The organism is Aquirufa sp. (assembly GCF_964796385.1).
Genome location: NZ_CBAUBA010000018.1, coordinates 1 through 51,951, shown reverse-complemented (window position 1 = coordinate 51,951; position 51,951 = coordinate 1). Strand labels below are relative to the sequence as shown.

At 39.2% G+C, this 51,951-nt stretch carries 46 protein-coding genes; 18 read left to right on the top strand and 28 right to left on the bottom strand.

The annotated features are described in order from the left end of the window. Positions 1 to 560, top strand: a 560-nt coding sequence (locus AC1W6K_RS07230) for a family 20 glycosylhydrolase (protein ID WP_481946971.1), incomplete at its 5' end; no start/stop codon positions are given. On the opposite strand, the gene AC1W6K_RS07225 is transcribed toward AC1W6K_RS07230, so the two are convergent. The 3 genes from AC1W6K_RS07225 to AC1W6K_RS07215 all read right to left on the bottom strand — a co-directional run bounded on the left by AC1W6K_RS07225 (position 557) and on the right by AC1W6K_RS07215 (position 5,896). Further along, complete coding sequence (locus tag AC1W6K_RS07225; RefSeq protein WP_481946970.1) at positions 557 to 2,026, bottom strand: arylsulfatase; 1,470 nt, start codon at positions 2,024 to 2,026, stop codon at positions 557 to 559. The genes AC1W6K_RS07230 and AC1W6K_RS07225 overlap by 4 nt on opposite strands. After that, positions 2,023 to 3,429 carry a sulfatase family protein gene (locus AC1W6K_RS07220; protein ID WP_481946969.1) on the bottom strand — a complete coding sequence of 469 codons (1,407 nt, stop codon included), beginning with the start codon at positions 3,427 to 3,429 and terminating at the stop codon, positions 2,023 to 2,025. The genes AC1W6K_RS07225 and AC1W6K_RS07220 overlap by 4 nt, the downstream gene beginning before the upstream one ends. 88 nt (positions 3,430 to 3,517) lie before the next feature. Continuing rightward, positions 3,518 to 5,896 carry a zinc-dependent metalloprotease gene (locus tag AC1W6K_RS07215; RefSeq protein ID WP_481946968.1) on the bottom strand — a complete coding sequence of 793 codons (2,379 nt, stop codon included), beginning with the start codon at positions 5,894 to 5,896 and terminating at the stop codon, positions 3,518 to 3,520. Between the two features lie 149 nt (positions 5,897 to 6,045). On the opposite strand from AC1W6K_RS07215, the gene AC1W6K_RS07210 reads away from it, so the two are divergent. After that, positions 6,046 to 6,906, top strand: coding sequence for a PIG-L deacetylase family protein (locus AC1W6K_RS07210; protein ID WP_481946967.1), 861 nt, complete (start codon positions 6,046 to 6,048; stop codon positions 6,904 to 6,906). 193 nt (positions 6,907 to 7,099) lie between these two features. On the opposite strand, the gene AC1W6K_RS07205 is transcribed toward AC1W6K_RS07210, so the two are convergent. The 3 genes from AC1W6K_RS07205 to AC1W6K_RS07195 all read right to left on the bottom strand — a co-directional run bounded on the left by AC1W6K_RS07205 (position 7,100) and on the right by AC1W6K_RS07195 (position 9,956). Further along, positions 7,100 to 7,822 carry a bacteriorhodopsin-like gene (locus AC1W6K_RS07205; RefSeq protein ID WP_395784532.1) on the bottom strand — a complete coding sequence of 241 codons (723 nt, stop codon included), beginning with the start codon at positions 7,820 to 7,822 and terminating at the stop codon, positions 7,100 to 7,102. Positions 7,823 to 7,965: 143 nt separating this feature from the next. Beyond that, on the bottom strand, positions 7,966 to 8,829 hold the full coding sequence (locus AC1W6K_RS07200; RefSeq protein WP_481946966.1) for a Brp/Blh family beta-carotene 15,15'-dioxygenase: 864 nt from the start codon (positions 8,827 to 8,829) through the stop codon (positions 7,966 to 7,968). Next, the gene (locus tag AC1W6K_RS07195) at positions 8,826 to 9,956 is read right to left on the bottom strand and encodes a lycopene cyclase family protein (protein WP_481946965.1); all 1,131 of its coding nucleotides are present in this window, start codon (positions 9,954 to 9,956) and stop codon (positions 8,826 to 8,828) included. Before AC1W6K_RS07195 ends, AC1W6K_RS07200 begins: the two co-directional genes overlap by 4 nt. Positions 9,957 to 10,115: 159 nt before the next feature. Here AC1W6K_RS07195 and AC1W6K_RS07190 point away from each other — a divergent pair, with 159 nt between their 5' ends. Beyond that, complete coding sequence (locus AC1W6K_RS07190) at positions 10,116 to 11,483, top strand: alginate export family protein (RefSeq protein WP_481720333.1); 1,368 nt, start codon at positions 10,116 to 10,118, stop codon at positions 11,481 to 11,483. Here AC1W6K_RS07190 and AC1W6K_RS07185 read toward each other — a convergent pair. Further along, on the bottom strand, positions 11,480 to 12,925 hold the full coding sequence (locus AC1W6K_RS07185; RefSeq protein ID WP_481946964.1) for a sodium:solute symporter: 1,446 nt from the start codon (positions 12,923 to 12,925) through the stop codon (positions 11,480 to 11,482). The genes AC1W6K_RS07190 and AC1W6K_RS07185 overlap by 4 nt on opposite strands. Positions 12,926 to 12,988: 63 nt before the next feature. Between AC1W6K_RS07185 and AC1W6K_RS07180 the strand changes: the two genes are divergently transcribed. From AC1W6K_RS07180 to AC1W6K_RS07160, 5 genes are read left to right on the top strand one after another with little or no spacing between them, the layout of a single operon-like run. Continuing rightward, positions 12,989 to 13,324 carry an ATP-dependent Clp protease adaptor ClpS gene (locus AC1W6K_RS07180; RefSeq protein ID WP_481720329.1) on the top strand — a complete coding sequence of 112 codons (336 nt, stop codon included), beginning with the start codon at positions 12,989 to 12,991 and terminating at the stop codon, positions 13,322 to 13,324. A gap of 3 nt (positions 13,325 to 13,327) precedes the next feature. After that, positions 13,328 to 13,936 (top strand): recombination mediator RecR, encoded by a 609-nt coding sequence (recR, locus tag AC1W6K_RS07175; protein WP_481946963.1) that lies wholly within the window; start codon positions 13,328 to 13,330, stop codon positions 13,934 to 13,936. A gap of 12 nt (positions 13,937 to 13,948) precedes the next feature. Further along, a complete protein-coding gene (locus AC1W6K_RS07170; RefSeq protein WP_481946962.1) occupies positions 13,949 to 14,614 on the top strand; it encodes a superoxide dismutase in 666 nt (221 codons plus the stop codon). A 2-nt stretch (positions 14,615 to 14,616) separates the two neighbouring features. Further along, positions 14,617 to 15,585, top strand: coding sequence for an isopenicillin N synthase family dioxygenase (locus AC1W6K_RS07165; protein WP_481946961.1), 969 nt, complete (start codon positions 14,617 to 14,619; stop codon positions 15,583 to 15,585). Between the two features lies 1 nt (position 15,586). Beyond that, positions 15,587 to 16,756, top strand: a complete 1,170-nt coding sequence (locus tag AC1W6K_RS07160) for a chromate transporter (RefSeq protein ID WP_481946960.1) — start codon at positions 15,587 to 15,589, stop codon at positions 16,754 to 16,756. Here the strand turns inward: AC1W6K_RS07160 and rfbA are convergent. Genes rfbA through galE form a run of 3 tightly spaced genes read right to left on the bottom strand, consistent with a single transcriptional unit; the run spans position 16,748 to position 19,685 of the window. After that, positions 16,748 to 17,608, bottom strand: coding sequence for a glucose-1-phosphate thymidylyltransferase RfbA (rfbA, locus tag AC1W6K_RS07155; RefSeq protein WP_481946959.1), 861 nt, complete (start codon positions 17,606 to 17,608; stop codon positions 16,748 to 16,750). The genes AC1W6K_RS07160 and rfbA overlap by 9 nt on opposite strands. A 2-nt stretch (positions 17,609 to 17,610) precedes the next feature. Beyond that, entirely contained in the window at positions 17,611 to 18,666 is a 1,056-nt protein-coding gene (gene rfbB / locus AC1W6K_RS07150) for a dTDP-glucose 4,6-dehydratase (RefSeq protein ID WP_481720317.1), read from the bottom strand. Between the two features lie 5 nt (positions 18,667 to 18,671). Next, positions 18,672 to 19,685, bottom strand: coding sequence for a UDP-glucose 4-epimerase GalE (gene galE, locus AC1W6K_RS07145; protein WP_481946958.1), 1,014 nt, complete (start codon positions 19,683 to 19,685; stop codon positions 18,672 to 18,674). Positions 19,686 to 19,835: 150 nt separating this feature from the next. Between galE and AC1W6K_RS07140 the strand changes: the two genes are divergently transcribed. After that, a complete protein-coding gene (locus AC1W6K_RS07140) occupies positions 19,836 to 20,669 on the top strand; it encodes a transglutaminase-like domain-containing protein (protein WP_481946957.1) in 834 nt (277 codons plus the stop codon). Here AC1W6K_RS07140 and AC1W6K_RS07135 read toward each other — a convergent pair. Further along, positions 20,666 to 21,286 carry a 4'-phosphopantetheinyl transferase family protein gene (locus tag AC1W6K_RS07135; protein ID WP_481946956.1) on the bottom strand — a complete coding sequence of 207 codons (621 nt, stop codon included), beginning with the start codon at positions 21,284 to 21,286 and terminating at the stop codon, positions 20,666 to 20,668. The two genes, AC1W6K_RS07140 and AC1W6K_RS07135, sit on opposite strands and share 4 nt — an antisense overlap. 55 nt (positions 21,287 to 21,341) lie before the next feature. Here AC1W6K_RS07135 and AC1W6K_RS07130 point away from each other — a divergent pair, with 55 nt between their 5' ends. The 6 genes from AC1W6K_RS07130 to AC1W6K_RS07105 all read left to right on the top strand — a co-directional run bounded on the left by AC1W6K_RS07130 (position 21,342) and on the right by AC1W6K_RS07105 (position 28,693). Further along, a complete protein-coding gene (locus AC1W6K_RS07130) occupies positions 21,342 to 22,232 on the top strand; it encodes a WD40 repeat domain-containing protein (RefSeq protein ID WP_481946955.1) in 891 nt (296 codons plus the stop codon). Between the two features lie 32 nt (positions 22,233 to 22,264). Then, complete coding sequence (locus AC1W6K_RS07125) at positions 22,265 to 23,023, top strand: DivIVA domain-containing protein (RefSeq protein ID WP_481946954.1); 759 nt, start codon at positions 22,265 to 22,267, stop codon at positions 23,021 to 23,023. 5 nt (positions 23,024 to 23,028) lie between these two features. Further along, entirely contained in the window at positions 23,029 to 23,397 is a 369-nt protein-coding gene (locus AC1W6K_RS07120) for a dihydroneopterin aldolase (RefSeq protein WP_481946953.1), read from the top strand. A 43-nt stretch (positions 23,398 to 23,440) separates the two neighbouring features. Continuing rightward, entirely contained in the window at positions 23,441 to 24,463 is a 1,023-nt protein-coding gene (locus tag AC1W6K_RS07115) for a LacI family DNA-binding transcriptional regulator (protein WP_395783381.1), read from the top strand. 160 nt (positions 24,464 to 24,623) lie between these two features. Next, positions 24,624 to 27,209 (top strand): DNA gyrase subunit A, encoded by a 2,586-nt coding sequence (gene gyrA / locus AC1W6K_RS07110; protein ID WP_481946952.1) that lies wholly within the window; start codon positions 24,624 to 24,626, stop codon positions 27,207 to 27,209. A gap of 50 nt (positions 27,210 to 27,259) precedes the next feature. Then, complete coding sequence (locus tag AC1W6K_RS07105; RefSeq protein WP_481946951.1) at positions 27,260 to 28,693, top strand: tetratricopeptide repeat protein; 1,434 nt, start codon at positions 27,260 to 27,262, stop codon at positions 28,691 to 28,693. Between the two features lie 251 nt (positions 28,694 to 28,944). Here the strand turns inward: AC1W6K_RS07105 and AC1W6K_RS07100 are convergent, their stop codons facing one another. The 6 genes from AC1W6K_RS07100 to AC1W6K_RS07075 all read right to left on the bottom strand — a co-directional run bounded on the left by AC1W6K_RS07100 (position 28,945) and on the right by AC1W6K_RS07075 (position 33,927). Continuing rightward, a complete protein-coding gene (locus tag AC1W6K_RS07100; RefSeq protein WP_481946950.1) occupies positions 28,945 to 30,303 on the bottom strand; it encodes a sensor histidine kinase in 1,359 nt (452 codons plus the stop codon). Next, positions 30,303 to 30,983, bottom strand: coding sequence for a response regulator transcription factor (locus AC1W6K_RS07095; RefSeq protein WP_481946949.1), 681 nt, complete (start codon positions 30,981 to 30,983; stop codon positions 30,303 to 30,305). The genes AC1W6K_RS07100 and AC1W6K_RS07095 overlap by 1 nt, the downstream gene beginning before the upstream one ends. Next, positions 30,984 to 31,451: a pyrophosphohydrolase domain-containing protein gene (locus AC1W6K_RS07090; protein ID WP_481946948.1), complete on the bottom strand. Its 468-nt coding sequence runs from the start codon at positions 31,449 to 31,451 to the stop codon at positions 30,984 to 30,986. It abuts the gene before it with no gap. A 190-nt stretch (positions 31,452 to 31,641) separates the two neighbouring features. Continuing rightward, positions 31,642 to 32,133, bottom strand: coding sequence for a helix-turn-helix transcriptional regulator (locus tag AC1W6K_RS07085; RefSeq protein ID WP_481946947.1), 492 nt, complete (start codon positions 32,131 to 32,133; stop codon positions 31,642 to 31,644). A gap of 83 nt (positions 32,134 to 32,216) precedes the next feature. After that, positions 32,217 to 33,056: a CvfB family protein gene (locus AC1W6K_RS07080; protein ID WP_481720291.1), complete on the bottom strand. Its 840-nt coding sequence runs from the start codon at positions 33,054 to 33,056 to the stop codon at positions 32,217 to 32,219. 52 nt (positions 33,057 to 33,108) lie between these two features. Beyond that, the gene (locus tag AC1W6K_RS07075; protein ID WP_481946946.1) at positions 33,109 to 33,927 is read right to left on the bottom strand and encodes a 2,3,4,5-tetrahydropyridine-2,6-dicarboxylate N-succinyltransferase; all 819 of its coding nucleotides are present in this window, start codon (positions 33,925 to 33,927) and stop codon (positions 33,109 to 33,111) included. Between the two features lie 502 nt (positions 33,928 to 34,429). Here AC1W6K_RS07075 and gap point away from each other — a divergent pair. After that, entirely contained in the window at positions 34,430 to 35,422 is a 993-nt protein-coding gene (gene gap, locus AC1W6K_RS07070) for a type I glyceraldehyde-3-phosphate dehydrogenase (protein WP_481946945.1), read from the top strand. A gap of 30 nt (positions 35,423 to 35,452) precedes the next feature. Here the strand turns inward: gap and trmB are convergent, their stop codons facing one another. The 6 genes from trmB to AC1W6K_RS07040 are packed head-to-tail and all read right to left on the bottom strand — an operon-like array spanning position 35,453 to position 43,922. Beyond that, positions 35,453 to 36,118 (bottom strand): tRNA (guanosine(46)-N7)-methyltransferase TrmB, encoded by a 666-nt coding sequence (trmB, locus tag AC1W6K_RS07065; protein WP_481946944.1) that lies wholly within the window; start codon positions 36,116 to 36,118, stop codon positions 35,453 to 35,455. Positions 36,119 to 36,121: 3 nt separating this feature from the next. Beyond that, positions 36,122 to 37,405, bottom strand: a complete 1,284-nt coding sequence (locus AC1W6K_RS07060) for a bifunctional folylpolyglutamate synthase/dihydrofolate synthase (RefSeq protein ID WP_481946943.1) — start codon at positions 37,403 to 37,405, stop codon at positions 36,122 to 36,124. Positions 37,406 to 37,426: 21 nt separating this feature from the next. Next, the gene (locus tag AC1W6K_RS07055) at positions 37,427 to 38,206 is read right to left on the bottom strand and encodes a hypothetical protein (RefSeq protein ID WP_481946942.1); all 780 of its coding nucleotides are present in this window, start codon (positions 38,204 to 38,206) and stop codon (positions 37,427 to 37,429) included. Between the two features lie 5 nt (positions 38,207 to 38,211). After that, positions 38,212 to 39,183 carry an HU domain-containing protein gene (locus AC1W6K_RS07050; RefSeq protein ID WP_481946941.1) on the bottom strand — a complete coding sequence of 324 codons (972 nt, stop codon included), beginning with the start codon at positions 39,181 to 39,183 and terminating at the stop codon, positions 38,212 to 38,214. Between the two features lie 5 nt (positions 39,184 to 39,188). Continuing rightward, entirely contained in the window at positions 39,189 to 40,892 is a 1,704-nt protein-coding gene (locus tag AC1W6K_RS07045) for a TonB-dependent receptor (protein WP_481946940.1), read from the bottom strand. A gap of 6 nt (positions 40,893 to 40,898) precedes the next feature. After that, the gene (locus tag AC1W6K_RS07040) at positions 40,899 to 43,922 is read right to left on the bottom strand and encodes a tetratricopeptide repeat protein (protein WP_481946939.1); all 3,024 of its coding nucleotides are present in this window, start codon (positions 43,920 to 43,922) and stop codon (positions 40,899 to 40,901) included. 177 nt (positions 43,923 to 44,099) lie between these two features. Between AC1W6K_RS07040 and AC1W6K_RS07035 the strand changes: the two genes are divergently transcribed. Further along, a complete protein-coding gene (locus AC1W6K_RS07035; RefSeq protein ID WP_481946938.1) occupies positions 44,100 to 45,869 on the top strand; it encodes a M61 family metallopeptidase in 1,770 nt (589 codons plus the stop codon). Here AC1W6K_RS07035 and AC1W6K_RS07030 read toward each other — a convergent pair. Both AC1W6K_RS07030 and AC1W6K_RS07025 read right to left on the bottom strand, forming a co-directional pair. Beyond that, positions 45,866 to 46,102, bottom strand: coding sequence for a hypothetical protein (locus AC1W6K_RS07030; protein WP_481720271.1), 237 nt, complete (start codon positions 46,100 to 46,102; stop codon positions 45,866 to 45,868). The two genes, AC1W6K_RS07035 and AC1W6K_RS07030, sit on opposite strands and share 4 nt — an antisense overlap. Further along, on the bottom strand, positions 46,102 to 46,539 hold the full coding sequence (locus AC1W6K_RS07025) for a peptidylprolyl isomerase (RefSeq protein ID WP_481946937.1): 438 nt from the start codon (positions 46,537 to 46,539) through the stop codon (positions 46,102 to 46,104). The genes AC1W6K_RS07030 and AC1W6K_RS07025 overlap by 1 nt, the downstream gene beginning before the upstream one ends. Before the next feature lie 46 nt (positions 46,540 to 46,585). On the opposite strand from AC1W6K_RS07025, the gene AC1W6K_RS07020 reads away from it, so the two are divergent. Continuing rightward, positions 46,586 to 47,323, top strand: coding sequence for a tetratricopeptide repeat protein (locus AC1W6K_RS07020; RefSeq protein ID WP_481946936.1), 738 nt, complete (start codon positions 46,586 to 46,588; stop codon positions 47,321 to 47,323). Here AC1W6K_RS07020 and menD read toward each other — a convergent pair. The 3 genes from menD to pnp form a co-directional block, all read right to left on the bottom strand. Beyond that, positions 47,309 to 48,943, bottom strand: a complete 1,635-nt coding sequence (gene menD / locus AC1W6K_RS07015) for a 2-succinyl-5-enolpyruvyl-6-hydroxy-3-cyclohexene-1-carboxylic-acid synthase (protein ID WP_481946935.1) — start codon at positions 48,941 to 48,943, stop codon at positions 47,309 to 47,311. The genes AC1W6K_RS07020 and menD overlap by 15 nt on opposite strands. Positions 48,944 to 48,957: 14 nt before the next feature. Further along, positions 48,958 to 49,821, bottom strand: a complete 864-nt coding sequence (locus tag AC1W6K_RS07010) for a sigma-70 family RNA polymerase sigma factor (RefSeq protein ID WP_377982372.1) — start codon at positions 49,819 to 49,821, stop codon at positions 48,958 to 48,960. Between the two features lie 54 nt (positions 49,822 to 49,875). Continuing rightward, positions 49,876 to 51,951 (bottom strand): polyribonucleotide nucleotidyltransferase (pnp, locus tag AC1W6K_RS07005; protein ID WP_481946934.1); only part of this gene is annotated, 2,076 nt, incomplete at its 5' end.

Sequence of the window (51,951 nt, the reverse complement as noted above, 5' to 3'; positions counted from 1 at the left end):
TAGGCCTAAAGGACGAGCATGAATTACAAAGTTATTTCATTCGTCGGATCGATAAATTTGTCACATCTAAGGGGAAGAAACTACTCGGTTGGGACGAAATTCTTGAGGGTGGTCTTTCGCCCAATGCGATGGTGATGTCTTGGAGAGGTACGAAGGGTGGTATCGAAGCTGCAAAACTGAAGCACGATGTGGTCATGTCGCCCAATTCCTATTTTTATTTGGATTACTATCAAACAGATCCTAAAAATGAGCCTATTGCCATTGGAGGTAACTTACCTTTAAGTAAGTGTTATTCGTTTGAGCCAGATTTACCTGAATTAAGTGCTGAAGAAGCCAAACATGTGGTAGGGATTCAAGCCAACGTTTGGACTGAGTACATCAGTAATATAAATTATGCGGAATATATGACCTATCCGCGTGCTTTAGCACTTTCAGAAGTTTCGTGGTCGACGAAGGAATCCAAAAATTATGCGGATTTCAAAAAGCGCTTAACGGGTCATTTGCCAGCTATGGATGCCTTGAAAATAAATTATTCAAAAGCATTTTTAAGCCAACCTTAAAGTTTAGGATTTACGAATTCCCATTCTTTTATATGTGATGGACGATGTTGTTTTCGAACGATATCGTCCATTTGTTTTTGTAATTCTTTGTTTTCATTTGCAATATTATTACTCTCAGAGGGATCTTTTGCTAAATCATAAATTTCCCATGGTGCGTTTATATTTTTTTTCATTTGGCTTTTTACTCCCTTAAACTGGCCGATTCGAACAGCGATTTGCCCCGATTTTTCAGGAAATTCAAAGTATAGAAAAGGATGAGTTACTTGCTTTTTGCCAAGAAGCGTGGGTAAAAATGAAATACCATCTGTGGACACAGGAATTTTTTGATTTGTTAATTCTGCTAAGGTGGCCATCAGGTCAAATTGAGCTGATGCGTGGTCTGTTACTTGTCCAGCTTTAATTTTTCCTGGCCAGCGAACAATCATCGGTTCCCGAATTCCTCCCTCATAAAGATCTTGTTTTCGGCCACGCAATCCCCCAACCGAATTAAAAAATTCAGTATCCACGCCACCCACATCAAATGTGGCACCATTATCACTCGAAAAGATGACAAGGGTATGCTCATCTATGTGGTGCTTTTTTAATTCTGTTAAGATTCGCCCCACTTGCTTATCTAAATAAGTAATCATTGCGGCATACGTTGCCTTAGGGAATTTTGTAGGCACATAACCTCCCTTTTTTCCCGTGTATATGGTTTCCTGAAATTTTCCTTGATAGGCTTTTATCTCCTCCTCAGGTGCTTGCAAAGATAAATGGGGTAATGGTAGCGGTAGATAGAGAAAAAATGGCCTTGACTTATGCTGTTTTATAAATCCCAATGCTTTTTCCATCATTTTGGTTGCCGCATAGTCTTTGCCTTTGAACTTATCAAAGTTGATGGAATCAATCGCCAGATTAGTTTCTCGGTATTCATGAACAAATTGATATGAATTGCGCAAGGTGTCCCACTTTCCATTTTCCCAAAGATGCGTTGGGTATAAATTATGTGCTTGCTTTTGGTCTAGAAACCCATACGAATAATCAAAGCCTTGTTCGTTTGGATTGCCTGTTGTATTGCTCATGCCTAATCCCCATTTGCCAACAAGCCCAGTTTGGTATCCTGCCATTTTCATTAGTTTGGCGATGGTGAATGTATTTTCGGGTAAAGGCATTTGACCTCCTTCTTTATCATCTGCAAATCCACCCAATTCATAATTTCCTCGAATGTAGGAGTGTCCTGCATGAAGCCCCGTCATGAGCATACATCGTGCTGGGGCACAGACGGGCGCTCCGGTGTAATGTTGTGTAAATCGAATGCCTTCTTTCGCCATCGCATCTAAAAACGGCGTTTTGATTTTTTGCTGACCATAAGCGCCTAGTTCTCCATAACCCAAATCATCGGCGTAAATATAGATTACGTTAGGTTTTTGTTGACCGTATACCACTGCTGATATACCCCAAAATAGTAGTAGTTTGAAAATTTTCATGGTATCTCAACGATGCCTGGCATCCGGTTTTCAGTTCCTTTTACTTTCAATATATCATCCCCTATCTCATTTCGTGCTTGATTACCCAAGGCGATTAATTCGGCTAATTTCTCCGGATATTTTTCACTTACATCATAACGTTCTCCTGGATCACGACGTAAGTCATAAAGACCTTGAGGAAATGGAAAATCGTCTTTTAATTTACCTGGAAATCCATCTTGTCCTGGCATAAATCCTTCGTGAGTCCGACCGGCATGGGCAAATACAAGCTTCCACGAGCCTTTCCGTACGGCTTCTAAATTATTGGTTCGGTAATAATAATAAAATACTTTTCGGGGCTCCATATCTGGGATTCCCTGCATAAGTGCTTGGATGTTAACGCCATCAATTTTTTTGCGTGGCAATTGACTGTTTGTTAAGGCACAGATTGTTGGCAATAAATCAATATTGGCCGCCAAGCTATTCTGTATTGTGCCCTCTGGAAGATGGCCTTTCCATTGAACAAGGAATGGAACGCGTTGGCCGCCCTCAAAAGAAGACCCTTTCGCTTCCCGTAGGCCTCCGGTAGAACCCGCATGATTTCCAAAATTCTGCCACGGGCCATTATCACTGGTGAAAATGACAATAGTGTTCTTTTCTAAGTTTAGTCGGCGCAACGTTTGTAATATTTGACCCACCGACCAGTCCATTTCCATCATGACGTCCCCATATAATCCTTGTTTACTTTTCCCTCTAAAAGATTCGGATGCATTGATGGGTACATGGGGCATTGGATTCGGAAGATAGAGGAAAAATGGTTTTGCTTTATTTCGTTCAATAAATTGAATGGACTCTTTGGTTAGCATTTGGGTGATTTGTGCCTGATCATCCAAGGTTTTTATATAGGAGCTGGCATCGTTTCCTCGTATTAGCGGAAGCTCAGGGAATTTTCTTCTGGAGTTATTATCGGGTCTTGTTCCGTCGAAATATACCGGCCACATGTCGTTGGAGTAGGGTATACCCACATATTCATCAAATCCATGCTGGAGCGGTAAAAAATCTTTATGATCGCCCAAGTGCCATTTACCGAATATCCCTGTTCTATACCCGTTGGCTTTCAACAGTTCTGCGATGGTTTCTTCATCCGGATTAATTCCAACTTTTGAATTTGGGAAAAGGGCTCCTGAAATTCCAATGCGGTTTGGATAACAGCCCGTTAATAAGCCTGCTCGGGAAGCAGAGCAAACTGCCTGTGCTGAAAGAAAATGGGTGAACCGAACGCCTTCCTTTGCCATTTTATCTAAGTTGGGTGTTTGGTATTGACTCGCACCATAACAACTAAGATCTCCATAGCCCAAATCATCCATCATGATGAGTATGACATTCGGTTTTTTTTGTGCCAATACAAATATGGGAGTACACATTAGGGCCCAGCTAATTAAAATTTTTAAATTCGATTTTGTCATAATTTTTATCGGTTTATATATAAACTAGTTTGGTAGAAGTTTTCTTTTAATCTATGCAATCCATGCCAATAGGTGCCCCATCAGGAATAGTAGGCGTTTGCATTGGTTTCCACTCACCTGGATTTGACTTAAATTGATCAATGGTGTGAATAAGGTAGTTGGCAAAAACACTTGGTTTTTTAACGTAAAATGCCCGAATTTCATTTACGGATGCATGCAACCCTGCAGCTGCCAACGGTGAAATTGTTGGCGCATTTGCGGTATTTAATAAGGAAGAAAGCACCTTAAAATTGATTGTTTCTTGTGCCGCTTGTAGATAGCTATCTTGGTGCACTCGATACATTGTCGCTTGTAAGAGTGTTTGTAGGGTTTCCGTAAGCCCTAATTGGCTTGCGTCGATAGCTTTGTTTCCAGCCAACCGCGACAATCGATCTGGATGAACTAAAAAATCCAAGGTGAAGTCGGCCGCCGATTCTACCGCGCCAAATGGGTCGAATGTAAGCCCCGTCTTTCCTTTAAATGATTCGCGCGTTCGTTCGTAATTAAATGCTCTAGGAGGGAATAAGGATAGTTTTTCTTTTGGAATAGCTAATGTTTGTGCGTCCAAAGTTTGCATAACAGCCTTTAATGCTTGAATCTGTAAATTTTTAGGAGCTGGTGACAAGACCGTTTCCTTGCCGCCGCGAACGGCATAATTATATTCATAACCACCTATGATTTTTGTGGCAGCCTCTGTTTGGTAGCGATGCAAAAAGTACAAAGGCACAAAGACATCCTCTAAATGTGAGTAGGTCTCGTTTGGACGGATATTCGCTACGGAGAAGTTGGCAATAGCTTTTTTACGAATGGCCAACAAATGATCCAATTCATCCACTATTGTTTTTCCATTATCCCAAAGATGGGCCAAAATATGTGCGCCGCCTGGATTGCGTGCATCTGCATCCGTTATAAACCGCATTCCTTTGGCATAAGCTTGATCAATTACTTGATTTAATTCAGTGCTATTTGCGTGATTTCCATAGGCATAATCCACTGTTACTTTATCCCATTCGCCTATTTTAGTATCATATGCATGACTAAAATCAATTTGATCGCCTTTGAAATTAATTTGGGGATGGGGATAATCCATGACGCTTGAATTTCCTAGCGCACTGGCAGCATAATTATGGGCAAATCCTAGGGTATGCCCTATTTCATGTGCAGCTAATTGGCGTATGCGAGCCAGGGCCATGGCTAACATAGGTCCATTTGTTGACCCATCGATCGCAAATGGTGCGTTCATAAGCGCTTGAGCGATTAAAAAATCTTGCCGAATGCGAAGGCTACCTAGGCTAACGTGGCCTTTCATGATTTCCCCGGTTCTAGGGTCAGCAATGCTGGCGCCATAACTCCAACCGCGTGCGGAACGGTGCACCCATTGAATGACGTGATAACGAATATCAAGCGGATCTGCTCCTTCAGGTAACAATTTAATTTGGAATGCATCCTTATATCCAATGGCTTCAAATGCCTGGTTCCACCAGCGTCCTCCTTCCATCAGTGCGGAACGAATGGGTTCAGGCGTTCCATTATCCAAATAATAAATTATGGGTTTAACTGCTTCACTTATAGGCAATTGTGGGTCTTTTTTTTCTAAGCGATGGCGTGTAATCCATTTCTTTTCAATAACTTCTTGTACTGGGGACGCATAATCTAGAAATGTAATGGCATTGGCTCCAGATCGCGGATCAAATAAGCGCGGCGTGTAGGCGGAATCTGGCAATTCAATAAATGAATGGTGTTCGACGACGGTCACATTATCTGCATTAGGAGCAACTGATTTAATTTCTGCTCCTGTTCCATTTCCTGCGAAGGTTAAACGGGCTTCAAATTCTGAATTTTTAGGAAATGATTTGGTGTGTTCTAATGCCAATGAACTTTTGGATTTATCTAAACTATATGTTCCTTGCTTTGCTTGAGCTAATCGCTTCAATACACCATGCGCATCTTGCATCAGAAAGTCGGTGAAATCAATTAAATAGGCCCCATCACTGCTGCTTTCGATTTTAAATCCGAATAAAACTGATTTCGTAAATGCTTGTTGGACCGAAATTTTTTCCAACGAATTACTCGTATTTGCCCGGTAACGGGTATTTGGTTGGATCAAAAAGAGTTTATTTCCTTGTTTTTCAAAATAGACAACTTGCTCATTGCCGAGTTGGCCACGATCTAAACCAAGGTCGTTATTTCCCACTCCTTGAGCGAGCGAGTAGGCGTATAAAAACTCGTGGTTAAGTTTAGTGACTTCAAGAAAAATTTTATCGTTTGGCTCATCGTAATAAAAATTAAAGTAACCCGAATGGGCCTTCATGGATTTGACTTTATCATCGATTTGAGCTTGCGCTCCCATGCTTAGGAGCAGGAAAAGCAGGATGTATATTCTCATAATCGAATGTAAGAATTATTTCTTTTTTTTGTACATCTGACCAATGGAAGTTGGTGTCTTTTTTGAGTTCATTTCGAATAAGTAGCCGGTCAGTTCAGTTTGATTTATTGATCAAATTCTCTAACATTGAATCTAAAATTCCAAATCAAATGAAAAAAATCATATGTATTTTACTTGTGTTGTTGTCTGCAGATATACAGGCAAAGCCATTACGCATTTTGTTTATTGGGGCTCATCCTGATGATTGTGATATTAAAGGGGGTGGTACCGCTGCACTTTATGTGCAAATGGGGCACGAAGTAAAGTTTTTATCTGTCACGAATGGCGATGCGGGCCACCAATCTCAGGGTGGTGGGATGCTTGCGAAACGTCGTATCGCCGAAACGCGTGAAGTTGCCAAGCGTTTAGGTGTTGCCTATGATGTATTGGATAATCATGACGGTGAATTGTTGCCAACCTTGGAAATTCGTTTGCAAATTATTCGAAAAATTCGTGAGTGGAAAGCAGATGTGGTGATTGCTCCGCGGACGAATGATTACCATCCAGATCATCGCTATACGGGTGTACTTGTTCAGGATGCTGCATTTATGGTGGGCGTTCCGAATGTGGCGCCTGATGTGGAGCCCTTGCGCAAGAATCCCGTGTTTCTTTATTTTCAAGATAATTTCAAGAAACCTAACCCATTTCAAGCAGATATTGCGGTGGATATTACGCCGGTAATTGAAAAAAAGTTAGCTGGTTTGGATGCACATCAATCGCAGTTTTATGAGTGGCTTCCTTGGATTGGTAATTATGAAGCAGATGTACCTAAAGACCCTTCAAAACACCTAGAATATTTGCTTCAAAAGCGGGTGGCTAAGCCTAATGCTGACGTTCAAAAATCGTTAGTTAAATGGTATGGTGAGACTAAGGCAGCTACTGTACGCTATGCTGAAGCTTTCGAGATTTGTGAATATGGTTCGCAACCAAGTGAAGCAGAAATTCGTACTTTATTTCCGATGTTAAAATAGGATTAGCCACTACTTCTGATTGCCGTCTTGTGTGGGATGTTTATTGAATTTAACCCGTTTGGCATGTACACAATCATTACCTCGTGTACTAACAATTTTCGAAGTGATAGGATTGCCAAAATAAAAGTACCTGTAAACAAAAAAAGAAAGGCCATGATTGGCCTTTCTTTTTTACTATAATCAATTCTGATAATTAAGCTTTTGCAGCTGAAGCTCCTTTTGCAATGCTGTAAACAACTAAACCGAAACCGATTTTGTTGATGGCATCCGCAATGTTGTAAGCTAGGTCAATGTTGCCTGCCATGCCACTTAATAAGTTACCTGGTAACATCATGTAACCGATTGGATAGATCGCCCAGCCCACTAAAGTGAACCAACGCATTACTTTGTATCCTGATTTCACGTGCTCGTTGTCTGAAGCAGCAGCTAATTTAGATGCCTCACCAGCGTAGATTTCGTAGATAATCACAGCCCATCCTAATGTTGAGATGATACCCCACATTACGTTTTGCTCTGGAACTACTGCCTCACCGATGTAACCTGCAACTAACATCACAACAGATCCGAAGATTAAGCGAGAAAGCATACCTGTTTTTGCACCAGCTGGCTTAAGGATTAAGAAATACTCGATACACATCAAAGGTACAGTTAATGTCCAGTCAATGTAACGGAATTGAGTTGGTGACTCATGTGTTTCCAACCATACACCACGCATGTAGAAATAATGAACTGCAGCAATGAATGTAATTAATGCGGAAATTAATAATGATGTTTTCCACTTGTCATTAACTGTACCTCTTTCTACAATGAAAAAGATTGATGCAGCTAACATCGACATGTAACCTGTAAAGAAGGTAAATCCAATGTAATCTCCGGCTGCTAATGAGCCATCCAGTAAAATGTTTAATGTTTCCATAATTGAAAATGTTTAAGTGATAAATAAATAAGTATTAAGGTGTTTAAGAAATGATTTTGAAAGTTAAACACTTTAATTTTAAAAATGTTTTTTTTCTATTAAAAAATTTAAAATTTAAATAAAAATTATACAAACTAGTTAGTTTATAGCCTTTTGGGAATAATTTTATGCATTAAAAAAAAATGAGGTAAAGTTAAAATTGACAGAAAAATAAATGAATGTGCGAGCCATTTTTCGGCACTGATTAACATGATATAGGTTATACCCGAAATAAATGCTAAAAACGTAAATGGTAATAACCTGATATAAAGAGTTTTCATGTTAACCTCTAAAGATCTCGATAGAACACGTAGGCTGTATACGGAATGGCAACAGGCAAAATAGATCATAAATGCGGGTAGTATGGGTAGAAAAGTGCCTATTAATAGCGTCATACCCGTATTTATAAAGTAGGAGGTATGTTCCTTTTGAAACCCGAATAGCATACAAACGATATAAAAACTTATAGGTAAGGCATCGAAGGGAATTTGAATACCCAAATTAAAGTTTTGTACTATTTTTAAAACTTCTTCAGCATGTTGGGAAAGAATAAATCCTAAAATTCCCATACCTAAAATAAGTGATCTGAATAACTGGAGGTAATATATGTAGTCGAAACTTGTCTTTTTTGAAATAAATGTGGTTTCTAAATCACCGAAGTGAAAAACGGATATACCTATGAAAATGATAAAGGATATTAGGGGGAAATAAAACCATAATACGCCATAGGCAATCATTACTGAGATATATTTAAAGATGAAGTAATAGATATTAAACGCTTTATTTTGGGTGCGCGCCAACTGATTTGCTACTAAATGATCTGCCGCACCATGTGGAATGCCTAAAGTGGCTAATAAAAATATACAGAACCCCCATTCTACCTGAACGGGCATATTTTTCCAAAGGCCCGTAAGCAGCAAGTAATCAAGTCCTATAATTACACCAAACGTTCGGTATAAATTTGTCATCGATTTCTGGTTAGTAGATGTTTTAAAAATAACGGGATTTGAAGTTGACTGAATATCCTTATTTCATCCCAAATCGAAGTTTTTTCATCTAGGAATCGAAGAATTTTAGTAAAGTTGATTCGAGCAAAAAGTCTGTCCATGACCAAAGGAATGGCTTTATTTTCCGATTTTATCATATGTAGTAATATGGAATCAAAAAATAAATGCCTTGATTTAATATTGGAAGGTAATTGGTTGACTTTTTGTTTAGCATCTCTTTGCATCCGTGTAAATGCATAGCCAGTGGATGCTTTTACTTGCCCTGCCGCAGTACCAATCTTAAAGATTTTACCCAGGTTATTCGTTGATGGCATGACAGTCATTGGGATAGTTCCCCGTTCGATATCGATAACTTGGTAATTTTTGCCGGTAAAATTATCAGCCATATATTGATTCCAATGAGCTTCATAGGCTTGCTCATCATATGGTTTCGTGCTAAAAACAGTTGTTTCAATTAATGCTTTCCTTTCTGAGAAAGGTAAGATATAATGAAACATGGAATAATCTCGGTTTGTCTGAGCTTGGCTGAAATCCATTAATGTAGCCGCACTGCTATCTAAAAAATCATTTTCAAATTCGATGAATTTCCCCCAAAAATGTTGGGCTAATTGAGGTTGATGCTCAACTATTTTCCCATCAATTCGGGCGTCAGCAACTTGCTTAGCCTGAAAGATCAAACCATTTTTTAAAATAATGTCAATAACCGTTCCGCTTTCATTCAGTTCGTCGACCCAACCAATTTCGTGTTGTACGAGTGGATGAGCAGGTATAAATTCATCAAAGAAATAGTTAAAAAAATTATCAGATGATATGTAATGATAATTTAAGTTACCGATTTCCTGAGTTTGGCTAATTGCAGTTGTTGATCGATAAGTGATTTTTGGCCAAGATTTCTCGATTAAAAAAGGAAAAGACGCTGAGTTATTTTCAGCCCAAAAGCACCAACTTTTTTTCGTGCGATCTCCGGAATCAATTAGTAAAATATTGCTTTTGTCATTCTCTGACAAGTGCAGATATTCATACAGATATTGTAGTCCCGCTGCGCCTGCGCCTACAATAGCAATATCAAAAATGGGCGCTTTTTTCAAATTAATATTTTTAAATTTTTTGTAAATAAACTATATTTTAATTAAAAAGTTTGCCAAATTACCCAATTCAATAGGTTGTTGTTTCTATTGACCTGTTAACTCCATTTTAATTTTACGATTGACTTGGTATCTTTATGTTCCTCTATATTAAATTTAATTTTGTTCAGAAGCGTTCTTTTTATCATTTTCATTTGTTCATTATGTTCACAAGCTAGTGCCCAACACATCGCGCGCCTTCGTTTTGAAGATGACTTTTCGTACCTGAAATCAGATAGTTTAAGCAAATCTTGGGATGAAAAATTAAAATATTTGCCGCTTATTGGCCAAGCTACCTTAAGTATCGGGGGTGAAATACGCGAACATTATCAGAATTATACCAATGTGAATTTTGGCCAAATTCCAGCTTCCTATGTGACAGGAAATCCGCACCAATGGCTTCATCGAATTTTACTTCATGGTGATTTACGGCTTCATTCCAATTTTCGGGTATTTGCTCAAATCAATAATACCGTCCGTTTTTGGAACCCAAATCCGATCACCAACCAAGTAGACCAGAATACCTTAGGTTTTCACCAGTGGTTCGCAGATTTGAAATTGGCAGATCAGTTGGTGCTTCGATTAGGCCGACAAGAATTACTATTTGGGCAAGAGCGATTTATTGCTACTCGGGAAGGGCCGAACAATCGCCAAAGTTTTGTGGGGGCTCATTTAATTCATCAACTTAAACGCTTAAAAACGGATCTTTTTTATACCCATCCGATCAAGTTGAACCTAGGAGCTATGGATGATGAAAAATCAACTGAAAAATTAGCGGGTTTGCATTTTAAATATGATCGGCTTTTGAAATTTCTTAATGCAGATGCCTATTACTACTATTTTGAATCAGAGGCACGTGAATATTACTCGACTATTGGTGCTGAAAAAAGGCATTCAATCGGATTACATCTTTATTCAAATCCGCAGCGTTTCAATTATGATATCGAGTTTTCGCGGCAAGTAGGGCAGTTTAAATCGTTGGACATTCAAGCCTTTATGGCGGTTTGGGATGTGAATTTTTCCGTTAAACCACATCGATTCATTGGATTTAGTGGAAATTTTGTGCCTGGGGATAAATCCACACGTGATGGACAATTGAATACCTTTAATACGTTGTTTGCTCGGCCGCCTTTTGGGCAAACAGTTGCCCTGAATATCTCCAATACCCTAAATTTAAGCCCATACATTAGGTATCAAAACGGAACAAAATGGATAGCGACTGCGCGTGCTTCTTTTGTTCAACGAACAAGTGTATACGATGGGGTATACACGCCCAATATGTCTCAATTACGTCCATATGATGCGTCTAAAATGACGTCAGATGCCCTTAAGCTTTGTGATATTTATGCTGTAGATGTGAATTATGTGCCCACAAAACATTACTTTTTTCAAGCAGAAATTGGCTACTGTAAAGCTGGTACTTATTTAAAAGAAACAGGGGCCGGAAATAATGTTATTTACTTTGCGATCCGAAATGCGATTAAATTCTAGGCGATTACTCGATCTCGTCGGATCAGCCAGAGCAAAAGAAAACACACCGCCCCGTTCAAAATTAGCTTCGCAAAACCAAATCCACCAAAAAGCGTTTGCGCTTGCATTTCCAGAAAAAAAGTGATGATGGGCGAAGCCAAGCAAATAGATGGTACTAATTTGTCCTTCACGCCGTATTTGGTAAATAAACCAAATGAAAATAATCCTAAAAGTGGGCCATAGGTATAACCAGCTAAATTAAAAACTGCCGCGATTAGTTCTTGTGTGTTAAAAATGTGAAACAAACCTATCACTACGAAGAACAAGGCCGAAAAACCTAGATGGACACGTTGTTTAAGTTTTTCACGTTTGGCTTCTTTAAATTTCTCAATGTGTAGAAAATCAATGCAAAAGGAAGTCGTTAAGGCAGTCAAAGCAGAATCGGAACTCGCATAGGATGCTGCGATAATTCCCAATAAAAACGTCACCGCAGCTAAGGTCCCAAATTCGCCACCTAATGCTAATAGCGGGTACAATTCATCCGTTTTCGTAGGTATGGCAATCTGATTTGCTTGCGCATATATGTATAGTAATGCACCCAATGACAAGAAAAGTATATTAATGAATAATAATACCCAATAAAACCAAAACATGTTTTTTTGTGCTTCCCCAATTGACTTACAGGTTAAGTTTTTTTGCATCAAATCTTGATCCAAACCTGTCATAACAATGGCTATAAATACCCCTGCTAAAAAGTCTTTTCCAAAGAAATGCGGGCTCTTCCAATCCCATTCAAACATGTGTGTTAGCGGACTTGCTTGGATGTTATCGATCATTTCACCGAAACCCATGTTCATTTTTTGACCTACTAAAAATATCGTGATGAATAGTGCAACGAGTAAAAAGAGTGTTTGAAGCGTGTCCGTCCAGATAATTGTTTTAACACCTCCTCGATGGGTGTAGAGCCAAATTAGTGCGATGGAAATAAAAACGGTTACAACAAACGGGACACCTATCGGAGCGAATATGGCGATTTGGAGTACATTAACTGCTAAATACAGGCGAGCCGCTGAGCCAATGGTGCGCGAAAGTAGAAAGAAGGCAGAACCTGTTTTGTATGACCAAAATCCGAATCGTGTTTCTAAGTAGCCATAAATCGATATTAAATTGAGTCGATAATATAATGGCATTAGCACGAGGGCAATCGTTAGATACCCTAAAGAATGGCCTAAAATGACTTGATAATAGGTGAAAAATGTTTTGCCAACAGCCCCTGGGACAGAAATAAAAGTTAAACCAGAAATGGAAGTTCCAATCATCCCAAAGGCCACCAGCCACCAAGGAGATTCCCGATTCGCGGTAAAAAAGGCATTGGTGTCAGCTCCCTTCGATGTGAAGTAAGAGATGAGCAGCAGTAGGCCAAAATAGATGGCAAGAATTCCACCGGCTAATTGAATCGACATAGAAGTTTAAAGAGAATTTTATATAAATTTGTGCGAGGTGTTTTCAAACCTAGTTTCAAAAATATGGATTTCTCCGTAGATAATGTTTCAGAGTTCATTTTTTCTTTGGCAGGGCAAGAGCAATGGCAGGAAGAAGTCGAAGTTTTAGTGGACGAAGAAACCATTTCAGCACATCAATTAGTCGTTTATAATGACGAGGTCAATACCTTTGAATATGTGACCATGACGCTTATGGAGGTATGCGAGCACAGCCCCGAACAAGCCGAACAATGTACGTTAATGATCCATTATCGCGGTCGGTGTGGCGTAAAATCTGGCGAATTCGATACCCTCGTATCCATGCGCAATGAGATTTGTAGGCGCGGTATTTCAGCTGAGATTGAATCATTTGAGTCTTAAATTATGATGCATACTTATCCGTCTCGAATCATTGAGCAAGCCGTGGAGGAAATTTCGAAATTGCCGGGTATTGGTAAGAAATCTGCCTTACGTTTAGCATTACATATGCTGAAGCGTCCTGAATCTCAATCGTTGCAACTAGCCCACGCGCTCGTCCAACTTCGAACAGAAACAAAATATTGTCCGCAGTGTCACATGATTTCCGATGGAGATTTATGTGGAATTTGTGCAAGCAACAAGCGCGATGAGCGTTTATTATGCGTGGTAGAAGATTTGCGGGATGTGATGGCCATCGAAAATACGGGTCAATATACCGGATTATATCATGTGCTTGGTGGAATAATATCGCCGTTGGCAGGTATTTCGCCCACTGATTTACATATCGACACCCTGATAACACGCATTGCTTCTGGTGCATTTGATGAAGTTATTTTGGGACTGAGTCCAACGATGGAAGGGGATACGACGGCATTTTATTTGACTAAGAAATTAGCCGATTTTTCCATTAAAATATCCACTATAGCGCGCGGAATTCCGATCGGTGGTGATTTAGAATATACAGATGAGATTACCCTTGGCCGCAGTATTGTGGGCCGAGTAACCTATGAATAAACCCAATACGCAATGAATCGCAACGAATTTTTAAAATTATCCGGCTTAGGTTTAGTGGCCTCACGGATCAATGTATTGGAAAATGCACCTTTTGCATTACCTACCCTTAGCTATTCATATGATGCTTTAGAGCCGCATATCGATAAGATGACCATGGAAATTCACCATAGCCGTCACCACAAAGCGTATGTAGATAACTTGAATAAGGCGCTAGGAACTTCAAGTAAATCAATCGAAGAATTGTTGGCATCGATTAGTACACAGCCAGTGGCCGTTCGAAATAATGGGGGAGGACACTGGAATCACAGTTTCTTTTGGCAATTATTAGCACCTGCGACGGGAAAGCAACCGAGCGCCGCATTATTAAAGCAAATTCAGGCTGATTTTGGAAGTTTAGATTCCTTTAAATCGGAATTTGCTAAAGCCGCTACGTCCCGTTTTGGTTCTGGCTGGGCCTGGTTGACTTGGAATGGGTCGAAATTAGTGATTAGTTCGACGGCCAACCAAGACAATCCGTTGATGGATGTGGCTGAGGTAAAAGGCAAGCCGATTTTAGCCTTGGATGTGTGGGAGCACGCCTATTATTTAAAGTATCAAAACAAGCGGGCGGATTACATTACCGCATTTTGGAATGTAGTGAATTGGGATTTTGTCTCGCGTCAATTTGAAACAAAATAAGTATGTTATTAGAAGAAATACCGTCCTTGGATTTAGCTGATTTTAATGCAGGAGATCCCGTGCGCAAGGAAAAATTTGTACAAGATTTAGGGCAAGCGTTTAATACGATTGGTTTTGTAGCCATCAAAGGACACGGCTTGTCGGCCGACTTTACGAAAGCATTGTATGCGGAAGTTGAACGCTTTTTCCAGTCTCCAGATGACTTAAAGCGTGCCTATGAAATTGAGGGCATAGCCGGTCAGCGTGGGTACATTGGCAAAGGAAAAGAAACGGCCAAAGGTTTCAAAGTGCCTGATTTAAAGGAATTTTACCATGTTGGCCAGCCGCACAAAGCAGATGGAGATTCGGTCTGGGATGAATATCCAGCCAATGTTTTTCCAACGGAATATCCTCAGTTTGGGGAATTAACGGTTCAAGGCTACCAGACTTTAGAGGCCGCAGGAAAATCACTTTTGCGTGCGATTGCACTTTATTTAAAATTACCGGAAGTTTATTTTGAGGCGCGTGTGAACAATGGCAATTCTATTTTACGTGCAATCCATTATTTCCCTATTGCGGATCCTGATAGTCTACCTGAAGGGGCCGTTCGTGCGGCTGCTCATGGTGACATTAATCTAATTACGCTTTTAATGGGTGCTTCAGCCGAAGGCCTTGAGGTATTGCGTATGGATGGAAAATGGATTCCAATTACCGCATTACCGGATCAGGTCGTGGTTAATGTAGGGGATATGTTGGACCGTTTAACGAATCACCACTTGAAATCAACGATCCATCGCGTGGTTAATCCGCCGCTTGAAAAGATGGGAACTTCTCGGTATTCGATACCGTTTTTCATGCATCCACGCTCTGAGATGGATTTAACTTGTTTGGAAAGTTGTGTGTCGTCGGCGAGTCCGAAGATTTACACCAATATGACCGCGGGAGAATTTTTGAATGAACGCTTGATTGAGTTGGGATTAAAGAAAAAATAACGTGAAACGGCCAAAACATCTGAATTTTTTATGGGATGTATTCGTTTTGGCTGCCACCTCATTTGGAGGGCCTCAGGTACACTGGGCCCTTTTTTTGCGCCGTCTGGTGCATGAAAAACACTACTTGACGGAAGATGAGTTGTTTGAAATTCAGGCATTGTGTTCCGTATTGCCGGGTCCTACGTCCACACAGATGATTACGGCGATCGGTTTAAAGCGAGGAGGGGCGTCGTTGGCTTACTTGACGTTAATACTTTGGATTACACCGGCTGTATTTGTTATGACCTTGGCGGCCTATGGAATGACCTATTTGCGCAATCGTGATTTAGTTCAGTTTGTACTTCCGGTGGGTGTGGGTTTAATTCTTCAAGCGGGGTGGCTCATGGCCCGCAAGGTGATTAAGTCGTGGATGTATGTTTGGATATCGCTCGGGACCCTTGTGACGGGCATTTTGTTCGCCACGCCCTATGTTTTTCCACTTGTTTTGGTTTTGGGTGGCTTAATTTCATCCTTTAATTTTCGTGAATTTCCGCGTCAAAATAAACATAAAATGATTATTCCGTGGGCAAATTTTCATTTGTTCTGGGGCGTATTTGTTTTATTGGTTGTTTTAGGGCAGAGTACCAATTATTTTCCGTTTCATTTATTGGAGAATTTTTACCGGAATGGAAGCCTTGTTTTTGGGGGTGGACAGGTACTCGCACCTGTTTTATATACCGAATTCGTTGAATTTAAGGGTTTAATTCGTCCGGATGACTTTCTGACAGGGATGGCGCTGTCGCTGTCGTTACCTGGTCCAATTTTTGCGTTGACTTCCTACCTAGGCGTTTTGTTAATGAAGGATTATGGGATGATGGGCCAGCTGGCTGGCAGTGCAATAGGGGCTTTGGGGATTTTTATGCCCGGGACTTTTTTAATCTTTTTTGTCTTTCGTATTTGGGGGCAATTGAAGCAATACCGCTTTATTCGGGCTTCTTTGGCAGGTATTCAAGCCGCATCCGTAGGACTTACGGGAGTTGCGGTGTATACGTTTGTATATCCGATGATGCAAAAAGGCGATGGGGTTTCCATCGCCTTAGTTGTTATTGCATTTCTAATTGCGCAGACGGAACGTGTTCCTGCCATGGCGTTATTTAGTGCGGCACTGGTTGCCGGTTATTTTTTAGCGTAATATATTTAATAAGTATTGGCCATAGCCACTTTTCACCAACGGCTTTGCAATCATTTCTAATTGGCTCGAATTAATGTAGCCCATGCGGTAGGCAACCTCCTCAATGCAGCCAATTTTCATACCTTGACGTTCTTCGATTACTTGAACAAATTGCCCTGCTTGCATTAATGAAGCAAAAGTACCCGTGTCTAGCCAAGCAGTACCCCGATTTAAAATGCCAACAGAAAGTTTCCCGCGTTTTAAATATTCTTTGTTTACATCCGTAATTTCATATTCACCACGGGGCGATGGAGCGATGTTTTTGGCAATTTCAACGACGTCATTATCGTAGAAATATAAGCCCGGAACTGCATAGTTTGATTTGGGATGTTCAGGCTTTTCTTCGATTGAAATTACTTTATTATCTGCATCAAATTCTACAACGCCATATCGCTCCGGATCATTTACTGAGTAAGCGTAAACCACGCCACCTTCCGGGTCGTTATTGGCCTGTAGTAATTTACTCAAACCTGAACCATAGAAGATGTTATCTCCTAAAACCAAAGCCACTTTTTCTTTTCCAATAAATTTTTCGCCAATCACAAATGCCTGAGCCAAACCATTGGGCTCTGGTTGGACCGCATATTCGAATTTGCAACCGATACTAGATCCATCACCCAATAACTTCTCAAAATGAGGTAAATCATGTGGCGTTGAAATGATCAAAATCTCCCGAATACCTGACAACATCAGAATCGAAAGCGGATAATAAATCATCGGTTTGTCGTACACAGGCATTAATTGCTTGCTAACGGCTAATGTCAACGGGTGTAAACGTGTGCCAGATCCACCGGCTAGAATAATTCCTTTCATAATTAGCGTCCTTGATACATGGTCGTGTAATATTTTTGATAATCACCTGATGTGACATCTTTAAGCCATTTTTCGTTGCTTAAATACCAACTAACTGTTTTTTCTAATCCTTCAGCAAACTGTAAACTCGGTTCCCAACCTAACTCTTTCATGATTTTAGTTGCGTCGATGGCATAGCGTAAATCATGTCCAGCTCGGTCTGTTACATACGTGATTAATTGAACGGACGTTCCGGCTGGTCGGCCTAATTTTTCATCCATGATTTTGCACAATAAATGCACAATATCAATATTTTTCCACTCGTTAAATCCTCCGATGTTATAGGTTTCGCCAATTTTTCCTTGGTGGAAAACGGTATCGATTGCACGTGCATGGTCAACAACAAATAGCCAATCACGTACATTTTCACCTTTACCGTAAACTGGCAATGCCTTGTTGTTCAGGATGTTATGAATCATTAATGGAATCAACTTTTCAGGGAAATGATTTGGTCCATAATTATTAGAGCAATTGGTGATCACGGTTGGTAGACCATATGTCTCATGATAAGCGCGCACAAAATGATCTGAGCTTGCTTTTGAGGCTGAATAGGGTGACCGTGGATCGTATGGTGTGGTTTCCAAAAAGAATTCTTTGGGGTCATGCAATTCACCATATACTTCATCAGTTGAAATATGGTAGAATTTTTTTCCTTCGTATTTTCCGGCCCATTGTTTTTTGGCTGCTTGTAATAAATTAACGGTCCCGATAACGTTTGTACGCACAAATGCCAAAGGATCTGTAATTGAACGATCTACGTGAGACTCAGCAGCTAGGTGCAATACGCCGTCGAATTGATGTTCGGCGAAAAGTGCATCCATATGTTCCGCATCTGTAATGTCCGCTTTGATGAAGTGGTAATTTGGTCGGTCAGCTATATCTTGATTGTTGGCCAAATTCCCCGCATACGTCAATGCATCTAAATTATAAATTTGATAATCCGGGTATTTTTCGACGAAAAGTCGGACTACATGAGATCCAATAAATCCGGCGCCACCGGTGATAACTATTTTTTTCATACGGGTTATAATAGGGCTTTTTGCCATGCCCAGGCATCATTTAATGCTTCTTCCAAGCTAATTTCTGCTTTCCAGCCGAGGATGTTATTTGATTTTTCTATCGCGGCATAAACAGCTGTTATGTCGCCAGGTCTGCGATCCCGAACCTCATAATTTACATGTTGATTCGTTGCCTTTTCAAATGCCTGAATAACTTGTAAAACCGAACTTCCTTCGCCTGTGCCTATATTAAAGAAATCGTAATAGGAGCTGTTCGGTTTACTTAAAATGTGTATTAATGCTTTCACGTGCGCATGAGCTAAATCGGTCACGTGTATGTAATCTCGAATGGCAGTTCCATCTGCTGTCGGGTAATCTGTTCCCCAAACTTGTAATGGGCCGCGTAATCCAGCTACCGATTGCGTTAAAAATGGGATTAGGTTAGCAGGTGGTCCGAGGGGTAGTTCGCCAATTAAGGCACTTTTATGAGCTCCAATGGGGTTAAAATAGCGAAGTGATATGGCTTTAAACGATGAATCCGCAGTTACGGTATCGCGAATAATCTCTTCGCAAATTTGTTTCGTATTTCCATAAGGGGATACTGCTTCTTGAACAGGAGAATTTTCGGTAACAGGAAGTTCATCCGGCTGGCCATAAACAGTACAAGAAGAAGAGAATACAAGGTTATTTATGCCGTATTCTTGCATTTTTTCGAGTAAGAGTACAGTAGAGGCAACATTATTTCGGTAATATTTCAGTGGATTAGCTACTGATTCACCTACAGCTTTTGAGGCTGCAAAATGAATAATACCATCAATTTTGTGGGTTGTAAATAGCTGATTATAGGTTGCGGGATCATTCACATCTGCATGAACGTAGGTAACCGCTTTGCCGCAAATTGTAGCTAAGTTGGCAATAACTTTCTCAGATGAATTGGAGAAATTATCTACTATAATGGGGTTATAGCCATTTTCTTGTAGTACAACATAGGTATGAGATCCTATAAATCCAGCTCCCCCAGTAATCAGAATATTCATCATGTGTGATCGTGCTTAACTAGCAACGACAAATTTACGCTCATTTTTAGCCGAAAAAAAATTTAGGAACTAAACATTTATTCAAAGGCCAAAAGCCCCGTTTCTTTTTGAATTTTGGAGATTTTTATTAATTTTGAACGTTACAAAATCTACATGGAAGGACCCGCGATTAAAGCAATGATTCAACTTTTGGACGACTCGGATACCGAAGTAGTTCAAATGGTCGAAGCTCAAATGCGTACTTTAGGTTATTCGATCATTCCAGTTTTGGAAGCTGAATGGGAACATTTAAGTTTCAATCCCTATTTACAAACTAAAATAGAGGATTTAATTCATGAATTTCAGTTAGACTTAATGAAAAACCGGCTCACCCTGTGGAAAGAAGGGGGAGGCATGGATTTATTGGAGGGGATGTGGATTATTTCAACTTATCGATATCCAGAATTTACTTACGCTGAATTGCAAGCTTCCATGGAGCAACTGTATTTTGAGGTTTGGCCACAAATGCGGGACGATTTACATCCGATTGATCAATTAAAGATTTTAAATTCAGTGATGTTTGATCAATTGAAATTTGGGGCAAATACGAAGAATTTTCATGCGGCTAATAATTCCTTTATTAACGTGGTTCTTGATTCGAAGAAAGGTAACCCAATCAGTTTATGTGTGGTGTACATGTGGATTTCTCAGAAATTAGGGATGCCTGTTTATGGAGTTAATTTGCCTAATTTATTTGTTTTGACTTACAAAAAAGAAGAGTTACAGTTCTACATTAACGTCTTTAATAAGGGGTTGATTTTTAATAAAACAGATATTGATAATTACATCGCACAATTGAATTTAGAGCAAAATGAAATCTATTATCAGCCTTGTTCGAATTTAGAGATTGTTCGGCGGGTACTTCGTAACTTAATATTGGCATATGAAAAAGCAGGGGATGATTCCTACAAGGATGAGTTGACTACGCTGATTGCCTCATTAGATTAATCAATTAATGCCAAGGTGAGTACGAATTCTTCAAATTCTTCCCAATAATAATTAGCTGTTTTATCTGCGTTACCTAGCGTTGCTTTACCCATTTGTTTTTCGGTATGTATTTCAAGCGCGATTGCGTTGCGAAAAGACAATCCAGGAATATTCGCTCCTTTGTAAATGGATTCTTTAATGGACCAGGCGACGGTGAGCGCTGCATGATTACCTTGACGGTTTGTTAGTTCCATTTGATTCAAAAAGCGAGGCGCTATTTTCTCAATTTTACGGCCTTTTTTTTCGATATCTACACCTACCTCATTTGTGCGGCAACAAGCCGCAGCGACGTATGGAAATGAATGCGTCAAGGATATTTTCCAATCTGAATCTAATAAGTAGGGGCGTTGACGTTCGTCTTGCTGTAGCAATACATCTGTCATTCCGATGCGTTTACATAAATCATATAGACAATAGCGTGCTGTCATTGATTCCAAACGCTTTATTGGATTTTCTGAATTTATCGGTGGCCAGCTGCTCGGTACGTGTGTAAAGAATTCTTCTGGCTCGTCGATTTTCCATACACACACATGTGTTTCAGGAAGAAGTAAAGCGAGGGAGGATGAAAATTTCGGCATACCGATAGATTTGGCTGTAAAATTATCATTTTTGTAGTTCAATTGGCTTAAAATTTTGAAAATAGAACGAATAGATACGTTTGCGGGTCATCGGGGTGCGGTCTACGCTTTGGAAAAGGCTGTAGACAATGCTTTATTTTATTCGGCTGGAGCTGATGGGTGGGTTGTTCAATGGAATCTTCAAAAACCAGATTTGGGTAAAGTGATTGCGCAAATTCAAGGGTCTATTTATGCCATGCGTTTGGATCATTTGTCTGGAATTCTTTGGGTGGCTCAAAATAATGAGGGAATTCATGGTATACATGTAGGTACTTTAGATCGTGTTTTTTCAATTCCGATGTTGAATCAATCTATTTTTGATATTCAATTTTGGGGAGATCAAGTTTGGGTGGCAAGTTCACACGGGATGATTACGGTGGTGGATCGTTTATCGCATCAGGTTTTGAAACATGTAAAAGTAGGGGAGGCTCATGTGCGGTGTTTGATGGTAGTAGGCCAACAAATTTTTGCTGGTTATAGTGATGGCAATATGCGCGTATTTAGTTCGCAATTTGACTTAGTACATGCCAAAATAGCATATGAAAAGCGTGTTTTTGCTTTGATTGAAGTGGGGGAGACCCTCATATCGGTTGGTGGAGATGCACATATTCGCGTATGGAATTGGGAATCAAATGAATTAATTGAGGCATTGCCTGCCGTTCCTGCACACATTCAGGCAATTAATGCGGTTGTGTTAAGTCCATGTGGGCGCTATTTGGCAACGGGAAGTATGGACAAGACAATTAAAATTTGGCATGCGACTGATTTGACGCTTTTAAAAGTAATTGATTTTCCGCGCTATGGTGGGCATAAACATTCGATCAATGCATTGATTTGGTCGGATTATACAGATTTGTTGGTTTCTGGATCTGATGATAAACAGATTTCTGTTTGGAAAATCGATTAAAGGTTTTTTATTTTACTAAACAAGTTTTTTCTATGCCTATATCAGCAGTGTCTTTTTCCAAAGGTTTTCGTGGCTACGATGTTTCGGAGGTGCAGGCCTATGTGAACTCGGTAGATCAATTTGCGGAAGAATCAGCTCGAAATGAGCGATCTATGCAAGAGAAAATACACCAACTTGAACAAGAAGTAAATCGATTACGTGAGGTAGAATCTTCGCTATTTCGGGCAATGAAGTTGGCCGAAGAAGCACAGCTACATTGGCAAGAAAAAGTAGAGAAGGAAGCTGAAATTATGCTTTCAGATGCCAAGAAAAAGGCTACTAGTATTATTGCGGAGTCTGAGCAGATAGCAAAAAAGTCTACTTTATTGGTTGAAAATGAGCGCAAGCAAATGATATCCCAAGCGGATCAAGAACTGAAGGAGAAGCAGCGGGAGATGGGACGTTTGGAGGCGGTCCAACAAACACTTGCCGAGCAGATGTTGGAACTTGCGCAGCAAACAATGGACCAGTTGGCGAAATGGAAAAAGGATATTCCACCAATTGTTCCTGTTAAAGCTGAGAAAAAGAAAGTAGTTTCTGTTAAACCCAACGTGGAGTCTAAGGTTAATAAGCCTGCAGCTAAGCTAAAACCGGTGGCAAAGAAAAAGGTAAATTCTGCTTCTAAGCCTACAAAATCAAATCATTTGGATGTGAGTACGATTGAAGATGATGGTTTGCCTACCTTAAATAAAGTATTGGAGGCATACGCGAAATCAAGTGCTCCTCGTGGGAAAGTTGGTGATATTAATTAGAAGCAATGCGGATATATCGGGTGTGTTTAGAAGATGTGCGGTTGTTTGGTTATCATGGTTTGTTTTCTGAAGAACGGATTTTGGGTAATTGGTTTATTTTAAATCTGTCTATTTCGAAGGAAATTACCTCAGAGTTTGGTGATAATATTGACCGAACGATGGATTATGGGCAGCTCTATGCCATTTGTGTTGAAATTATGCGTGATCCGGTTGATTTATTGGAGACATTATGTGAAAAAATTGCCACGAGGTGTAAGCATTTACATCCTGATTTTTTAGAGTTGGAAATTAAGATAGGAAAGGAGCATCCGCCTATGGGAATGATGGGTGGTCGATCGTCGGTTGTTTGGAGAGAAAGTTCTTTAATTGAATAATTAGAGAAAAAGAGTGTAAATTCAGATTAAATTTTACCACATCATGCGTCATCAGGTTACGATCAAAGATATTGCCAAGCAGTTGAATGTATCAGTAGCGACTGTTTCGCGCGCTTTACGTGATTTACCGGATATTCATCCGGATACAAAAAAATCTGTTCTTGATTTAGCGGCAGAGCTCGATTACCAACCAAATATTTTAGCTTCTAGTCTGGTCAAGAGCAGGACAAAAACATTGGGTTTAATTGTGCCGGATTTGGGCTATTACTTTTTCTCTACGGTGGTGAAGGCGATCGAAGAAGCGGCAATTGCGGCTGGATATTCGTTGTTGATAACGCAAACACAGGAATCTTATGAGCGGGAATTGATTAATATTCAAAATTTATCACGTTCTCAAGTGGAAGGTATTATTATTTCACTTTCTCGGGAGACCGTAAATTTAGAGCATCTTAATCGCTTGCAGCGACGCGGTATTCCCTTAGTCTTTTTTGATCGGGATAGTGATGAGATTCATGCGTCCAAAGTGATGGTTGATAATGAGCAATCTGCATATGAAGCTGTTAAACATTTATTGGAAAACGGGTGTAAACGGATCGCTTTTTTGGCTGGACCTAAAAATGTTTCGGTTAGTAATCAGCGCCGGTTAGGTTATTTACGGGCTCTTTCGGAGGCGGGGATTGAAGCTGACCCTAGTTTGATTTTTCATTCCGATTATTTTCAGGATACAGCCAAATCGCAAACGCATATTTTGATGCGCATGGATAATGCACCAGATGGAATTTTGGTCGTTTCTGACCGCTTGGCTTTAGGAGTTTTATTGGCCTTGCGTGAATTAAAGATTCGTGTTCCTGAGGATGTAAAAATTGTAAGTTTTAATAATGAGCCTGTTTGTTCGGTTGTCTCTCCAACGATTTCTTCGGTGGCGCAACCATTGGAGGAAATAGGTCATTTAGCCTTCAAATTATTGATCGATCAAATTGAAGGAAAAAATGCAGGAGATTCTCCTGTTATTGAAGTTTTGAAGACCAAATTGATGGTACGGGAATCGTCCCTGCGTGGTAATTAGAGGCTATTTCTTCCCATCCAACATTTCAATTTTTTTACTGAATTTTTTCTTGGAAAAATAGGCAGAATTTAAGATATTTGCACCTATTGAAAATCCCTGTTTTTTTCTAATTATATGAAAAAAAACAACGTGGGTTGTTCAACGAATCAAACCATTATTTATGTCATTACAAACGAATATTATCCCAATCAACATCGAAGATGAAATGAGAGGGGCGTACATTGATTATTCAATGTCGGTCATAGTTTCTCGTGCTTTACCAGATGTGCGCGACGGTTTAAAACCGGTACATCGTCGAGTTTTGTACGGTATGGAGGAGTTGGGAGTTAGTTATAACAAATCATATAAAAAATCGGCTCGTATTGTCGGTGAGGTATTAGGTAAATATCACCCGCACGGTGATTCGTCGGTATACGACACGATGGTACGTATGGCTCAAGATTGGTCATTGCGTTATCCATTGGTGGATGGCCAAGGTAACTTTGGTTCAGTTGATGGTGATTCGCCGGCTGCGATGCGTTATACAGAGGCGCGTTTGAAGCGAATTGCGGATGAAATGCTGGGTGATTTAAATAAAGAGACGGTTGATTTTCAGCCTAACTTTGATGATTCCTTGGATGAGCCAACGGTCTTGCCTGCAAAGATTCCTAATTTACTATTGAATGGAACATCAGGTATTGCGGTGGGTATGGCTACGAATATGGCGCCACATAATTTAACTGAGGTGGTCGATGGAATTGGGGCTTATATTGACAACCGAGAAATTACCATTCCAGAATTGATGCAATACATTAAGGCACCAGATTTTCCAACTGGAGGAACAATTTATGGTGTTCAGGGAATTAAGAATGCATTTGAGACGGGTAGGGGACGTATTGTGGTTCGAGGGAATGCGACATTTGATACATCCAAAACGGGAAAGGAGCAGATTATTGTTTCTGAAATCCCGTATATGGTTAATAAAGCATCATTGATTAAGCAATGTGCTGATTTGGTAAACGATAAGCGCATTGAGGGTATTTCTGAGATTCGTGATGAATCGGATCGTCAAGGAATGCGCATTGTATTTGATTTGAAGCGCGATGCGGTGGCCAATGTTGTTTTGAATAATTTATATAAGTTTTCAGCTTTACAATCTTCATTTAGTGTAAATAATGTGGCTTTGGTGAAGGGCCGACCGATGATGTTGAATTTAAAGGATTTGATTCATCATTTTGTTGAGCACAGAAATGAGGTTATTATTCGTCGGACGAAATATGATCTACGTGAGGCACGCAAGCGTGCGCACGTATTGGAGGGCTTTATTATTGCATTGGATAATTTGGATGCGGTAATCAAGTTGATTCGTAATTCGAAGGACCCGAATGCGGCGCAGGAAGGTTTGATGAGTACGTTTAATTTATCAGAGATTCAATCGAAGGCTATTTTAGAGATGCGTTTACAGCGCTTAACTGGAATGGAGCGTGAAAAGATCATGAATGAATATGCGGAGATCATGAAATTGATTGATGATTTGGAAGACATTTTGGCTAAGCCTGATCGTCAGTTACAGATCATTAAAGATGAGTTGTTGGAGATGAAGCAGCGTTACGGTGATGAGCGTCGTACGCAGATCAATATGACAGATGATGAGTTCTCGGTTGAAGATATGATCGCGGATGATGAGATGTTGATTACGGTTTCAGCTCAGGGATATATCAAACGTACCCCGATTACGGAGTATCGTTCACAAACGCGAGGTGGCGTAGGGTCACGTGCGGTGATTACAAAAGATGATGATTATACAGAGCATTTGTTCTCAGCAACGATGCATAACTGGTTGTTATTCTTTACAGAGCGCGGTAAATGTTTCTGGTTACGTGTGTATGCGGTTCCAGAGGGATCTAAAAACTCGAAAGGCCGTCCAATTCAAAATATGATGAATATTGAGAATGGGGATACGATTCGTGCGGTGATTAATGTGAAGTCGATAACGGATCCGGATTACATTGATAATAATTTTATTGTGATGTGTACGCAGGATGGAACGATAAAGAAAACATCTTTGGAAGCATATTCTCGTCCACGTCAAAATGGTATCAATGCGATTACCATTCGTGAGGGAGACCGTTTATTGGATGTGGCGTTAACGAATGGAAATAATCAAATTGTGATTGCCACGAACACGGGTCGTTCAGTACGCTTTGAAGAGACGCGCGTTCGTCCTATGGGTAGAACGGCAGCTGGTGTCAAGGGTATTTGGATAGATGAGAAGATTGCTACCGAGAAGGTAGTTGGCATGGTTTGTGTGTCTGATCCGGAGGTCCAACAACTATTGGTGGTTTCTGAGAAGGGATTTGGTAAGCGTTCTGAGGTAGAGGATTACCGATTGACTAACCGGGGAGGTAAAGGGGTTAAGGCCTTGAATATCACGGAGAAAACGGGTAATTTAGTGGCTATTAAGGAAGTAAATGACTCGAATGACTTGATGATCATAACGAAGGCGGGTATTTTGATTCGTTCGAGTGTGGCTGAGTTACGCGTCATGGGACGTAATACGCAAGGGGTGAAATTGATTCGATTGAAAAATGAATCAGATGAAATATCATCAGTAACCAAAATTGATAAAGAACCAGAGCCAGAAGAAGTTGTCTTGATTGAAGGGGATGAACTTGTGGAAGGTGTGGTACTTGATCAAACGTTAGGAGAAGAAGCAGGGGAGGAGACTCCAAATGTGGAGGGAACTGAAGAACAAATAGAGGAATAATTTTTTGGCCCGTATTTTTGAACGGGCTTTTTTTTAATTTAACTAAACATATGAAAAAAGTAGTTTTAACCCTGATTACTGTGGTATTAGCCACAGGCTCAATATTCGCTCAAGTGGATAAGGCTTTGGTCGAAGTACAAAAGAAGAGTATTTTGGACGCTGTTAAAAAGACAGATGAATCGGTGAAGAAATCACCCACAAAACCAAAATTATGGTATGATCGTGCGATTGCCTATTTAGATTTGGCATCGTTTCCCGACTCCACAGTTTCTACGTTAGATTTGGATGCTCCTTTCAAAGCACTTGATTATATTGCTGAGGCGGTGAAATTGGATACCAAAGAAGGAAAGAAAGGTTCTATCGCTAAGGATGCTGAAAAATTATTGGATGGCCGTGAGAAAGTATATGGTGCTCTAATGAATGTAGGTGTAGTTAAATATCAAGGAAAGGATTATTTATCCTCGTTCCGTTATATGTCCAAGGCATCTGCAATTGCCCCGAACGATACGATGTCTGCTATGTATACAGGTGTCGTAGCTCAATTGTGTCAGAAAGATGCTGAGGCGCGGAAGTCGTATGAGCATTATATGTCGATTGGTGGTAAGGATATGGCGATTATTTACGGTTTAGCTCAGATTTATAAGGCGGCGAAGGAAGAGGAGACGGCTTTAGCCATGTTGGACAAAGGAATTACAATTTATCCATCGAATAAGGATTTGCGTAATGAGAAGTTCAATATGTTGATTTCATTTGGTCGTATTGATCAGGCGATTCTTCAGTTGAAGGGGTCACTGGAGAAGGATCCTAAGGATGTAATGAATTTATTCAATTTGGGTTTGTTGTATGAAAATAAGGTTAACGGTTTAAAAGAGGAAGTAAATAAAATTGCTGAAACGACCGTAAAAGTTGAAAATGCAAAACGCAAAGTAGTTTCACAAAAAGATAAGGCAGAGGTTTATGTGGATGAATTAAAGCGTGTGAAGGCTAAGTTAAAAACGGCTCAACCGAAACAAAAGCCGGTTTTTCAGGCCCAAATTAATAAACTTGAGGCATCGATTAAAGCGGATAGTGACGAATTAAAGCTGTTGATAGATGAGCAGGCAGAGGCGGAAAAGTTAGTAGGGGATGCAGCTGCGAATAAAGTCAAAATGGATGAATTACAAGCTAAAATTGCTGCTTTACGTGAGGAATTACCTGGTTTTTACAAACGTGCGTTGGAAATAGATGCTAATTATTATGATGCTTTGTACCAGTTAGGTGCGTTGTCTTATAATGATGCGGCAGAAATTAAGCGCAAAGTGAATGCGATGGATATGGAGACGTATAAGAAAGAAGGTAAGGCGATAGAAGAACAAATTGCTTTGAAATATAAAGAGGCGTTGCCATATTTTGAGCGTGCATTAGGTGTGAAGAAAGATGAAGATTTGAAAGAGATTTTACGCCAAGTGTACCGTGAATTGAAGATGGAGAAAACGGTAGATTAATAATAATACGTTGGACGTCAGACGTTAGTCATTAAGAAAAGGCTGCTCAGAAATGGGCAGTCTTTTTTTTAGACATTAGACAATAGTCGTTGGAGGTTAGATTAGTATCTATTTAACATAATATAAATTATATAACAATTTGATATAATTTGTAGAAACGCGATACTTCGCGTCTTTTGATATGATTAGACGCAAAGTATTGCGTCTATACAGACTCTAAAGTCTAGCGTCCGACGTCTAACGTCTAATGTCTAGAGTCTAATGGTAAATTTTGTCCATCCATTAAGTTCAGACTGGACTGATATTTGCCCTAGGTGTAAATGAACGATGCGTTCGACAAGTGATAAACCGATGCCATAGCCTTTAGCATTGGCTGTATTTTCGCCACGAAAGAATGGCTGGAAAATATAGGGTAAATCAGCCTCAGGAATTCCTTTCCCTTCATTTTTCACCTCAATAATAATCTTGTTAACCTCAATGGCCAGCTGTACAAATGCTTGCTTATTTGGGCTGAATTTACAGGCATTTTCTAGCAGATTTTTTAATGCTGTCAGAATAAGTTTTTCATCGCCCTTGATCATCAACAATTCTTCGTCTTCTGGCATGAATTGTGTGTCAAATGTAACTTTATAGGTTGCATTCAACTTTTGCGTTAAACTGCGCGCTTCCCAAAGTATTTCATCAATTCGAATGACCTGAAAACCTGCTTGGTAATCCGAAACGCTGATTTTGTTTAATTCCAACAAGGATTCCGTAATTGCCGCTAAGTCCTGTGTATCTTCTAATACAGAGGCGATTGTCAACTTGTAATCTGCTGTTGATCGCTCATTTAATAAGCTTACTTCCAATTGGGCTGAGATCTTGGTTAGTGGGTTTTTTAACTCATGGGATACGTTGGCAATAAATGTTTTTTGAAAGCGAAATGCACTTTCAATTCGTTCTAAGAGCCGGTTAATGGTCGCTACCATTTTGCCAATTTCATCTTCGGAATCCGCTGTTTCTAACCTTTGTTCTAGTCGCTTAGGTGACAGTAAATCCACTTGTTTAATAACTTCTGAAATGGGTCGTACTGCCCTTCCGGCAAAAAACCATCCAGAGATAACAACAATGAAGACAAATAAGAGAAACAAAGCGATCAGAATGTTCTTTAAATCCTTTGCATTTTCTGCTGAATATTGATCAACCGCACCTGCAAAAACGACTATTTGGCCCTCTGGTGTAACAAATACGGTACCTAGTACCTCTAAATCGTCCGTTTCAAATCGAACTTCTTTTTTCTTGAAGACTTCTTTAACACGGTTTACGTCTATATGAAAGTTAATTGTGTCATTCGATCGATAAATACGCTCATTGCACGTGTCATACGCCATAATATTTTCACGATATAAGATATCGCGATTAGCGCGGTCGATGATTCTTAGTAGTTTAGAATCAACTTGTTTTACGTTGACTAATAATTCTGCGGCAGTGTTTGCTTTTTGGCGCAGCCGACTGTAAAATTTGTCTTTGTAATTCTGTTGGGTAAATACATAAATAATAAAATACGATACGAATAAAATCGCCGAAACTAAATATGTAAACTGATATGTTAGTCGGGAACGTATCTGCATTATTCTTGTCGTAAAATGTATCCCATACCAAATTGTGTATGAATCAATTTGCTTGAAAAGCCTTTATCTACCTTTTTCCGCAAGTAATTTACATATACTTCGATCAAATTGGAGCTGTTTTCATCCTCTACCTCCCAGATATTTTCTGCAATTTCAGCCTTTGAAATTACTTTTTCTTGGTTGCGAAGAAAGTATTCCATTAATTGGAATTCCTTAGCGGTCAGGTTAATTTTCTGCCCGGAACGCGATACAATTTTACTTGAGAGATCCAATTCTAAGTCGGCAAATTTTAATACCTGTGCCTCAATCATCGTCTGATTAGAACGTTTAATCAAGGCTTTAACACGTGCTAAAAACTCCTTGAAATCAAATGGCTTAGCCAAATAATCATCCGCTCCAGCATCAAATCCTTCTATTTTATCGTCGGTAGTACTTAAGGCTGTCAACATTAATATGGGTGTCTGTATCCCCTCTATTCGTAATTTGCGACATAGTTCGAGTCCATTCAGCCCTGGTATAATGATGTCTGAGATGATTAATTGATACGTATTTCGTGTGGCTAATTGGTACCCCATTAGACCATCATACGCTACTTCCACTGCATAATTATTCTCTTCCAAACCTTGTTTCAAGGATTGGACGGTTTTAGGCTCATCTTCTATCAATAAAATTTTAACCATTTAACGTAAGATACTCACCAGGTCCGCCGGTGAATAATTAATGGATTTAAGTACTTTATTGTCGGACTTACGATATACTTTCCACAAGCCATTTTCCTCTAAAATTTCCGCTAGCGTACCATCTTTATCCGCATAAAATTTCACAGTTGCTTCTGCTTCAGCTAGGCTTTGACAAGCTTTTGACATATTCGATCGCTGTACTTCATTGAATAATTCGACGAATTTTTCACCCATGCCAAACTCCAAAACAGCCCCTGAAAGGACATATTGTAAATCACATAAAGCATCGGCTATTTCAACTATATCATTCGCAGCTATGGCTTCTTTGAGTTCTTCTAGTTCTTCTGCCAACAAGCTTACGCGGAGCTGGCAGCGTTCTGCACTTGGAATACCTGGTTTATCCAAAATCGGAGCACCAAAAGTTTGGTGAAACTGGGCTACTTGATTTAAAGAATCTATTTTTTGCATGAATTAAGCGTTATTCATTAAAATTAAACAATTATTTTTCCAAATTAAAAAGCTAATTAGCTACATATTAGCTCCATTTGTACACATTATTCATGGTTATCCACATAAAAATGTGGATAACTAATGGAAGAATTATTAAATTGTTCACAACTGTGGATAAGTCGTGGAAAAGATCTTGCGAATTAGCATACTAAGACTGTGGCTTGCTTTCAGAAAAAGTTCCATCCGAATAAAAAATTAGAACACGCTCAATTTTCTTTTCCAGGTAGGATGGGTTTGCATCTGATACTGCTAACGGAACGCTTGAAACGCGCTCTGAATTATTACTTTCTCTGGTACGTCTGAGATTTGATTGTACGATCGTTCCTTCAGGCAAAATATTTTTAACGGATTCTGAGGGCGTAGGTAAAACAGGATCAAAAAGAGAAGGAGCTGTTGGAGTAGTAACCATTTCCTTAGCGACAGCTAGTGATCCTAAGGTGCGATCCTCAAATAATAAATCCTCTGCCGTAATTTCAGGAAATACACGTAAAATTTTCTGAACGACATCTAAACTAGGTTTATTACGTCCAGAAAGTATATGAGATATGCTACTACGCGGTATACCTAATTTATCAGCGAATTGTGAAGCACTTAATTGCTTACGCTTAATTAACAATTCGATTTTCTCACTTAAATTCATAATTGATCTTTGTAAACAAATAGTATTACAAAATTAAATTATAAATTAATAAAAACAAATTGAAATTAAGCCACAATTGTAATTTACAAAAGTGATATACAGTCTGAATGCAAAGCAATTAGTTTACTTTTGTAAAGTGCGCCAACACCCTTTTTGAAATCCTTTTTAGACATCCCTAATTCAAAATAAATCTCCTCTGCAGGGCTTTTGTCATGTAATTTTAATACGCCATTACTCGCTTTGATTGCAGTTAGGATTCGTTCAGCCTGTGCATCTATGCGTACCATACCCACAGGTTCTAGACGTAAATCAAGTTTACCATCTAGCCGAATATTATTAATGTATACATTTGTAGATTCGCCAAATGTCAAGTTTGTAAACACTTGATTTTTAAATAACATTCCTATTTTACAATTGTTTACAAGGCATTTGATTCCTAAATCTGTGTGTTCAAATGGAATTGCGGATACTTTGTCTCCAATTGTAAATTCACTACCATCGGTTAATGGCAGAAACTTCTCTATTCTTGCTGATGCGACGATACGATCTGTTTGGCTATCCAAATAAACATATACGAAATATGATCTCCCTACCGACATCTTTTGAAATTGCTGACTAAAAGGAACAAAAAGGTCTTTGGCTAATCCCCATTCCATAAATACACCTAATGGAGTAACTGATTTTACCTCTAAATAAGCAAATTGGTCTATCGTTGCTTTTGGCTTTAGCGTAGTAGCTATAATTCGATCTTCCGAATCGCGGTAGATGAATACATCAATAAAATCATCTATTTGATAATTTTCTGGTACATATTGTAAGGGAAGCAAGATTTCATCCTCATACCCATCTAGGTATAAACCAAAAGGTACTTCCTTGATAATGCGTAGGTGATTGTATTCACCAATTTTTAATTCATTTTCCATAAAAAAACCCGGTTGAGTAAACCGGGCTGTAAAGGTAAGGATAGATTTTGGTTTAGACTACCACGTTATTTTCGCGCAAGGCTTGATTTAATGATGTTTTCAAATCTGTACTCTCTTTACGTTTACCAATAATGAGTGCACATGGTACACCATACGTTCCTGCTGGGAAATTCTTTTGAATTGATCCTGGGATAACAACTGAGTTTTCAGGTACATAGCCTATGTATTCTACAGGTTCAGGACCACTTACATCAATGATCTTAGAAGAACCTGTAATGGTTACACCAGCACCCAAAACAGCCCTTTTACCGATGTGCGCACCTTCAACTACGATACAGCGAGAGCCGATAAAGGCACCATCTTCAATAATCACGGGAGCTGCTTGAGGTGGTTCAAGTACTCCACCAATTCCCACACCACCACTTAAATGAACATGTTTTCCGATTTGTGCGCAACTTCCTACAGTCGCCCAAGTGTCAACCATGGTTCCTTCGTCAACATACGCTCCAATATTCACATAAGAGGGCATCAAAATTGTTCCTTTCGCCAAAAATGCGCCATAACGCGCTACTGCAGGCGGAACAACACGAACACCTAATTCCTTATAATTCGTTTTTAAACGCATTTTATCATGGTATTCAAAAATGCCAACCTCACTCACGGTCATTTGACGAATAGGGAAATACATCACTATGGCTTTCTTTACCCACTCATTTACCTGCCATGAGCCATCAGCTTTAGGTTCAGCGGTACGTAGTTCGCCCGCATCAACTGAAGCAACAACTTGTTCAATCGCCGCAATTACCTCTGGTGTATTACGCGTCTCTGGTTTGTCCCAGGCCGCTAAAATGATCTGTTCTACTGAATTCATATAATATGTATGCAAAATTTTGAGAGCGCAAATTACCAATAAAAGATTTTTATCAGGCCTTATAAGTCAAATAATTCTTAGTCGACCACTCATTTGCCACAAATACAAGGCCAAAATTAACACTAATTTAACTTAAACTTAAATAAGCTAACTTACTGATTATCAGTTAGTTGATAATTTATTCCAAATAATATATTGTGAAAAAAGGCTCGAAAATTAGCCAAATAAACAAGTGACAATCTGTCACTCCCCTGCCCCACTCGATTTGCGAAGCATTTCCTTACTCAAATATGCAAAATATTTTTGAATAAAAAACGTATCCGAGATAAAATGACGTAAAAATTTATTAATTAGCTTTTTGACTAAATTAGATTTGTTCGATTTACAAATGTTTTTTATTGTTTTAAATCGTTTAAATCATGATATTCTTGTACACTTCTTGGAATTATACCATAATATGGCTATTTTTGAATTTATTAAGGAAATCAAATTAATTCATTCAATGAGAAAAATTAAAGTTGCCATTAATGGTTTTGGTCGCATCGGTCGACTTACTTTCCGTCGTTTATTGGAAAAGGATAATGTAGAAATAGTAGCAATTAATGATTTAACGGACAATGCTACGTTAGTACACTTATTGAAATATGATTCAGTTCACGGACGTTTTAACGGAACTGTTACTTCAGATGCTGATAGTATTACTGTCAACGGTCACGTTATTAAAGCTTTTGCTGAGCGTGATCCAAAGCAATTACCTTGGGGAACTTTAGGAATTGATGTAGTTTTAGAATCAACTGGTCGTTTTATTGATCAAGAAGGTGCAGGCCAACATCTAACAGCTGGTGCGCGCAAGGTTATTATCTCCGCTCCTGCTAAGGGTGATATTCCTACAGTGGTTTTAGGTGTAAATGATGATACCTTGACTGACGACATGACAATTATCTCAAATGCTTCTTGTACGACAAACTGTTTAGCTCCAATGGCTAAAGTATTGGATGATGCGTTTGGTATCGAAAAAGGATTTATGACTACGGTTCACGCGTATACTGCTGACCAAAACTTACAAGATGCTCCGCATTCAGACTTACGTCGTTCACGTGCTGCTGCTTACTCAATCATTCCAACGTCTACTGGAGCTGCAAAAGCAGTTGGTTTAGTATTGCCACACTTAAAAGGTAAATTGGACGGAAACGCAATGCGCGTTCCTACACCAGATGGTTCAGTTACCGACTTTACAGTTGTCTTGAAGAAAGATGCTACCGTTGCTGAAATCAACGCTGCTTTAAAAGCCGCTGCTGATGGCCCAATGAAAGGTATCTTGGAATTTACAACAGACGAAATCGTTTCTATCGATATCATCGGAAATCCACACTCATGTATCTTGGATTCTAAACTAACAACTGCTATGGGTAACCTAGTTAAGGTTGTTGGCTGGTATGACAACGAATTCGGTTATTCTTCTCGTGCTGCTGATTTAATTGCACGTGTAGGATAATTAGTTCTATATCATTTTCAAAAGAGAGGCTTAGGCCTCTTTTTTGTTTTCTACCCGTGCATAATTTATGGTATAGCCTTTATCGAACCATATTTTCTCAAATCGGGTCTTAATTCCAAAGTGATCCTCATTCCAAATTGATGTGTATAAGTCTTTTGTTTCAGCTAAGCTTCGTAATTGATACGCTTGGAATTGAGCCAATGAATATTCAAAAAATTCAGATGAATCCGTTTTTAAATGAATTATACCATTCGGTTTTAATAAGCGTAAATATTTTTCTAAGTAAAATGGAAAAGTCAACCGCTTCTTTTCGTCTCGGTCTTTCATGCGTGGATCAGGAAAAGTAATCCATATTTCATCAATTTCATTTGGCAGAAAGAAGTCTTCAATAAATTGAATCTGAATGCGCAAAAATGCCACATTGGTAAGTTGCATCGCTTCTGCTTGTTGGCCACCCGCAGCAAGGCGATCCCCTTTGATATCTACACCAATAAAATTTTTGGATGGAAATAATTTCCCTAAACCATTCGTGTATTCCCCGCGACCACATCCGATTTCAAGTACAATTGGATTTGAATTCAAAAAATAGTCCGACATCCATTTTCCTTGACAATTTTCAAAAAAATGCTTGGGATGTTGAATAACATTAGCCAATTGCTCGGCGCATTCGTACTTGTATATTTTTCTTCTACTCAAAATTTATTCAGCTAATTCAGCAACCATATACGTACTGCCTGTAATTAAAATAAAATCTGCTTGCGTTTCACGCGCTGAAGCTAAAGCAAGATTGACGTTGGCATAAATGTCTCCTCGTAATCCATAAACATTCGCTTTTGCTTGAAGTTCGCCTGCAGATAAAACTCTCGGATTCGATGCTTGGGTAAAATAATACTGCGCATCTTTGGGGAACAAAGCTAATACGCGATCCAAATCCTTATCTGCTACCATACCCAAAATGATATGAAGCTGATTGATTTTCATTTGGTTTACTTGACCAAGTACCTCTGAAATGCCTGCTGCATTGTGTGCCGTATCCGCCACAACCCACGGATTCCGAACTATCACTTCCCAGCGCCCACGCAACGAGGTATTTTGTCTTGTTAGTTTTATTCCGTGTTGAATCGATTGTGCTGAAAGCTGTAAAACACGCCTTTTAGACAGCTGAGTACACCAAGCAATCACACCACGCAAATTTTTAACTTGATAGGTTCCTGCATAAGGACTTTCAATTTTCAAATCACCCCAGAGCTCTGTTTTGGCGACTAAATGAAGCTCTATTCCTTTTTGTTCTACAGCTGATATTTGTACAAGTTCATCCGCAAAATTTAAAAATGCATCACATGCTTGTGCCGTTGACTTAAATACCTCTTCTACTTCATCCTGCCGCTCACTGATTAATATAGGAATTTGACTTTTGATGATACCTGCTTTTTCTGTGGCAATTTCTGGCAACGTTTCTCCTAAAATATCTTGATGATCATAGCCAATATTCGTAATGTAGGTAGCGATGGGTTCAATGATATTCGTCGAATCTAAGCGACCACCCAATCCAGTTTCTATCACCGCATAGTCTACGCCTTGTTCTTTAAAAAAAGCAAAGGCCATAAGTACCGTCCATTCAAAAAAACTCGGTCTTATTTCTGAAATAAGTGATTGATGTTTAGTGAAAAAAGCGACTACCCATTCTTTGGAAACTTCCTGCCCATTGACTTTAATGCGTTCTGTAAAAGATTTTAAATGGGGAGATGTATAAAGTCCTACACGAAATCCGTTCTCTTGCAAAATAGATGCCATAAAATGGGATGAACTACCCTTTCCATTGGTCCCAGCAATATGTAAGCATTTAAAATGCTGCTGTGGATTTCCAATTTTCGCAGCTAATTGTTGAATATTCGCTAATCCTGGCTTGAATGCTTTTTTTCCTTCTCGATGAAATACGGGAAGTTGCGCATACAAGAAGTTAACAACCTCTTCGTAAGTCATACGAGTCAAAATAGACTTAAATTAGTTTGTTGGGACAATCTTAATCGTTTTAAACCCACTCGCACCGCGTGAAATACCCTCACTACGTGGGTAAAAACGGGAATTCTTGATGAGTTTTTTATAGCGCTCTGCCAATGTAAGTTTTACATTGGTCCGATCAATACGAATTTCAGTTACATTCCCTCGCTCATTAATCCGAATAAAAAAGGTGATTTCTCCGGTTTCAGATCCATTTTCGATTCCATTCAATGCTTTGGTATCAAATGTCCAATCTTGTGCAATTTTTCCTTCCCCTTGACCTGAACCATTTCCAGAACCACGTCCGCCACCACCAAGACCCGTCCCTAATCCTTTACCAGATCCTGCACCTGTGCCAGTTCCGCCACCGGCTCCTGCGGCAGTTCCCTGTTTTTGACTGCGTTTTCCAAGTGTTAATGTTAAATCCACTGGCTCTTCCACCTCTTTTGGTTCTACAGGTACGGGCGGTTGTGTTTTTATAGTAACAGGACTTGATACCGTACTAGTTAGCGCTGGTGTAGGTGTCGTTTGCACCGCATCCGCAGTTGATTGTGTTAATTCTTCTTTCTTAGGGGCTGGTGCTGGCGCCGGAGCTTCTTGCTCAAAACTAATTTCACCAATTCCTGCGTCTTGCACAGGAATAGCAGGTGGATTAGGTGAATCATTCCATATTTTCACTTGCCAAATCAGCAAAAACAATAGCGAATTGATTACTAATGTTATGACCAACGCTTTACGCTGATTGCTTTTTTCGAATTTTTTATCTGAATATGCTAAACTCATCAGTACTATTGTTTTTTAAACACCCAAATATCTAATTTCTTATCTTTCTTTAATTCAGCGGCCTTTTGGTAACCCAAATCAAAATTGGCCACACGTCCTATGCTCACCCGAAAATGCTTTTCTCCTGCTTCTTTTTTTATGATTTCAACTTCAGAAAAGCCTTTGCCGACTAATTCCGACTGACAGATCGCTGCTTTTTTCTCCGTTAAAAAACTTGCAGCTACTAAATAAATATTCTCCTCTATCACTGGTTCAACTTTTTCACTAACTTCCACCGAAGCGGGCGTAGCTACAGTGACTGATTTTATAGGCGTAATTGGTGTAGCCACCTTCTCCTTTTTCTTGATTTTTATGGTTAAAGGGCTCAATGAACTATTCACATAACGCGAATTTGGTTCTGTTAAAAAGTAAGCTGCCGTGCCACCTACTAAAAATGCTAAGATGACATAGGTGTAAAATTTGAAAGATAAACGCTTTTCTTTAACCTCGGGAATTATAGGTTCCGCATCTACCATGGAAATGGCTACCGGACTTGGAATTAATGTAGGCTTTACTTTCTGCGATTTAATCTGCACCGGCAAAAGCCCAAATTGAGTTAAATCAAAATTTGTTTCTGGATTAGGCTCAAAACTGATTTTTGATTCATTACGTAATGTGAATGTTCCTACTTTTCCTAGGACAACCTCTTCGCCTGCTTGTATTCGCTGATTTAAAGAAAGAGCAAATGCATGAATCTCCTTAAATGCATCTTTTTGTTTCATTCCATATTTTTGAGCCAAAGCCATCGCTAAGATTCCATCATCAGCACGTAAACGCTCGTTAAATGCAACCCACTTGCGCTTCGGATAAATGGTTGATGTTGATTGATCAAACATGAAATCTTTTGTATTCAATACAAAACCCCCAAATTGTGGAATAATCACACAATCGTAGCTTAATAATGATTCTTCAATAAGGGATATAATCGTTTCTTGCATGTGAACTAAAATGAATAAGCTACTCCTACTGTATAATTTAGACCCTGCGTAGCGTAATTCAAATATCGTTGATATTCTTTACCCAACAAATTATTTGCGCTAACCGAGGCATTGAATTTTTTTGTAATCAGATAATTTACTTTCAAATTCAAATCAATTATGTCATCCATTTTAATGGATTTCCCTGTTTTTGCTTGCATGCCATAAAGCCCACCTACGTAAAATAAATCTGGAGATACGATAATACGATCCTTAAAAGTTATCGAATTAGTAAATGATAAACTCAGCATCGGCTTAGAAACCGCATTTCCTTCCGCGAAATCTATATTCGTATATTGATTATAGTCATACTTTAAAATCGATAATACTTTGTCAAAGGTCTGATAATTAATTTGCCCCGATAAATTCAAAACTTGTACTTTTTTGTCTCCCCCTGCATACTTAATGTCAAAGCGCGTTGAATCACTCGCCGGAATATAAAAGGCTAAATCACTAAATTCAGAGTAAGATACCTTCATCTCAAAGTCTAAGTTCCGCTCATTGGATCCTTTAATCCCACCGTAAATATTAGATGTTTGAACGGTGTTTCGCAAATTTACTTGCTGCGCCATCCAATTGTTTTCTGCAGCAAATTGGTTCAATGAATTGAAATAGGTTTCACCGCCTATGCCAACAAACACATGTATGAAATCCGTAGGTTTGACGTCTAATTTCACGATTGGAAATAAACGCGTTTTATTTAAACCCAATAATTTATCTTTCTCATTGGCCAAATTAATACCTGCCGTCACTGATATTCGGTTGTTTTTATACAAGAAACTCGGCTTAATGCGGTATAACTCCCGGCGATTTGTTTGTCCAAAGGTGTTCTCTGACATGTTCATTTCACCCACTAAGTAGGCAGACAAATTATCATTTACATGTAAGATTGATTGAATTTTGCTATCCCAAATCCATTCGCGGGTATTGTAATTTGTACTTAAATATGTTAATCCTGAAGATGCGATGTAATCAAATTTGGCATCTTTTTTAGCATTTGAAATACTCCCTGAATAGTTGAACTTATTGTAGTTAATATCAAAATCACGAATAGTTCCTCCTCCATCAAAAATACGCTCATCGCGGCCATAGTAGTGATTACCTATACGCCTAAAACTAATTTGACCATCTAATAAATAGTTTCCCGTGAACGTTTTTGAATAGGCTTTTGCTTCATTTTCATTCCGTCCGGAATTCCCACCCCCAATGGGACCGCGGCGATTTGCATCATGATTTATGTACAATCCATGAAACTGAGTTTCCTTTGGATTAAATCCAAAATGACCATTTAATGTCGTATGGCCAAAATTACCTGCTCCAATTTTCACTAAATTCATAAACTTGGGCCCAAAAGAAGAAACCAACTCATCCCCTGTTCGAGGTCCGATTACCGATGTAGTCAAAATCGTTTTGTTGGCAGTTTCCCACCGACGATCAAAGAACTCATATTTCATTTTACGCCCTTTTTGCGTATTCTCAATTTCTGATAAAGGTTCAAAATTGCGCGATATTTGTGGCTGAAGTACAATTTTACGCTCCTTCTCTAAAATGATATCATCATTCTGAATATTACCTTCTTTTTTATCTTGAGCCCCAACTTGCGTCTGTACCCCAAAGATTCCAAATAAGCTGCAAAGGATTATTGATTTTGCGTTCATTTCAATTTTCATGTTCTCTTATTTAAGGGGTAAGCTTTTTAACTTTAATTTGGCAACTTCAACAATAGCATTGTCCGTTGAATTATCAATGATCGATTTCAAGATTGCACGTGCCTGTGCAAGATTTTTTAGCAATACAAAGTTCTCGGCCAACAAGACATAAGCTTTTCCAATTACCCCATCAGATACATCTGCGAACTCATTTTTGAATTTGGTTGTAATCATCTCATTGGATTCTTTGTATTTACCTCCTTGACTTAATTGCATGGCTAATTCAATCTGTGCCTCACCACCTATATCATTTTTGTCTAATGCGATTGTTTTTGCTAGCCATTCGTTACGTTGGCCTATTTGCGTACTATCCGAATACGCATCGGCTAATTTCCGACTCATCGTTGCTAATTCTGTTGTTGAATACAAGTCTAAGGGTTCAACTTCTAAAATAACTTTTCCCACAGAATCTAAATTCTTTGCTGCATAAAAGGCATTAAAGATCTGCGTATATCCCATCAGCACATTTTCCGGTTCTTTAATTTTCGCTTGATGCATGCGGTAATAATTAACCGAAGACTGATAATTCCCTAGATTGAACTCCAATTCAGCCGTACGTAAAATAGCTTTAATTACTTGTGGGTGCGCATTTTGCTCAATAACCTTCTTGTAGGCTGCAACTGCTTCCGTAGAATCCTTAATTTGATCAGCCGCATCAGCAATTAAATAATAGGCTTCCACGACATTCTCATCAGTTGGATACTTAGTAACAAAATCTTTTAATGCAGGAATCGCTTTATCAAATTTCTTTCCATCATAAATCCCCTTTGCTGCACTATATTTTAAATCCATTGCCTCTGCATCATTGGATTCTGCTGCATGACTCGCTTGGTAATTTTCTAATACTTGACCAAACTCCTCTGGACGGCCTACTTTGATCAAGTTCTCTTGTAAGCCGATCAAGGCATCTTTTGCAATTTTATCTCCAGAGAATTCATTGATTATGCGCTTGTAATCGCTAAGTGCTAACTCAAATTGCTCATTGTTCGTATACGCTTGAGCACGCTTTAAAATTGATTGAGCTAGGTACTCACTCTTCGTTTTGGCATCAATTATTTCAGTAAATCCAATAATGGCCTCTTTATATTTAAGGCCATTGAATAATACTATATTCTCCTGAAAAATCGCATCTTCTGCAAATTTTGAATCAGGGAAATTCATGCGAACTTGCTTAAATGTTTGTCTTGCCTCAGCATCACGATTCAAATAAGTTAAGGTCATCCCTTTTTGATACAAAGCGTAATCTTTTTCATTTTTAGCTATTTCCGCAGCTTGCGAATAATACGTTAAGGCATCTTGATATTTACGTGAAATCAAATACGTATCAGCCAAACGAATTAAAATTGCTGGATTATTTTTTGAGTTTGGCGTTGCTTTTAATCGATCTACATACGCCTTAAATAGGTTGTTGGCCTTTGTGAAATCTTTCGTATTAAAATACGCAAACGCAAGACCCATGCGAACTTGTTGGATGAAATCTTCTGTTTGGCCTTTACCACTCAACAACGGGTTATATAATTCAATAGCTTCTTCAAATTGCTTTAATTGAGACAAGCTCTCTGCTTTTCCAAGTAACGCTAATTGGGTGTATTGTGCTTTTTGAGGCGTATTAATTGAAATATCAAATAACTTAATAGCCTCATCGAAATGCTCTTCGTTATAGGCGCGAACTCCTAAATTATAACTTAAGGTTTGATAAGCTTCATTCAGTTTAGGTGATCGGTTTGTTAAGCCTTGCAAATATTCCAAAGCAACTTTGAGGTTATCTGCATGTAAAAATGCATCCGCAACTAGTTCGACAGCTTCTTCAGCAAATTTGCTTTTAGGAAATTTTGCCGTGAATAATTGAATTTCTTGGATTGTTTCTGATGCCCGACCTAAGTCTAATTGTACCTTGGCGTGGTTATAAAATGCTTCCTCCTGAATCAGCGAATTAAAATTTAAGTTTTTCGCTAAATCAAATGCCTCTAACGTCGCTGCCAAATTCCCAGCATTTAACTGAGAGAGAGCAAGTGTAAACGCAGCATATTGGCCTAATGAATCTTTTTGACTAGCTAATCCTTTCAATTGTATGGCCGCATCATTAAACTTTTTGATCCGGTAAAGGGAATAGCCTAACCGATATTGAGAAACAGGATTGATTTTATTACCTGTTGCTTTAATGAGTACCTCATAGCTTTTCGCTGCTTTATCGAAACGCTCTAATTTGAATTGGACGTCGGCCACCAACTGTGATAATTCATCTAAGCGGTACCCAGAGTTCTTTTTGACTAAAATAGGTTCAGCGTAATTCAATAATTCATTGAATTTGGATTGGTTAAAATAACAAAGGGCAATCCAATTTGGAATTTCCCTACGATATTTGCTACTCGCCTCTGCTTTTTGAAAATCTGGCGCCGCATCAGCATAACGTTTATCATTGAATTGGATGACAGCTGCATAATATGCTGCAGAAAGTGCATATTCTTCTTCTTGTTCCACCTTAATTTCATTGAAATAAGGTAATGCTTCCACAAAGTTTTTTAGTTCGTAGTATGAAACAGCTAATTTGTATTTGGCCTCTAAATTTGTTTCGGATGATTTACTCAGGTATTTTACTGCTTTAGCATAGTCGCCATTGTCATAGAAAAACGTACCTATTCCACGAAGTAATTTGATGGCTTGTGGATGTTCCGGGTTATTGGCTACAAAACGCTCGGCTAATATTTCCGCTTCAGGCTGGCTCATATACAACGAGCACATCGTCATGTAATATTCAGCTAATACCTTTTGGCCTGCTTGCTCATTACTTAATGGCTCAATACTTTCGAGATATGCATTAAACTCTTCCCGTGCAGCTACATAATTCTTCGCATCAAAGTATTCTTTGGCCTGGCGGAAATGTAACGTATGATCTTTGAAACTAAGTGTTTGTTGGCCAAAAGCCCCCAAACTCATGCAGAAAAAAAGTATTGCTGTGATCCAGCTAGTCGATCTTGAATGGTTATTCATTTGAATATGGTTACAACATGCACATTGCATCAAAAATACGATTTTTCTTTCAAATTATTGTTTGAGGCAATTGATTTATTTTAGGTGCTTCCGACCAATTAATAGCTATTTCGTTGGAGATACGGCCTATTTTACTAATTTTAACTTTTCTATTTCATCCTATAAAACAAAAATTCAATGTATCTTAAGAAATTAGCAATCCTAAGCATTTTATTTCTGGGATTTGAATTAAGTGCTGCTCCGATTAAGCACCTGATTCAAATGTCAAATCCTCAGTCACATTATTTTGAAGTTAGTACCACGTTAGACGTAAGTAAAGAAACGGCTAAATTTATTGACTTAAAGATGGCAGCTTGGACGCCAGGGTCCTATTTGATTCGTGAATTCGCCCGGAATGTGGAGCAGGTTAGTGCTACTGCAAATGGGAATTCCTTACCTATCAACAAAATTTCTAAAAATACGTGGCGGATTTTTATTGTTCCTGGCATGAAAAAAGTGCAAGTAAATTATTTGGTATATGCATTTGAATTGTCGGTACGTACCTCATTTTTAGATGACATACATGGCTATATTAACCCTGCCAATATGCTAATGTATGTCGCGAAATGGGCAAAAGGTCCACAGGAACTTGAAATTATTCCGCACAAGGACTTTAAAAAAGTGTCAACCGCCCTGAAAAATGTCAGTGGCTTCAAGTATATCGCCAAAGATTTGGATGAATTGTTTGATTCACCTATTGAAATAGGCAATCATAAGGTTTGGGATTTTAAAGTCAATAACATTCCACACCAAATTGCATTCTTTGGCCAAACTAAAGTAGATTCTGTCAAATTTATCGCCGATGTAACTAAGATGGCGCAAGAAGCCCAAAATGTGGTTGGCACGCATCCTTGTGACCATTATTTATTTATTATTCATAACATTCAACGTGGTACAGGTGGATTGGAGCATTTGTATTCGACTACGTGTTCCGTTTCTCGAACAGCCTATGAAACACCTGGCGGCTACCAAGGTGTCATAAATTTATTAGCGCACGAGTATTTTCACTTATGGAATGTGAAGCGTATTCGTCCAATTGCCTTGGGGCCATTCGATTATGAACAAGAAAATTACACGCACAATCTTTGGTTTTCTGAGGGTATAACTAGTTATTATGCTGAAGTGATCAATCTTCGGACAAAAATGGTTTCATCGGAAGCATATTTAATTGATCTGGGTAAAGACATTTCTTCCGTTGAAAACACACCTGGTGCATCTGTTGAATCTGCCGCTTCCGCTAGTTGGGACGCGTGGATTAAATACTACCGTCCAAACGAAAATTCGCGCAACTCCTCTGTTTCATATTATGACAAGGGATCCTTACTTGGGGGTATTTTAAACATGTGGATTATTCAAAAAACAGCTGGTGCCAAGTGTTTAGACGATGTATTTAAATTGCTTTATACGAACTATTATTTGAAGCAAGGGCGTGGTTTTACCGACTCAGAATTAGAGAATGCATTCAGTACAGTGGCCGGTACATCTGCTGCTGGATTCTTCAAGGACCATATTTATGGTATTAAAACACCGGATTATGCGAGTATTTTTGCCAAATTTGGTTATTCATGGACTGATACAAATCTAAGCAAATCAATACCTTATGTGGGTTTAGCGGTTTTAAACAATCGCATTACATCGATTTTAAAAGCCGGTCCAGCATTTATAGCAGGATTGAATGTAGGTGATGAAATTGTACAGGTAAACCAAACAGATTTTGTTGGATTAGATAAGCTAATGGCCGACAAGAAAGTGGGTGATTTACTAACTTTTAAAGTTAAGCGTGACGGTTTAGAGCGTTCTTTTGAACTGAAAGTGACGCAAACTCCTTTGAAAGCTTTCGAGGTTAAATCAGTTGACAATCCAACTGATTCTCAATTGATGTTACGCAAAAAGTGGTTGAGTCTTTAATTGATTTGTTTCCCCATTTCAGCATACATCTGCTGAAAGGTGGTTATGACAAAATTTTGAAAGGAGGAGCTGGATGCCAGCTCCTCTATTTCTTTTTGGCCTGAAAAGTCTAGAACCGAGAATTTATAACTTTGCTCGAGTTGAGGCGTCTCAAATTTCAAAATATATTTTGAGTTCCATTCAAAAAGTGAGATTCGCATATTTTCATGCGGTATTTCTTTAATAAAATGCACTAGTCGTGAATGATTTTAACGCTTTGAATCACATCCCCTTCGCGAATTTGATCGATTATGTCTAAGCCCTCAATAACTTTACCAAAGCATGTATGCTTACGGTCTAAGTGCGCTGTGTTGTTACGAGAGTGACAAATGAAAAATTGGGATCCTCCCGTATTTAATCCACGATGCGCCATAGAAAGCACTCCACGATCATGAAACTGATTATTTCCAGTTAATTCACATGGGATTGAGTAACCAGGGCCACCTGCTCCAGTTCCATCTGGACAGCCTCCTTGAATGACAAAATCTGCAATTACTCGGTGAAAAGTCAGTCCATCATAAAACCCTTTTTCAGCTAAATCCATAAAGTTTTTTGCGTGAAGTGGAGCATCCTCTGTATAAAATTCGATTTTCATTAACCCTTTATCGGTTAACATTTCTGCGTATGCCATCTTAATTAATTAAATTTGAGGCACAAAGATAAAAATTATATCCATTATGAGGTACCTCTTTCTATGCATGTTTGCGATTTTAGTAGTCTCTTGTCAATCAGACACCTCAAAAAAAGAAGCATCTGATTTTTTTCTGCGCGGTAACGCCAAATTTAAAGAAAAGGAATATTTTGAATCTATTAAGTGGTATACAGAATCAATTAAGAAGCAAAAGGAATTTCCAGATGCGTATTATAATCGGGGTTTAGTATACCAACAGCTCGAGAAAAATGATGAGGCCTTAGCTGATTTTACAATTGCTTACACGCAAGATCCCAAATTTGCCCCTGCCCTGTTTAAATTGGCTGAAACTCTTCAAAATTTGGAAAAATATGATTTGGCCATTACTGAATCGGCTAAACTAATCAAGAATTTTCCTGATTCTGCGGCTAATTGGACACTTCACGGCAATATTCAGATGCAAAAGGAAATGTGGAATGAGTCGATGGTTTCGTATGATCGAGCACTAGCTATTGATTCCCTTTCGGTAGAAACGATGATCAATCAAGGTGTGGTTTTTCAAGAATTAAATCAATTGGATTTAGCGGAAAAGATGTTCAAACGCGCGTTGCGGCAAGGAAAATATCAAGACTTAATTTATAATAATTTGGGATATGTGGAGATTCAGCGGATGCATTGGGAACTGGCGAAGCAATATGTTCAAAAAGCATTAGCTGTTGATCCTAAAAACCCATTATATGTGAAAAATTGGGAGCGAATTCAAAAAAAATCAATGCTTGAATAAGTTCATGTAAGCTTGTAATTCCTCCGTATTTTTAGTTGAAGCGGTACAAATTTCTAAGATTTTAGCTCGATTGCTTGGCTCAAAAAAATGTCTTAGTTCTTGATTTAATTCATTCCAATTATGAGCTTCGAAGTAGTCTATTCCAGCATCTATAGCTGTATTTTTAGCTTTAAATGACTGATGCGTTATCATAAATTCACCCAGCTCTGGCAGGTCTTTAGCTCCATCTAATATGCCAAAGATTCCTCCACCAGCATTGTTGAAAATGATGATACGAACATTCGAACCTACATACGAATTCCATAGTGCATTTCGGTCGTATTGAAAAGCCACATCACCTATCAGCGAGATAACTAATTTTGTTGTTTTTTGGCTCGCTCCAATCGCCGTGCTTAGACATCCATCGATTCCACTAGTACCTCGATTGGAAAACACTTCAGTTTGAGTAAATACTTTTTCCGTCCAGTTGATGTATCGAATAGCCAATGAATTTGCCACATGAACCTCCGAATTTGGTGAGTCAATGGCGCCAATCAATCGGTTATAAATAACTATTTCGGACCAGCTTTCTTTTTTAAAATACGCGCCCTGTATATCCTCTATCCTGTTTTTGGCACTATTTATAGCCGACACCCCCCTCAGGGTTTGTTGGCACAATGATTCTAAAACCGAGTTTGTTTCTGCATGAACTACCCTTGTTAGACATTGAAATGGATTAGGTTTTCCGATGGGATTGGGGTGCACTAACCATGATGCTTTGGGCTTATGGGTTCTTAGAAATTGTTTAATGCGTTTGCTAACAAACGATTTACCAAAATGAATATGAAATTCTGGTTGGAACGAAGATAAATTCGCTTCATTAGCCCAAATTAAATCATGATGCAGTTGGCATTCCGAAGGTAGATTTGCTGTTGCATCACCTACAACGGGTATCCCCTTGAGCGCCAATTGGGCAAATAATTTATTCTCAGCTTGATTGAATTGTCTTTGGCCAACGGTGATAAGTAGTGAAGCATCTGGATTTACATCAAAATCAGTATCTAATTCAGGGGTTTTATAGGCTTCAACTGCCTGAGGTTCCCGAATTTGCGGTAATGCCTCTCCACTTGTTGGATAGAACGGCTCAGCAATGGGTATATTCATGTGTACTGGCCCTTGTGGAAATGCCATGGCTTTCTCCACGAGCTGATTTGGTTGATAGGGAATGAAGCTTTCGGCATGTTTGACATGCTTGCCGAAAAGATTTTCTTGATAGATAGTCTGACCATCCCACTGACCAATCCATTCGGCTGGTCGGTCTGCTGTTAACACAATGATTGGAACTTCTTGAAAGAATGCTTCGGCTATAGCCGGAGCGAAATTGAGACCCGCAGATCCAGATGTACAGCAGAGTATAACTGGTTTTTTCGTTTTCAATGCGCGACCGAGACCAAAGAAACCACCAGAACGTTCATCTGAAATGGAATAGCAATGAAATCCACCGTGGCGAACTAAGGCCAACATAATAGGTGCGTTTCGCGAACCTGGGCATATGATTGCCTCATTTACACCTTGTTGGTGCAAACCATCAATCAAATCCACAATTCCATCAGGGTATGCCATAGCAAAAAAAAGCCTCATAAGAGGCTTTTGATTTATCCAAGATAAGTTTTTAGGGCTTTACTACGTGACGTATGACGGAGGCGGCGAATGGCTTTCTCTTTAATTTGTCTTACGCGTTCGCGTGTTAGGTTGAATTTTTCACCGATTTCCTCAAGGGTCATCGCGTGCTCACCATTTAAGCCAAAATATAAGGTTACAACGTCAGCTTCGCGTTGAGTTAACGTAGACAATGCTCGCTGAACTTCGCGACGTAATGAATCGTTGATTAAACCCGAATCTGGCTTATCCTCTGAATCATTTTCTAAAACGTCTAACAATGAATTTTCTTCACCTTGAACGAATGGTGCGTCCATAGAAACGTGCCGACCAGAAATCTTTAGGGTATCGACAACTTCGCCGGTGGAAATTTCCAATACTTCGGCTAATTCTTCTGGAGAAGGCTCGCGTTCAAATTTTTGCTCGAGTTCAGAAAATGTTTTCGAGATTTTATTTAGTGATCCTACGCGGTTCAATGGCAAACGAACGATACGAGATTGTTCAGCCAAAGCTTGTAAGATAGACTGACGAATCCACCATACAGCGTATGAGATAAATTTAAATCCACGAGTTTCATCAAAACGTTGTGCTGCTTTGATCAAACCTAAGTTTCCTTCATTTATTAAGTCACCAAGGCTAAGACCTTGATTTTGGTATTGTTTAGCTACCGATACCACGAAACGTAAATTGGCTTTCGTCAAACGTTCTAATGATAACTGGTCTCCTTCTCGGATTTTTTGTGCGAGTATTACCTCTTCATCCGGTGTCAATAAATCCACCTTACCGATTTCCTGCAGGTATTTGTCAAGAGATTGACTTTCCCTGTTGGTAATTTGTTTGCTAATTTTTAGCTGTCTCATAGGATTTTACAACAGATTGAATGGGCAAAAGGTTTTCTTTTGCCCATAAATAATTTATTCAGCGCTTGCTTCTGGTTTTGGTAGTAGTGCTTTTGCAGAAAGACGGAATTTACCCGTTTTCTTATCTACTTCTACCAATTTAACCTGAACTCGATCTCCTTCTTTGAAAACACCGTCCATCGTTTCAATGCGATCCCATGAAATTTCAGAGATGTGCAACAAACCGTCTTTTCCCGGTAAGAACTCAACAAAAGCACCAAACGCTTGAATGTTTTTCACTTTTCCTTCATAGATTTCGCCTACTTCTGGAAGTGTAACGATTCCTTTCACCATGCGAACCGCATGTGCCATAGCATCTCCATTTGAAGAGAATATACTTACGTATCCTCCGTCTTCCTTTTCTTCGATGGTTACTGTGGCACCGGATTGCTTTTGGATATCTTGAACAACTTTACCACCTGGCCCGATTACTGAACCGATTTGATCTTTTTGGATCTTAATAACGGTAGCACGTGGAGTTTGTGGCTTGAATTCTTCACGAACGGCAGGCATAGCCTTTTTCATTTCATTCAAAATATGCAAACGGCCTTCTTTGGCTTGCGTTAACGCTTCAGCTAAAACTTCGTATGACAAACCTTGAACCTTAATGTCCATTTGGCAAGCTGTGATTCCGTTTTCAGTTCCTGTTACTTTGAAGTCCATATCACCCAGGTGATCCTCATCTCCTAAAATATCGGAAAGAACTGCATATTTTCCAGTTTTTGCATCCGAGATTAAACCCATTGCAATACCTGAAACTGGCGCTTTGATTTTGACACCAGCATCCATAAGAGCTAATGTTCCTGCGCACACTGTTGCCATCGACGAAGAACCATTTGATTCCAAGATGTCTGAGACAATACGTAATGTGTACGGAAAATCTTCCATTTTTGGAAGAACCTTACGAATCGCACGCATGGCCAAGTTACCATGTCCTACTTCACGTCGTCCTACCCCACGATTTGGCTTAACTTCTCCTGTTGAGAAACCTGGGAAATTGTAGTGCAACATAAATTTATTGTATCCCTGCGTCATTGGTTGATCGATGATTTGCTCATCCATCTTAGTTCCAAGTGTGACTGTAGTCAAAGATTGTGTTTCTCCACGAGTAAACACTGAAGAACCGTGCGGAGTAGGTAAATAATCTACTTCACACGTGATTTGACGTATTTCGTTCAATTTACGGCCATCTAAACGGTAGCGCTCTTGCAAAACTAGTTGGCGAGCTGCTTCTTTTTCGATATCGTGTAAATATGTTTTTGCTAACGAAAGGTTAACCAAATGATCTTCAGGCAACGAAGCGATAAATTCATCTACGATGGCTTTGAAGCCAGCTTTACGCTCCTCTTTCTTTGGATTAGCTAATTTAGCTACTGCCAAATACTTCTCGTAGTAGTTTTTCCACAATTCAGCACGCAACTCTTCGTTGTGTGATTCGTGTGAATACGTACGTTTTTCTGTTTTTCCACACGCTTCAGTTAACTCATTTAATGCCTTACATTGAATTTTGATGGCATCATGTGCGATGCGTAAAGCTTCTAACATTTCTGTTTCTGAAACTTCATCTCCTTCACCTTCGACCATTAAAATATCGTTTGCATTTGCAGCAACAATTAATTCTAGGCTGGCGCCGGCTAATTCGCTAACGCTCGGGTTGACTTTATATGTACCATTGATTTTTGCGACACGTACCTCAGAAATAGGTCCGTTGAACGGAATATCTGATACGGCTAGAGCAGCAGCAGCTGCTAGGCCAACAAAAGCATCTGGTAAAACTTCAGCATCACCTGAAATTAAGTTGATCAAAACTTGAACATCTGCATGATAATCATCCGGGAAAGTAGGACGTAATGCACGGTCTACTAAACGCGAGATAAGGATTTCATAATCAGAAAGACGGGCCTCTCTTTTTAAGAAAGAACCTGGAATACGTCCGTTAGACGCAAATTTTTCTTGATAATCTACAGATAATGGAAGGAAATCTACTCCTTCTTTGGCCTCTTTGTTTGCTACCACAGTGGCTAGCAACATCATATTTCCTGACTTTATGACAACAGCTCCATCCGCTTGCTTGGCTAATTTGCCAGTTTC

Bases quoted from the DNA above. Each gene is read 5' to 3' on its own strand.
- AC1W6K_RS07025 (WP_481946937.1), bottom strand. From the start codon at position 46,539: ATGGCATACGCAGAAATGTTAACCGATAAAGGGTTAATGAAAATCGAA.
- AC1W6K_RS07080 (WP_481720291.1), bottom strand. From the start codon at position 33,056: ATGGAAAATGAATTAAAAATTGGTGAATACAATCACCTACGCATTATC.
- AC1W6K_RS07060 (WP_481946943.1), bottom strand. From the start codon at position 37,405: ATGACTTACGAAGAGGTTGTTAACTTCTTGTATGCGCAACTTCCCGTA.
- AC1W6K_RS07050 (WP_481946941.1), bottom strand. From the start codon at position 39,183: ATGCAAGAAACGATTATATCCCTTATTGAAGAATCATTATTAAGCTAC.
- AC1W6K_RS07185 (WP_481946964.1), bottom strand. From the start codon at position 12,925: ATGTCGATTCAATTAGCCGGTGGAATTCTTGCCATCTATTTTGGCCTA.
- gap (WP_481946945.1), top strand. From the start codon at position 34,430: ATGAGAAAAATTAAAGTTGCCATTAATGGTTTTGGTCGCATCGGTCGA.
- AC1W6K_RS07040 (WP_481946939.1), bottom strand. From the start codon at position 43,922: ATGAATAACCATTCAAGATCGACTAGCTGGATCACAGCAATACTTTTT.
- AC1W6K_RS07200 (WP_481946966.1), bottom strand. From the start codon at position 8,829: ATGACAAATTTATACCGAACGTTTGGTGTAATTATAGGACTTGATTAC.
- AC1W6K_RS07105 (WP_481946951.1), top strand. From the start codon at position 27,260: ATGAAAAAAGTAGTTTTAACCCTGATTACTGTGGTATTAGCCACAGGC.
- AC1W6K_RS07125 (WP_481946954.1), top strand. From the start codon at position 22,265: ATGCCTATATCAGCAGTGTCTTTTTCCAAAGGTTTTCGTGGCTACGAT.
- AC1W6K_RS07045 (WP_481946940.1), bottom strand. From the start codon at position 40,892: ATGAAAATTGAAATGAACGCAAAATCAATAATCCTTTGCAGCTTATTT.
- menD (WP_481946935.1), bottom strand. From the start codon at position 48,943: ATGAGGCTTTTTTTTGCTATGGCATACCCTGATGGAATTGTGGATTTG.
- AC1W6K_RS07165 (WP_481946961.1), top strand. From the start codon at position 14,617: ATGTTATTAGAAGAAATACCGTCCTTGGATTTAGCTGATTTTAATGCA.
- gyrA (WP_481946952.1), top strand. From the start codon at position 24,624: ATGTCATTACAAACGAATATTATCCCAATCAACATCGAAGATGAAATG.
- AC1W6K_RS07205 (WP_395784532.1), bottom strand. From the start codon at position 7,822: ATGGAAACATTAAACATTTTACTGGATGGCTCATTAGCAGCCGGAGAT.
- AC1W6K_RS07115 (WP_395783381.1), top strand. From the start codon at position 23,441: ATGCGTCATCAGGTTACGATCAAAGATATTGCCAAGCAGTTGAATGTA.
- AC1W6K_RS07055 (WP_481946942.1), bottom strand. From the start codon at position 38,206: ATGAGTTTAGCATATTCAGATAAAAAATTCGAAAAAAGCAATCAGCGT.
- AC1W6K_RS07120 (WP_481946953.1), top strand. From the start codon at position 23,029: ATGCGGATATATCGGGTGTGTTTAGAAGATGTGCGGTTGTTTGGTTAT.
- rfbA (WP_481946959.1), bottom strand. From the start codon at position 17,608: ATGAAAGGAATTATTCTAGCCGGTGGATCTGGCACACGTTTACACCCG.
- AC1W6K_RS07225 (WP_481946970.1), bottom strand. From the start codon at position 2,026: ATGAAAATTTTCAAACTACTACTATTTTGGGGTATATCAGCAGTGGTA.
- AC1W6K_RS07140 (WP_481946957.1), top strand. From the start codon at position 19,836: ATGGAAGGACCCGCGATTAAAGCAATGATTCAACTTTTGGACGACTCG.
- AC1W6K_RS07210 (WP_481946967.1), top strand. From the start codon at position 6,046: ATGAAAAAAATCATATGTATTTTACTTGTGTTGTTGTCTGCAGATATA.
- rfbB (WP_481720317.1), bottom strand. From the start codon at position 18,666: ATGAAAAAAATAGTTATCACCGGTGGCGCCGGATTTATTGGATCTCAT.
- AC1W6K_RS07095 (WP_481946949.1), bottom strand. From the start codon at position 30,983: ATGGTTAAAATTTTATTGATAGAAGATGAGCCTAAAACCGTCCAATCC.
- AC1W6K_RS07020 (WP_481946936.1), top strand. From the start codon at position 46,586: ATGAGGTACCTCTTTCTATGCATGTTTGCGATTTTAGTAGTCTCTTGT.
- recR (WP_481946963.1), top strand. From the start codon at position 13,328: ATGATGCATACTTATCCGTCTCGAATCATTGAGCAAGCCGTGGAGGAA.
- AC1W6K_RS07215 (WP_481946968.1), bottom strand. From the start codon at position 5,896: ATGAGAATATACATCCTGCTTTTCCTGCTCCTAAGCATGGGAGCGCAA.
- AC1W6K_RS07090 (WP_481946948.1), bottom strand. From the start codon at position 31,451: ATGCAAAAAATAGATTCTTTAAATCAAGTAGCCCAGTTTCACCAAACT.
- AC1W6K_RS07135 (WP_481946956.1), bottom strand. From the start codon at position 21,286: ATGCCGAAATTTTCATCCTCCCTCGCTTTACTTCTTCCTGAAACACAT.
- AC1W6K_RS07180 (WP_481720329.1), top strand. From the start codon at position 12,989: ATGGATTTCTCCGTAGATAATGTTTCAGAGTTCATTTTTTCTTTGGCA.
- AC1W6K_RS07075 (WP_481946946.1), bottom strand. From the start codon at position 33,927: ATGAATTCAGTAGAACAGATCATTTTAGCGGCCTGGGACAAACCAGAG.
- AC1W6K_RS07220 (WP_481946969.1), bottom strand. From the start codon at position 3,429: ATGTGTACTCCCATATTTGTATTGGCACAAAAAAAACCGAATGTCATA.
- galE (WP_481946958.1), bottom strand. From the start codon at position 19,685: ATGATGAATATTCTGATTACTGGGGGAGCTGGATTTATAGGATCTCAT.
- AC1W6K_RS07085 (WP_481946947.1), bottom strand. From the start codon at position 32,133: ATGAATTTAAGTGAGAAAATCGAATTGTTAATTAAGCGTAAGCAATTA.
- AC1W6K_RS07170 (WP_481946962.1), top strand. From the start codon at position 13,949: ATGAATCGCAACGAATTTTTAAAATTATCCGGCTTAGGTTTAGTGGCC.
- AC1W6K_RS07010 (WP_377982372.1), bottom strand. From the start codon at position 49,821: ATGAGACAGCTAAAAATTAGCAAACAAATTACCAACAGGGAAAGTCAA.
- AC1W6K_RS07100 (WP_481946950.1), bottom strand. From the start codon at position 30,303: ATGCAGATACGTTCCCGACTAACATATCAGTTTACATATTTAGTTTCG.
- AC1W6K_RS07035 (WP_481946938.1), top strand. From the start codon at position 44,100: ATGTATCTTAAGAAATTAGCAATCCTAAGCATTTTATTTCTGGGATTT.